Raw genomic sequence first — 55,796 nt, forward strand, 5'->3', positions numbered from 1 at the left:
GCCTGCGACTGCTGTTCGTCGAGGGGTACCGGCCGCCCTCGCTCCAGCGCGCGTACTTCGAGGAGTACGCCGGTCTGCTGCGGGTCGGCAACCCCGCGTGGAGCGAGGAGCGGATCCATGCGGCCGCCAGTCGCTACGTCTCCCCGCCCGCGATCGCTCCGCACAGCGCCGGTGCGGCCGTGGATCTCACCCTGGCCGACGCCGAGGGGCACGAGCTGGACATGGGCACGCGGATGAACGCGGATCCGGAGGAGAGCGGGGGCGCCTGTTACACGCACGCCGCCGGCATCGGCGAGGAAGCCCGCGCCAACCGGGAGCTGCTGGGTGCCGCGCTCACCGCCGCCGGCCTGGTGAACTACCCGACGGAATGGTGGCACTGGTCCTTCGGCGATCGCTACTGGGCGCTGCTCACCGGGGAAGCCGCGGCGTGCTACGGCCCGAAGGAGATCACTTCTGCGGCCGCCGCAGCAGTGGGGGAGCCGGGTGGGGCAGGGGGTTCGCCGCGGCCGGGCTCAGGCCGTCCATGACCAGGGCCACGTAGCGGGGCCAGCCCTCCTCGGCGGGGTCCATGGTCCATAGCACGCTGACGAGCATGCCCATGATCCTCTTCAGGTCCTCGGGCACGAGGTCGCCCCGGATCACCCCGGCCCGCTGCCCCCGCGTCACCAGCGGGTCGAGCGCGGCGAAGAACCGCGCGCTGACCTCAGCGGAGAGGACTCCGGCGTTCCGGGCGGCCGTCAGCACGTGGTGCTCGCCGGCCGCCGAGGCCAGGGCGGCTTCGAGTACGACGGTCAGGCCGCGGCGGGGGTCCTCGTCGGCCAGTCCGCGGTCGATGACGGGCAGGACGTCCTGGGTGAACTGCTGGTCGAGCACGGCGCGGAGCAGGGCGGCCTTGTCGGGGAAGCGGCGGAAGAGCGTGGCGATCCCCACGCCGGCCCGCCGCGCGATCTCGTCGAGCGGCGCGTCGGGTCCCAGCTCGGCGTACACGTCGCGTGCCGCTCTGACGATCTTCTCGATGTTGCGCACGGCGTCGGCGCGCAGGGGTTTGGGGCTGTCGGTCGGCACGCTGCCGATCATACAACTGATAGTCGACGATCAGATCTGGTTGACACGTCGCCCGCCTCGAACTGATAGTTGACTACTGATTGTGGTGTGCGCCGACCCCGTACCCACGCATCGCCGGGCTCGCGGCCCGATCGGCCCGATCGACAAGACCCCCCTAGGACCCTTCATGCCACAGCCGCCCACGGCCGCCCCCCGCACCGGCAAGGTGATCGCGACGCTCGCGCTCGCGGGCATCGCCGCAGCCGTCATGCAGACGCTGGTCACGCCGCTGCTGGCCGAGCTGCCGAAGATCCTCCACACCTCCCACTCCAACTCCGCATGGGTCGTCACCGCCACCCTCCTGGTCGCGGGCGTGTGCGTACCGATCAGCGGGCGCCTGGGCGACATGCTCGGCAAGCGCCGGATGCTCCTGGCCTGTTGCATACCGCTGATCGTCGGATCGGTGGTGTGCGCGCTGGCGGGCGGCGTCGTCCAGATGATCATCGGGCGGGGCCTGCAAGGCGTCGGCATGGGCATGATCCCGCTGGGCATCGCCCTGCTCCGCGACATCCTCCCCGCCGAGAAGCTCAGTTCCTCCATCGCCCTCGTGAGCGCCTCCATGGGCATCGGCGGCGGCATCGGCCTCCCGCTCTCCGCGGCCGTCGCCCAGTACACGAGCTGGCGCTTCCTGTTCTGGGGTTCCGCGGCGCTCGCCGGCTGCGTCGCCGTCATGATCGTGGCCTTCATCCCCGAGGTCCCGGCCGCCGTCAAGGGGCAGCGCTTCGACGTGATCGGCGCGCTCGGCCTCGCGGCCGGCCTGGTGTCCCTGCTGCTGTTCGTGTCCAAGGGCGCGGACTGGGGCTGGGGTTCCGCGACCACCCTCGGCCTGATCGCCACCGCGGTCGTGGTCCTGGCCGCCTGGGTGTGGTTCGAATGGCCGACCACCGACCCGCTGGTCGACCTGCGCACCACGGTCCGCCCGCGCGTCCTGCTGACCAACCTCGCCTCCGTCTCCATCGGCTTCGGCATGTACGCGAGCATGCTGGTCATTCCGCAACTGCTGCAGTTCCCCGCCGCCACCGGCTACGGCCTGGGCCGGTCCATGCTGGCGGCGGGCATGTGGATGCTGCCCGGCGGGCTGATGATGATGGCCGTGTCCCCCCTCGGGGGCAAGCTCACCGACGCCCGCGGCCCGAAGGTCACCCTCGTCTGCGGAGCACTCGTCCTGGCCGCGGGGTACGGCGTCGCGCTCCTCTTCTCCACGACGGCCGTCGGGCTGATGGCCGCCGTCATGGTCATCAACAGCGGCGTCGCCCTCGCCTACGGAGCCATGCCCGCTCTGATCATGAGCGCGGTGCCCCATACGGAGACCGGCGCCGCCAACGGCTTCAACGCCCTGATGCGCTCCCTGGGCACCTCCGTCGGAGCCGCCGTCGTCGGTGTCGTGCTGGCTCGGATGACGACCACGGCGGGCGGATTCACCTTCACCTCCGAGGCGGGCTTCCGTACCGGCCTGCTGATGGGCGGCGGCTTCGCCCTGCTCTCCGGGGCCGTCGCCGCTCTGATCCCCGCCCTCCGGCCGCACCGCCTCGAACCGCCGGACCGGCTCGAACTGCCGGACCAGGCGGGCCCCGTGACCGAAACGGCCCCCGCCCCGGTGGGCAAGTAGCGCCGGCGCTCAGCCCGTCCGGGTCATCGGACCGCTTCGACGTACGACGCCAGGTGGGCCAGCGAGGAGGCGATGCCCGCCTCGTGGTCCGCCTGGTCGATGCCCGGCGGCACGTCCGTGGCGGTGACGGTCACCTCGGTGCCCTGCTCGGAGGCGGTCAGGTGCCAGGTCATCGTCATGGTGCCGGCGTACGAGGGGTCGTCGGACACGAACACGGCCTGCTGCACCACGCGTTCGGGCGGCACCAGTCCGGTGAACCGTACGTCGACCACATCGGTCGCGTCGGAGCTCTTGCCCGGACTCCCGGTGGCGTCGAAGGAGGTGTCGAGGTAGGTGAGGACCATCCGGAAGCCGCCCCCGGGCCGCGGGTCCCACCACTCGATCCGCCCGCTCATCCCGTCCGGCGGAAGCCAGGCTTCGAGGGACGCGCGGTCGAGCAGGGCGGCGTAGACGGCCTCCGGCGGCGCCGCGACCGTACGGGCGGCGCGGTCGGTCCTGCCGGTGGACCCCTTCCCGGACCTCTTCCCGGGCCCGCCCCGGTGCGCCGGCGCGTCGTCGGCGGAAGCCTCCAGGGTGCGCAGGTGCGTGGTCACCGCCGCCGTGGTGCGCTGCTCGTCGCGGCTCGCCAAGAGGTCCAGCAGCGCCCCGCGCAGGACCGAGAGCAGCAGGGTGCGCTCGGCGAGCCCCACGGGCGTGTCACGGCGGGCCGGGGGCTGGGCGGCGGCGAAGAGCTCCAGCCAGTCGGCGATCGTCCGCTCCGCGAAGCCCGCCCAGGGCCCCGCGCCGCCGCTCAGCGAGCGTGAGTAGCCCTCGACCCAGAGGGTGAGGACCTTGCGGTGTCCCGGGTCGGCCAGCCAGCTCCACACCAGCTCGCCCGTGCGGGCGAGCCCGTGCTCCGGCCGGGCCCGGTGCACGGCTTCGAGCATTCCCGTCTCGTCCTGCCGGGCCCGCGCGAGCAGCGCCTGCACCAGGGCGTCCTTGCTGCCGAACAGGAAGAGGAGGACGCGCGGGCTGCTGCCGATCGCCTCGGCCAGGGGCCGCAGGGACATGTCCGCCAGCCCGTGGTCCAGCACATGGGCGTAGGCCAGCTCCAGGAGCTGCTGCTTGCGGGCGGAATCGGCGCGGGCGGAGTCGTCACGGGCGGAGGGGCTCATCCGGACATTATGCTTTACTGAAACAGTCGTTTCAGTAAAGCAGAGGTTCGAAGGCCGGTAGTTCGGTGGTTGCGGCCGACCGGAGAGGGAGTCCCCATGAATGAGGTCCGCGCGGTGATCAGGCCGCTGGGGGAGCCGGGCGATCTCGGCTGGGTGGTGATGGCCCACGGCGAGCAGTACGCGAAGGAATTCGGCTGGGACATCGGCTTCGAGGCCCTGGTGGCGCGGATCGTCGCGGACTACGCCGCCGACCACGATCCCTCCCGCGAGGCGGCCTGGATCGCCGAGCTGGACGGCCGCCGCGTCGGCAGCGTGTTCTGCGTGGCCGACGAAGACGGCGAGGTCAATGAAGACGGCTCCGGCGGCACCGCGAAGCTGCGGATCCTCCTCGTGGACCCCGTCGCCCGCGGCCACCGCCTGGGCTCGCGCCTGGTCGCCCAGTGCGTGGACTTCGCCCGCGCGGCGGGGTACCGGCGGATCCGGCTGTGGACCAACGACACCCTGGCGGCCGCGCGCGGGATCTACCTGGCCGCCGGTTTCCGGCTCGTCGAGGAGGAGCCGCACCACAGCTTCGGCGCCGATCTGATCGGACAGGTCTACGAGCTCGACCTGTCGGCCTGAACGGCGCCCCCGCCCGGCCGGTGTTACCGCCGCTCCGGCCCGAGGTCGACGGCGACCACCGTGCAGAGCTCGCCGTACGGGACCAGGAATGGATCACCGGAGAAGCCCTCGGTCCGGACCGGCTGATGTTCGGCTCCGACTGGCCGGTGTGCTCGCTGGCGACCCCTGGCCGGGACCCGGACGGCACAGATAAAGAGGGCGCCCGGGGGTAGACGCGAGCCGAGGCACCGCGGCGGAGCCACCGCTCCGCCGTCTTCCCGACGCGCGAGTGAGGACATCATGCTTTTCGCCGGACTCATCCTCCTGCTCATCGGATTCCTGACGGGAATCTCCATTCTGTGGACCATCGGCGTCATCCTGCTCGTGGTGGGGGCGGTGCTGTGGATCCTTGGCTCGGTCGGACACGCGGTCGGCGGCCGGCGTCATTACTGGTAGCCGGCGGCGCCACCGCCGTACGGCCGTCTGGCGGCTCGCCCCGTTCGGGGGCGGGCCGCCATCCCATTTCAGGAGCAACTCAGCTGTGTCGTACGCCCGTTGCGGGGTATCCGCGCAGCACGCCCGTCAGGCAGGCGGAGTACTCGAAGGAAGGGAACCGCGATGACGACGACCGGATTGCACGGATACAAGACCCTCCCCGGCGCACAGGCGCTCCGCCGGCAGGCCGTCCGGACCCGGGAGGAACTGGGCCGCCTCGTGGAGGACGGGAAGCTCGACTCCGCACGGGACAAGGCCGTGCGGGCCGCGACCACGGTCCGGAGCCACCGGACCGCGTGGGTCACGGCCGCCGGCGTCCTGACCGTGGCCCTGCTGGCCCGGCGGAGCCGCCGGGCACGACGGGAACGGGCTGTTTGAGCCGACCGTTCCGGGTCAGACGAGAAGCGATCGCGCATCCGAATCAGGTCCGCATCCGATCGGATCCCGTTCCGGGTCCGGGCCGTCTCCGATGGAGGTTCTGAGGTGGGAAATGTGTCGCGTCTGCCGGGTCGTGCCGAGCACCACTGGTTGTGGCAGGAGGACGCCGCCTGCCGGGAACTGGGCTCGCGCCTCTTCTTCTATCCCACGGGCGAACAGCGCCCGGAGCGAGAGGCGCGGGACGCGGCGGCGAAGGAGGTGTGCGCGCTGTGCCCGGTGCAGCGCGAGTGCCTGCGGCACGCGCTGGAGGTGGGAGAGCCCTTCGGCGTCTGGGGCGGGCTCACCGCGCACGAGAGGCGTGAACTCCGTACCGCGGGAGGCGACAGGCGCGCACTGCCCTCCACCGCTTGAGCCCCGGCACGCGTGAAGGGAGCGGCCCCGCACACCGGGGCCGCTCCCTTCACGCGTGTCACCGCCCGCCGCGCGGTGTCAGCAGGGCCGGACCGGCTGGAGGTTGTGGACGTAGCGGGCCGAGACCCAGCCCTTCGAGCCGTGCAGCCGGTACCACACCGGGTTGCCGTCCACCCAGCCCCCGCGCTTCTGGCACACGAGGCGCACCCGCTCGTGCGGGTGCAGCTTCTTCACCACGTCCGAGTACACGGTCGGCTTCTCGCGGACGTTGAGCGGCGCGCGGGTCTCGACCACGCCCACGGGGCCGGACGCGCCCTGCGCGTGGCCGGCGGCGAGCGCGTCGGCCGCCCAGCCGGCCGTACTCAGCGGCCCGATCAGTACTCCGGCCGCCAAGGCGTACGTCAGCAATGCCTTCTTCACCATCGGATCCACTCTCCCTGTGTCGCCTGGGCGCGGGGCCGGCAGCCCGTGCGGCCGACCGCCCCGACCGACTATCCACCGCCCGTGCGGCCGATCGGCGGCGGCCCGGAGGGAACACGCCCCCGTTGCTCCGGATGGCCCAGCGCCGTGCGCCCCCACGGCCGTCCCGGCCGACCACGGCGAGGGTTCCGCATCGCGAGGCGCCGAGGTTTGAACCCGCCGGTATCGAGCAGGCGCCCCTGCGGAACGAAACGCGTGAGCAGAGGAGGAACGTGGCATGGCCGCGGACGCACACGAGACCCAGGACGTCGTCGCCCTGATCCTCAAGGACCACCGCAGGATGGAGGAGCTCTTCCGTCGGATGCGCAGCGTGGAGGCCGACCGGGCGGACGCGCTCGCGAAGCTGTCCGCGCTCCTCGTGGCGCACGGCGAGGCCGAGGAGGCGGAGGTGTACGGCGCGCTGAAGCGGTTCAAGGACGTCGACAACGCCGAGGTCGAGCACGGGACCGAGGAGCACGCCGAGGGCAACGAGGCCCTCCTGGCGCTGCTGGAGGTGTCCGAAGTGGGTTCCGACGACTGGGACGGGCGGCTGGAAGACCTGGTCAAGGCGGTCTCCCACCACCTCGACGAGGAGGAGCGCACCATCCTCAACGGAGCCCGGGAGAACGTACCGGACGAGCGGAGGGCCGAGCTCGGGGCGGCCTTCCTGCGGGAGCGGGAACGACAGCTCGCCGCCGACTGCGGCAGCGTCGAGAACGTGCGCGCGGTCGTACGGGGCTGACGGCGGCTGCCGCCGGCTCCGCGCTGCCGGCCAGGTCCGCGCTGCGGGCACGGTCCGCGCTGCGGGCACGGGCCGCGCTGCGGGCACGGGAACGGGGCCCGGACTCGTCGAGTCCGGGCCCCGTTCCCGTGCCTCCGGGTCAGATGATGCGCCCGCCGAAGCCGCCGACGGAGTAGTAGGTCCCGATCTCCTCGCGGTACCCGACGTCGTCGAGGTGCTTCTCGCGATGGAACTCCGGGGCGTTCTTGATCTGTTCCTTGGTGCCCTCGACGTAGACCTTCTCCCGGTTCGCGTCGACGATGATCACGGTGCTCGCCGGGAGCAGGACCTCCTTGCCGAAGATCCAGATACCGGTGTCCACGACCAGGTAGGCGTCACCGGCCTCGTCGGAGTGCTTGTCGACCTTGCCGATGCTGCCGTCGGTCGCCTCGACCGTGTAGCCGATCAGATCGGTGCCGGTCAGGTGGCCCGCGGTCGACCTGTAGCTCCACACATGCTCAGTCACGCGAAAACAACTCCTTCGCCAGACAGGGGGCGGCGACGCGGTGCCGGCCGTCCCTCTCTTTCGATGTCGTACGCGGCGCTGTCGGCGCCCCGCCCGAACTCGCCTGCCCCGGCTCCGCCCCTTCATTCACCCCGGAGCGCCCGGGCCGTTGCGACGGAACGCCGGTCCGGACCCGGCTCGGCCGCCGGGGGCGTACCGGACCGTTCGCCGGGCAGACGAGCCGCCATGACATGGAGACGCGCGCTGCGGCGCAGTGGGAGTTCCGAGACCGGACCCGTGGCGGCCGCCTGGCGACGGCCCCGTCCGGCGCACCCGGCCGTCCGGGCGCTGGCCATGGTGGCGGCCTTCGTCGGGACCGTCCTGTTCAGCGTGGTCCTGGCACGGCTCACGCTGGAACCCTCCGCCGCCTCGGTGGACCTGGTGCACAGCAACGTCCGGCCCGGCCACTCGATCAGCGCCTACCTGGACGGCGCGTCGACCGTCGAGGCGGTGCGCCAGCTGGGCGGGAACCTGCTGCTGGGCCTGCCGTTCGGGGTGCTCCTGCCCGTCCTCATGCCCCCGGCCCGGGGGCTGCTGCGGGTCGCCGTGGTGACGGTGTGTCTGATGACGCTGGTGGAGCTGATCCAGGGCGCCCTCGTCACGGGACGCGTCTTCGACATCGACGACGTCATCCTCAACACGACCGGTGCCCTCCTCGGCTACCTGCTGATCGGCCGCCGCATGGGCCGGGCCGTGCACCCGCGCCGCCGGCACTGGTGGCACCGCCGGCCCCGGCAAGGCCATCCCGCGCCCCCGCCCAAGCCGGAGCCGAAGCCGGAGCCGGAGCCGGACCCCAGGGCGGAACCGAAGGTGTAGGCCGTGCGCACGGGGACGTTGAGCTCGCCCCGTGTCAGGTCCCTGCCGTGGGGCAGGCGCGGGAAGGTCCGTGCCGCTTCCACCCACTGGGGAGACATGAACAGCGCCCTTCGCCTCCTGGCCCTCCTGGGGGCCTCGATCCTGCTCACCGCCGCGGCCGGCTGGGCCGTCGACCGACTGCTCCGCCGCGCCGACGCACGACACCCCGAAACGCCCTTGTGGAACCTGCTGCGCCGCTGTCGGCACGCCCTGCAGATCGTCCTGCTCGCCGCACTGTTCAAGGGCGCCTGCCGGCACGCGGAGTGGCCCCCGCTGCGGGACAACGCGGCCGCCACGGGCCGGATCCTTATCCTCGCCCTGATCGGCGCCGGGGCCTGGCTGATCGTGGTCGTGGCCTCCGCCGCCGTCGAGTCGGGGTACGCCCGCTACGCCACCGGCACCCGCGACCCGGCCCGGGTACGCCGGGTCCGTACCCAGGTGACGCTGATCACGAGGGTCGTGACCGTCGTCGCGGCCGTGATCGCGGGCGCCGCGATGCTCCTCACGTTCCCGAGCTTCCGCGCGCTCGGCACCTCCGTGCTCGCCTCCGCCGGGATCATCGGCATCGTGGCCGGCGTGGCGGCCCAGTCCGCCCTCGGGAACCTCTTCGCGGGCTTCCAGATCGCCTTCGGCGACCTCGTGCGCATCGGCGACACGGTCGTGGTCGCCGGCGAGTGGGGGGTCGTCGAGGACATCACCCTCACCTTCCTCGCCGTACGCACCTGGGACGAACGCCGCATCACCATGCCGGTCTCGTACTTCACCACCAGGCCGTTCGAGAACTGGTCGCGCGGCGGGGTCCAGATGACCGGCACGGTCTTCCTCCACTGCGACCACAGCGCGCCCGTGGACCTCCTGCGGGACAAGGTCCTGGAGATCCTGCACGACTGCCCGCAGTGGGACGGCCGCGGCTGGGACCTCGCGGTCACGGAGACGACGCCCTCCACCATCGTGGTGCGGGCCATCGTCACGGCCAAGGACGCCGACGACGTGTGGACGGTGCGCTGCGCCGTACGCGAGCAGCTGATCGCCTGGCTGGCGGAGAAGCACCCCGGCGCCCTGCCCCGCATCCTGCTGGAGCCCGCTCCGACGGCCCACGGCCCGGCCGACGGCCGCCCCCGCTGACCGAACTCCCCGCCGGGCAGGGCCCGTACGCTGCGGCCACGGCCGGACGTACGCGTTCCTACCGGTGCCGGGCGAGGGTGTGCACGAGGACGATCAGCGCGAAGGCGATGACGAGCAGGTGCACCCAGGAAGGGCCGATCGCGGGGGCCAGGGACAGGGAGCTGAACTGATGAGAGGTCATGAGGCGCTCCTGCCCCCGGAGGCCGGATCGACGCGCTCCCTCACCCGGACGGCCTAGGGCCGGGCGCACCCGGGCCCCGTCGGCTCCGTCAGCGCGGTGCGGGCCTGCCGGACACCAGGCGGGTGACCTCGATCTCGGCCCAGACGGCCTTGCCGTGCTCCTGTGCGTGCGTGCCCCAGCGGTCGGACAGGCGCTCCACGATGTGCAGACCGTGGCCGCCGGGCATGCCGCGCCGCGGTGCCGGGTGGAGGAGGGGCAGGTCCGTGGTGCCGTCGCAGACCTCGATGCGCAGCGTTTCCCCGGCCGTGAGCACCAGCTCCCGGCAGCCGTCCGCGTGCAGGGAGGCGTTGGTCAGCAGCTCGGACACGAGGAGCAGGGCGTCCTCGGCGGTCTCCGTACCGTCCCAGCCCCAGTCGCGCAGGGCCCGGCGCGTGAAGTCGCGTCCCTTGGCCACCGCCCCCCCGATGCCCGCCAGTGCGAGGCGACGCCGCTGGCCTCCTCCGGGAAGGCCGCCGGGAAGGCCGGCGCTCACTGGATCTCCCGTCTCCGGTCCGATGGTCTCCACCGTGCTCTCGCACCCCCGTGCCGACGCTGCTTCGTTCGCTGCTCCCGGGACCGCACGACGAGGTCGTGGTCGGTGTCCCGGACTGTCCGTATGCCCCCGAGCGGCCCGAGGACACCCGAGCCCGACCCCGAGTGTAGGTGACCTCCGGTGTCAGGGCGTTGCCATGTGGAGCCGCAGCGTGAAGCCGTCGTCCGTGGCCCGGACCTCGACCAGATCGCAGAGCTGGTGGATCATCCAGAGGCCCCGGCCGCCGTTGGCGGAGGCCAGGGAGGGGCGGCGGCGCCCGGCGAGGGGATCCGCCAGGCGGCCCGCGTCGTGGACCTCGGCGACGACCCCCGCACCGGCTCCGGCGCTGGCCCACAGGCGCAGCGTGCCCTTCCCGCCCCCGTGGGACAGGGAGTTGGCCGCGGCCTCGCTCACGGCCAGGACCAGGTCGCCGCGGCGCGCCGCGCTCAGAGCGGTCCCGCGGGCCCAGGCGTCGGCGTACTCGCGCACCTCGGCCAGTCCGCCGTGGGCGTACGCGAACCGGGGCGCCTCGTCCCAGGGTTCGGGCAGCGGCAGGTCGCAGTCCGCCGAGACCCTTGCGGCGTCGGTGTAGGCCGGGCTCGGCAGGTCCAGGCCCCCCTCGATGAGGGTGGGGTGCGTGCGCCGGGCACCGGCCAGCACGTCGGGCGCCAGCCCCCGTACGTCGTACGGGCACAGGATCGTGGCGGGCCGGCCGGCGAAGGCGGTGTTGATGAGGGCCTCGTGCCGGGTGGCCTCCAGGACCTCGGCGGGGGAGCGGCCGGGCCAGATCGGCTCTCCGACGATCCGGACCGCCCGGCTGACGTGCAGGTCGGCGAAGTCCCGCAAGCCGGCCAGGATGCGGCCGGGATTGCGGCCCAGCTCCGTCATGTCCGTCCAGGTGATGCCCGCGGTGCTCCCGCCGAGGCTCTCGCGCAGGGCGTCCAGGTGCGGGCCCGGTACGGCGACGAGGACCGGTTCACCGGCCGACACGGCGGTGCGCACGAAGGCGCCCACGCCGGCCACGTACGCGTCGAGGTCCTGGTAGAAGAGGGCGGGATGGACGAAGGCCCCGGGCCCGGCGGGCTCAGGAACAGTGATCATGCTGCGACCTCCAGCGCGGCGCATTCGTCCGGGAACATCTCCACGACCTTGCGGAGCGAGTACGGCGGGTCGTGGAGCAGCAGGCGCCGCCCCTGCCCGCTGAGGGCGGCCGACGCCCGTACGAGGGCGGCGACCGCGGCCGTGTCGAGGAAGGCCACGGCGGAGAGGTCGAGGTGGACGACGGGGCCGGGCATCGCGGTCACGGCGCCGAGCGCGGCGGACAGGCACTGCCGGGTGTCGAGGTCGCAGCTGCCGCTCAGGCGCGCGCCGGGACGGTCCTGCCACGGCCGGGCGGTCAGCGGCGCCCACGCGTTCGCTCCCGCCTCCGCGCCGGATGGGGAGTTCATGGTCCTTTCCTACACCGCGAGCATGCCGTCGCGCAGCCGTGCCAGCGTCCGGGACAGGATGCGGGAGACCTGCATCTGGGAGACGCCGAGTGCGGCGCCGATCTCCGCCTGGGTCTTCTCCTGACCGAAGCGCATCCGCAGGATGAGCCGGTCGCGTTCGTCCAGTTGCTCCAGCAGGGGGGCGAGGGTGTGGAACTCCTCGAAGAGTTCCATGCCGGGATCGACGGCGCCGTGGCGCTCCGCCGCCGGCCGGGCGCCGCGGCCCGCCGCGGGCGAGGCGTCGCCGTCGGCGGCGACGGCGTCGAGGGAGCTGCTCGTGTAGCCGTTCGAGGCCACCAGCCCCTCGATGACCTCGTCCTCGGACAACTCCAGGTGCTGGGCGACCTCCTTGACCGTCGGCGCCCTGCCCAGGACGTCGCTCAGGGCGTCCTGCGCCTTGGCGAGTTCCGTACGCAGCTCCTGCAGGCGGCGCGGTACGTGCACGGCCCAGGTGGTGTCGCGGAAGTACCGCTTGATCTCACCGGTGATGTACGGAAGGGCCAGGGTGGAGAATTCGACCTCGCGCTCCGTGTCGTAGCGGTCGATGGCCTTGATCAGCCCGATGGTCCCCACCTGGATGACGTCCTCCATGTCGAGACCGCCGCCGAGCACGCGGGCCCGGAAGCGCCGCGCGGCGAACTGGACCAGGGACAGGTTCATTTCGATGAGCGTGTTGCGCGTGTACTGGTACTCGCGCGTCCCCTCCTCCAGCGTGCGCAGCCGCACGAAGAAGAGCCGCGAGAGCTCCCGCGCGTCGGCGGGCGCCATCTCCCGGGCGTTCTCCACCCGGAACAGGTCCACGTCCTGCGTGGGCGCTCCCGTGGACTCCAGGTCACACACGGGTACTTCAGCGTCTGCTGCACGCATGGGGCCTACAACGGTGGCCGAGCGATACATGGTGGCCGCTCCCTCCCGATTGACTGACGGCTGCCGGGGGCGCTTCTGCCCCGCCCGAAGGGGTCTACACACTCCGAAGCGCGATTCTTCCGCGGGGCGGCGCTGCCGACGGCCGCCAGCGGCCGGCAGCGGGCCGGTGGATAGCGTGGGGGCATGGCGATGACGGGGAAGCGACGGGTCCTGTACCGGCAGGGCAGCGGGTTCTGGCGGATGACGGCGAAGTGGGCCCTGTTCTTCGGTGCCTTGACCCTGCTGGACGGCGGCGTGCTCCGGTCGTGGGGCGACGCCGTGGTCTGGCCGATGATCGGGATCCTGCTGTGGGGGCCGTTCGGGATCGGCGTCGTCTGGTACCCGAAGAAGGACCAGCGGGTCGAACTGACGGCCCGTGAACTGCGGGTGCGGCGCAAGCGGCTGTCCATGGAGAAGGTGAACCTGTTGCACGTGGCGCGGCTGTGGCTGGAGGGGCGGTCGACCGCGGACGCCGAGCTGGTGGCGCAATGGACGCGGTCCGACCGGGTGGTGTGGGTGCCGCTGCGGGACGGCCGGGCTTTCGGCGTGGAGTTCCGCGATCCGGCCGCGTTCGCCAAGGTCTTCGGGGCCTTCGCGATCGCGGCGTGCGGCGGGCCCGACATCGTCCGCGCGAGGGCGGCGGCGGAGACCTACCCGGATCCGCTCCCGATACGGCCCCGCCGTACCGCCGACGACGCGGGCTCCTGGCTGGACGTCCTGGACGTCTTCACCTGAGAGCCGCAGGCGCACGGAGGGGAGCCGACCGGGATGCTGCGGCGCCGGAGCGCCGGAGCGCCGGAGCCGGGGTGCCCGAGCGCCGGGAGCCGGGGCGCCCGGGCGAGGAGCAGGCATACTCCCTTGGAAGAGACGTACGACTGACGATCCGGGGAGGCGGACATGACCGGAGCAGGGGACGGAAACGGGCAGGACGTGGTCGGGGACGGCTACCCGGCCGGGGCCGGCTGGGTGGTGGTGGCCCGCGGAGAGCTGGACCAGGACACCCTGGTTCCGCTGGAGGAGGCCCTCACCGCGGCCGCGGAGCTGCATCCGCTGGTGGTCCTGGACGCCGGTTCCATCACCTTCGGGGACTCCTCGTTCCTGAATCTGCTCCTGCGGCTGCACCACCTCACGACCCTGCGGATCGCGGCCCCCGGCGAGCAGTTGCGGCGGCTGTTCGCGGTGACCGGGGCCGATACGGTGCTGTCCCTGCACGAGAGCGTCGAGGCCGCCGCCGTGTGAACCCGCTCCGGGAGCCGGGCCGCCCCGCCCCGCCGATCAGTCGGTGTGGCCGGTGTGCGGGCCCTCGGAACGCGGGTCGTGCGGGTCCGGTCCGCCACCGGGCCGGAAGCACGCGGTGATCGCCTTCCCGCCGTGGCACGCGTGGACGTCCAGGGAATCGGCCAGGGCGTTGACGATCCCCAGCCCGCGGCCCGACGTGGCGCCCGCGTCGGGGGCGGGCTCCCGGTAGCGGGGCAGCCGCGGATCGGCGTCCGCCACGCTCACGTGCAGGCAGCGGCCGTCCCAGGTGAGCACGAGGTGCGCGGTGCCGGCCGCGTGCAGGTGCGCGTTGGTGACGAGTTCGGAGACGCAGACCAGCACGGAGTACACGGTGTCGGCCACCGAACCGCTCCACGGCAGCGACGCCAGATGGCCCGCCGTCCACTCCCGTGCCGCCCGGACACCCTCCGCGACGGGAAACGACCGGGCCCAGCCCACGGCCTTGACCGCCATCCCCTTCACCCCGCTTCCTCCGTGGTGTGCGCGTCTCACCGGTTCGTCTGCCCGGAACCCGCCGGGTCACCCCGAACTTCCAGAACGCCGTCCCCGAGGGCGCTTTCGGGCCGGGCGCGGAGGGCTTCCCGCCCACCGCCCTTTCCTGCAGGCGGGATGCGCTGTCCCCGGTGTGATCGACCGTGCCTTATCGTCCCTTCGGCGGCGCTAGCCTTCACCGGACCGGTGGTGCGGCGAAGGCGGAACCCACGGAGCCGGGCGCATCGGTGCGCCCCGCTACCGGGGGTCCTTCTTGTCCCGTTCGGCGGTGTATCGGTTTCGAGTGTGAGGTTGGGGCGGATGGCCGAGCGGACGGGCACGGGTTCGGCGGGCGGGGTGCCCCCGCTCCCCGGTGAGGGCGGGATCGGCGAGGCGGAACTGCGCAGGCTGCTGGCCGGGCTGACCGCCGTACGCGACGGGGATTTCCGTACCCGGCTGCCCGATGCGGCGGACGGGCTGCTCGGGGAGATCGCCACCGTCTTCAACGGGATGGTCAACCAGCTGTCCCTGTTCACCTCCGAGGTGACGAGGGTGGCCCGCGAGGTGGGCACCGAGGGGACGCTCGGCGGCCAGGCCGACGTACCGGGAGTCGGCGGTGCCTGGCTGGACCTCACGGATTCGGTCAACTTCATGGCGGGAAACCTCACCGCCCAGGTCCGCTCCATCGCCCAGGTCGCGACCGCCGTGGCCAAGGGCGACCTGTCGCAGAAGATCACCGTCACCGCGCGGGGGGAGATCCTGGAGCTGAAGGAAACCATCAACACGATGGTCGACCAGCTCTCCGGATTCGCCGGCGAGGTGACCCGGGTGGCCCGCGAGGTCGGCACCGAGGGCCGGCTCGGCGGCCAGGCCGACGTACAGGGAGTCTCCGGCACGTGGAAGGACCTGACGGAGTCGGTCAACGTCATGGCCGACAACCTCACCGCCCAGGTGCGCTCCATCGCCGAGGTCACCACCGCCGTGGCCCAGGGCGACCTGACCCAGAAGATCCGGGTGGACGCGCGCGGGGAGATCCTGGAGCTGAAGGAGACCATCAACACGATGGTCGACCAGCTCTCCGCCTTCGCCGACGAGGTCACCCGCGTGGCCCGCGAGGTCGGCACCGAGGGCAACCTGGGCGGTCAGGCCACGGTCCGGGGCGTCTCGGGCACCTGGAAGGACCTCACCGACAACGTCAACGTCATGGCCTCCAACCTCACCGGTCAGGTGCGCTCCATCGCCCAGGTGGCCACCGCCGTCGCCCGCGGCGACCTCTCGCAGAAGATCATGGTGGAGGCCAAGGGCGAGGTCGCCGCGCTGGCCGGGGTCATCAACACGATGGTCGACACCCTGTCCGCCTTCGCCGACGAAGTGACCAGGGTGGCCCGCGAGGTGGGCACCGAGGGCCGGCTCGGCGGCCAGGCGCAGGTACCCAATGTGGCGGGCACCTGGAAGGACCTCACCGACAACGTCAACTCCATGGCCAACAACCTCACCGGCCAGGTCCGCAACATCGCCCTCGTCACGACGGCCGTCGCCAACGGCGACCTGTCCAAGAAGATCGACGTGGACGCCCGCGGGGAGATCCTGGAGCTGAAGACCACCATCAACACGATGGTCGACCAGCTTTCCGCCTTCGCCGCCGAAGTCACCCGCGTCGCCCGCGAGGTGGGCAGCGAGGGCCGGCTCGGCGGCCAGGCCGAGGTCGAGGGAGTCTCCGGCACCTGGAAGCGGCTGACCGAGAACGTCAACGAGCTGGCCGGCAACCTGACCCGCCAGGTCCGGGCCATCGCCGAGGTCGCCAGCGCGGTCGCCGAGGGCGACCTGACCCGCTCGATCACGGTCGACGCCTCGGGCGAGGTCGCAGAACTCAAGGACAACATCAACTCCATGGTCGGCTCGCTCCGCGAGAGCACCCGCGCCAACCAGGAGCAGGACTGGCTCAAGTCGAACCTGGCCCGCATCTCCGGACTGATGCAGGGCCACCGGGACCTGGCCGCCGTCGCCGAACTCGTCATGGACGAACTGACGCCGCTGGTCGCCGCCCAGTACGGAGCCTTCTACCTCGCCGAGGACCGGCCCGGCGGCACCGTACTCACCCTCGTCGGCTCCTACGGGCGTTCCGCCGCCGCGGAGGAGGGCGCCGCCTTCGCCCTCGGCGAGTCCCTGGTCGGACAGGCGGCCCGCAGCCGCCGGATCATCGCCACCGACCAGGTCCCCGCCGGCTACGTGATCTCCTCCGGACTCGGCCACACCACCCCGGGCAGCCTGATCATCCTGCCGATCGTGGTGGACGACCAGATCCTCGGCGTGATCGAACTCGCCTCCTTCTCCGCCTTCAATCCCGTCCACCGCGACTTCCTGGCCCAGCTGATGGAGGCGATCGGCGCCAACGTCAACACCATCGTGGCCAACGCCCGCACCGACGAGCTCCTCGGCGAGTCCCAGCGGCTGACCGGTGAACTCCAGGCCCGCTCCGAGGAACTCCAGGTCCAGCAGGAGGAACTCCAGCGCTCCAACGCGGAGCTGGAGGAGAAGGCCGCCCTCCTCGCCAGCCAGAACAGCGACATCGAGGCCAAGAACCTGGAGATCGAGCAGGCCCGGCAGGAGCTGGAGACCCGCGCGCAGCAGCTGTCGCTGGCCTCCACCTACAAGTCCGAGTTCCTGGCCAACATGAGCCACGAGCTGCGCACCCCGCTCAACAGCCTGCTGATCCTGGCCCAGTTGCTCGCCCAGAACCCCGCGCGCAACCTCACCCCCAAGCAGGTCGAGTACGCCGGCATCATCCACTCGGCCGGCTCGGACCTCCTCCAGCTGATCAACGACATCCTCGACCTGTCGAAGGTCGAGGCCGGGAAGATGGACATCAACCCCGAGCGGGTGCACCTGCCCCAGCTCCTGGAGTACGTCGACGCCACCTTCCGGCCGATGACCACGCAGAAGAGCCTCGACTTCACCGTCACCACGGCCCCCGGCGCCCCCGACGACCTGCTCACCGACGACTCCCGACTGCGCCAGATCCTGCGCAACCTCCTGTCCAACGCCGTGAAGTTCACCGAGCGCGGCGGCGTCGAGCTCCGCATCGAACCGGCCGCGGCCCCCGAGATCCCCTCCGGACTCTCCCGGCGCGGTCCGATGCTGGCCTTCCGGGTGCGCGACACGGGCATCGGCATCCCCGAACAGCAGCTGGAATCGGTCTTCGGCGCCTTCCAGCAGGCCGACGGCACCACCAGCCGCAAGTACGGCGGCACCGGCCTCGGACTCTCCATCAGCCGCGAGATCGCCCAGCTCCTCGGCGGCGCCGTCACCGCGGAGAGCACCCCCGGCCAGGGCAGCACCTTCACCCTCTACCTGCCGGTCAGCCGCGCCGACTACGAGGACGCCTCCTACACCGACGCGCCCGCGGCGCTCCCGCCCGGGGCCCCGTACCGAGCGGCGAAGGGGCAGGGCGGCCGTCCCGGCGGGCCCGTACTCCCGGAACAGCGACGGCCCCGCCGCCTGCTGGTGATCGAGGAGCGGACCAACGGCCTGCTCTCCCTCGTCGCCGAGAGCGCCGACCGGGACTTCGCCCCCGACCACCGGGCGGCGGGGGAGCGGGGCGGCATTCACGTGGTCCACGCCACCGGCTCCCGCGAAGCGGCCGCCGCCCTGGCGGCGCACTCCTTCCACTGCGTCGTCCTGGAACTGGACCTGCCCGACGGCGAAGCGCTCCGGTTCCTCGACGCCCTCGACGGAGACCCGGCCCTCGCCTCGCTCCCCGTCCTCGCCCACAACAACCCCCGGGTGCGCACCGGCCAGGAGGAGGCCCTGCGCCGGCGGTCCGCGTCACACCGCGTGGAGCTGCTCTCCAGCCTGGACGAGCTGCGCGAACGCATCGCGCTCCACCTGTCCGCCGAACAGCCGGGAGACGTCCTGCCCCTGGTGCACGGGGACGCGCGCCGCCGGCCCGCCGATCACGTCCTCGAAGGCGACCTGGCCGGACGCACCGTCCTCGTCGTCGACGACGACGCACGCAACCTCTTCGCCCTCAGCGGGGTCCTGGAGCTGCACGGCATGCGGGTGCTCCACGCCGAGGACGGCCGCAAGGGCATCGACACCCTCGTCCGCAACGCCGGCGTCGACATCGTCCTGATGGACGTGATGATGCCCGAACTGGACGGCTACGCCGCCACCGCCGAGATCCGGCGGATGCCGCAGTACGCGGGCCTGCCCATCATCGCCGTCACGGCCAAGGCGATGCCCGGGGACCGGGAGAAGAGCCTCGCCGCGGGCGCCAGCGACTACGTGACCAAGCCGGTGGACGCCGACGACCTCATCGCCCGCATCCGGCGCCGGCTCACCCGGTGACCGGGCACACGCGCAGGCACGACGATGCCCGCAGACCGGGAACACCGGACGGCGACCGGCCCGCGGGCCTCGTCCCGCAGCAGGCTCCGACGCCCCTCGGGCGCCTCGTCGCCACCGTGGAACGGCTGCGCCGGGAAGTGCTGGAGGCGCAAGCGGCCGCCGACGGGCGGGCCCTGGTCGAACTGGCCAAGGGCATCCTGATCGGGCAGCTGAACTGCACCCCGGCCGCCGCGGCCCGCCAGCTCGACGTGCTGTGCCGCGAGAGCGGAATGTCCCCCCTCGAACTCGCCGCCGACATCGTCAACCAGGCCTCCCGCGACCACGTCAGCGAGCTCGCCGCCGAGTTCGTCGAACGTACGGGGGCGAGTACGGGTACCGGTACGGGTGCGGGCACCGGCGGGGCCGACCCGGCCGACCGGCACTCCACGGTCGCGGTGCGCCTGCGCACCGCCGAGAGCGGGGTGCTCGCCGTCGCCGCCGACACCCAGGCGGTCGCCGAGTCCCTCCTGACCAACGCCCTGGGCCCCCTGGGAGCCGTGGCGGTGGCCGTATGGGCAGCCGAGCCCGACGGTTCGCTGACCCTCGCCGGCCACGCCGGGTTCCCGCCCAGGGAAGCCGCCCGCTGGCGCCACGTACCCCCGGGCGTCTCCACCGTCGCCCGCCTCGCCCTGGGGGAACGCCGGCTGGTCACCCTCACCGACCTCGACCGGGAAGGGCTCCCCTCCATCGGCCGCGCCGAGTGGCCCGGCGGCGGGCGGATGGCGGTGCCCACGGGGACGGGCGGACGGATCCAGGGCGTCCTGGAGATCTGCTGGCCGCGCCCCCTGGAGCCGCAGGCACCCCCGATCGAGCGCCAGGTCGAGGCCCTCGCCGAGCTGTGCGCCCGCACCATGGACGCCTCGCCCCCGCGCGACCCCGCGGCGGCCGACGCGGTCCTCCCGGACGTGGCCGAGCTCATCGACCTGGCCGAGGGACTCCAGGACCCGGCCGTGGTGCTCACCCCGGTCCTCGACTCCGACGGCAGGCTCGCCGACTTCCGGATCCGCCACACCGGCAGCCGCTTCGTCGACCCGGTGGGACGGCCGCGCGGCGACGTCAACGGCGCCCTGCTGCTGGAGGCCTACCCACTGGCCGCCGGGGAGAGCGGGCTGTTCGACATCATCGAGCGCGTGCACGCGACGGGCGAGCCCTTCCGCGCCGAACGCATGAGCCTGACCGCGCTCGTCGACCAGATCCCGCTCACCTCGGTCGCGAACATCAGCGTCAGCCGCCACGGCTGCGCCGTCCTGCTGATCTGGCGGATCCAGGACGAGACGGCCCGCCTGGCCAACCTCCTCCAGCACGCCCAGCGGCTGGGCCGCATCGGAGGCTTCGAAGAGAACCTCGTCACCGGCGAGACCACCTGGAACGCCCAGCTCTACGCCCTCCACGGACTCCCGCCCAGCGCGCCCCCGGTCCGGCTGCGGGAACTCCCCGGCTACGCGCACCCCGACGACTCCGCGGCCCTCGGCCGCTTCCTGCGCGCGGTCCTGCGCCACCGCCGCCCCGCCTCCGTCAACCTGCGCCTGCGCCGATCCGACGGAATCACCCGCCACATCCGGGTCGTCGCCGAGCCCGTCCTCGACGCGGACCAGCGGCTGCACGCCGTGCGCGGCGCCTACCAGGACATCTCCGCCCAGCACTGGACCGAAGTGGCCCTGGCCGCCACCAGGGACCAACTCGCCCACACCGAGGCCGAGTCCGCCGAGCGCAACCGGCTGGCCCTTCAGCTCCAGCACGCCATCATGCCCCCCACCCCGCCGGCCATCGAGGCGCCCGGCCTGCGGGTGGCCGTCCGCTACCGGCCCGCGGAGATCGAGGCGCTCGTCGGCGGAGACTGGTACGACACCGTGGTGCTGCCCTCCGGGCTCATCATGCTGTCGGTGGGCGACGTCGCAGGGCACGGCATCGAGGCGGCCACCGGCATGGTCGTCCTGCGCAACGCCCTGCGCGGCCTCGCCGTCACCGGGGCGGGCCCCGGCCAACTGCTGTCCTGGCTCAACACGGTCACGCACCACCTGGCCAAGCACGTGACGGCCACGGCCGTCTGCGGCCTCTTCGACCCGCGCACGAGGGTGATGCGCTGGGCCCGTGCGGGCCACCTGCCTCCCGTGCTCGTCCGCGGCGGGGAGGCCGAGGCCTTCCCGCTCATCGAGGGGCTGCTCCTCGGAGCCCTGCCCGATGTCGCCTACGTCGAGCGGGAGGTCCAGCTCGAACCGGACGACACGCTGCTGATGTACACGGACGGGCTGGTGGAGCGCCGGGACTCCTCGGTGCAGGAGTCCCTCGGCCACCTCGTGCGCGCGGCGGCCACCGCCTCCGGGGACCTGGACGGCCAGCTGGACCGCCTCCTCGCGGAGAGCCGTTCCGACACGGACGACGACACGTGCGTGATCGGCATCCGGGTCGGCTGACGGCTCCGGCTGCCCAGATGGACCCAGATGGCACAGGCAGCCCCGGACGCGGGCAGGCTACCGGGAGGCGATCCGAACGGAGTCGACGGTGACCTGCTGCCGGGGCGCTCCGTCGCCCCCGCCGTCCCTGGTCCCGTTCTTCGCGATCTCGCGCAGCACCTGGGCGTTCCGGGTGATCTTGCCGAACGGGGTGTAGTGCGGGGGCAGTCGGGTGTCCCGGTACACGAGGAAGAACTGGCTGCCGTTGGTTCCCGGCCCCGAGTTCGCCATGGCGACGGTGCCGGCCGGATAGACGGCGCCCGTCAGGTTCTCGTCCGCGAACCGGTAGCCGGGCCCGCCGGCGCCGGTACCGCTCGGGTCTCCGCACTGCAGGACGAAGATGCCGGCGGTGGTGAGCCGGTGGCAGGTGGTCCCGTCGAAGTACTTCCGGCCGGCCAGGTACGCGAAGGAGTTCGTGGTGCACGGCGCCTTCGCCGTATCGGCCTCGAAGACCACGGCGCCGTGGTTGGTGTGGAGCGTGGCCGCGTACGGCCGCAGCCGGCCGACATCCGCGGGCGGAGTCCCCACGCTCCTGGCCGCCTTCCCCTGCGGCGTGTACGCGCAGGTGGCGGCGGCCGACGCCGGCCCCGAGGGCCCGGTGACCAGCCCGGCGACCAGTGCGGCGCCGGCGGCCAGGCGGAGAACGTTCGAGAGCATGGGGGTTCCAATCCAAGAGCAGGGACCGGCCCTTGATACCGGTGTCCCGCTCCGTCCCGGGGAGAAACGCCGTGCGGGTCCTTCGATCGGCGGATCCGGGCAGCTCGTATCCACGGGCCGGCCATCGACAGAGGAGCTGCACGTGAACCATCGGCCCGAGCCCTTCGAGATCCTCCCCGGCGCCGGCACGTCCCCGGTGATCCTCCACGTGCCGCACTCCTCCCGGGTCATACCGGAGCCGGTCCGCCGCGGAATCGACCTGTCCGACGAGGAACTGGACCGGGAGCTCGACCACATCACCGACTCCCACACCGCCGAGATCGCCGAGGCGGCCGCGGCCGCCTCCGCCGTCACGCCGTGGCGGTTCGTCAACGGGCTGTCCCGGCTGGTCATCGACCCGGAGCGGTTCCCCGACGAGCGGGAGGAGATGCTCGCCGTGGGCATGGGAGCGGTGTACACGCACTCCACCCACCGGGAGCGCCTGCGCCCCGAGGGGTTCGACGCCCGCCCCTTGCTCGACCGCTACTTCCACCCGTACGCGGAGGCGATGGCGCGGGCCGTACGGGACCGGCTGGAGGCCGCCGGACGAGCCGTGATCATCGACGTGCACTCGTACCCGACGGAGCCCCTGCCGTACGAACTCCACGGCGAGGGCGGCCGACCGCCGATCTGCCTGGGCACGGACCCCTTCCACACCCCGCCCGCCCTCCCGGCCGCCGCCGAGAAGGCGTTCGCGGGCTTCGGCGGCACCGGGCTCGACAGTCCCTTCGCCGGTACGTACGTGCCGCTGGAGCACTACGGCAAGGACGACCGGGTCGGCGCGCTGATGGTCGAGATCCGCCGGGACACGTACATGTCGGAGCCCGGCGGCCCCGCCGACCCCGGGCTCGCCGCGCTGGCGGCGGCCCTGACGGAACTGGTGGACGAGCTGTCGACCTGACCCCTCCGGTCCGGGTGGTGGATCGCGCGGCCCCGAGGCGTGTCGGTCCTGGTCGGGGCCCCTGCCGTCCGGCACGGTGGGCGGGGCCGGTGGCCGTCCGGCCGTCCACCATGACGGCCCAGAACCGTGCGAAGGGGTGCGTATGACGGAGAACGGCACCCCCGGACCAGCCGCCGCGCCCTCCTGCTGGCCGCCGGATCGGCCGGCGCCGCCGCACTGGCGGCCGCCTGTTCGGGTCCGGCGACCACCCGGGGGACGGCAGGCCGGCCCGAGGGCCCCGCGTCCCCGGCCCCGCCCGCGACCCCTTCCTCGACCCCGCCCCCGTCCCCGGCCGCGATCGCGGCCGCCACGGGATCGCCCACCCCGGCGTGCGTGCTCACCACGGAGGCGGGCGAAGGCCCGTACTACCTCGACCTGGACCGGGTCCGGTCCGACGTCACGGAAGGCCGGGCCGGCGTTCCGTTCCGCCTGGACCTGACCGTGGTCCGGGCATCGGCCGGCTGCCGCCCGGTCCCCGGCGCCGCGGTCGACATCTGGCAGGCGGACCCCGCGGGCACCTACTCCACCGGCAAGGAGACCTTCTTGCGCGGCACCCAGCTCACGGACGCCGCCGGACGGTGCACCTTCCGCACCCTCGTGCCGGGCTGGTACCGGGGCCTGGCGCCCCACATCCACTTCAAGGTCCGTCCCGACCGGCACACCGAGACGACCTCGCAGTTCTTCTTCCCCGAGGAACTCCTGCTGCGCGTGTACGAGATCCAGCCCTACGCCCGCCGCAAGGCCCCGGCCCACCCCAACACCCGGGACGGCCGCTACCGGGACTCGGGCGCCGCGATGACCCTGCCCCCGTCACCGGACGCAGCCGGCTACCGGGCGGCGTTCACCGTGGGCATCAGCTGACGTCCGCCGACGGCTCGTACCAGAGGCTCGTCATCGGGGCGTGCACGGTCCAGCCCAGCGCGGAGTAGAGCGCCCGGCCGTCGGGCGTGCCGACCAGGAGGCCCGTCCGCGCGCCGGCCTCGTACGCGGCGCCCTGGAGTGTGCGCATCACCAGACCGCCGAGGCCCTTGCGCCGGTGCTCGGCGGCGGTCTCGACCTGGTCGACGACGACGTGGGCGCCGACATGGGCGATCTGTCCACGGGCGGCGAAGTGCCCGTCGCGCGTGCGGACCAGGACGCGGCTGACGCCGCCCCGGGTCCAACGGGTGAGCGCGTAACCGGCCGGCACCTCGGGGCGCTCCGGTACGAGGTGACAGCTCATCAAGAATCCGGCCTTGTCGCCATGCCAGCCCGGCCCGACCCAGGGCAGCACCGCCTGCTCCTCGGCGAACAGCTTCAGCCAGGTCCCGGGCGCGCTCGTCGCAGTGGAGATCTTGCGCACGTCGGCCTCGGAGGGTTCCGGCAGCACGTGCCGGGCGACGTGCCTGGACTGCCCGACGTCGATCGTCCACCCCCACGGCTCGTCGATCGGATCCGAGCTGCCGCGGGAGACGACCCAGCCGTCGATCCACATTCGCACGAGCCCAGTGATTCCCGTGTCCGGCATGGCCGCCCGCCCCCTCGATCGGTAATAACTGATACCCGTGATCAGACCTTACGTAATGGGGGTGGGTCTTGACCATGGCCCGGGTGATACCCGCTTGCACAAGATCGCCGAGCGGGGCAACGTGGCCTGCGCATCGCACGAAGGCAGGAAAGATGACCGCTCAGGCCCACCGGGTCGACCACGTCGACCACGAACTCATCCAGGCCGCGGCCGACGTCGCGCGCACCCGCTGCCGGGGCGACAACCACACCGTGGCGGCCGCGGCCCGTGCCCGCGACGGCCGGATCATCACCGCGGTGAACGCCTACCACTTCACCGGAGGCCCCTGCGCCGAGCTGGTCCTCATCGGCACGGCAGCCGCGCAGGGCGCCTACGAGCTGGACACGATCGTCGCCGTGGGCGACCGCGACCGTGGGGTGATCCCCCCGTGCGGCCGGTGCCGGCAAGTCCTCCTCGACTACTTCCCGGCCCTGAAGGTCATCGTCGGCAACGACGACCGCGTCCGCACCACCCCCATCGCCGACCTGCTGCCCGAAACCTACGTCTGGGCCGACCACCAGCTCGACGCCGGATAGGCCCTGCACTGCCGAAGCCGCCGCCGGTGACCGAGCCTGCGGTCCGTACCCTGACGCGGTGCCCCCCTTGTCGAGAGCCATGAGCGGCACCGTCGACCCGCCTCTGCTCCCGCTGTCGGATCGTGTCTCAGAACTCCTCTCGGAGCTGGGAGTTCCGCCGCGGCTGGCGGCTCACCTGCGAGCGGTCCATGACGTCGCGCACCAACTGGTCGACTGGGTGGAGCGGAGCCACCCCGCCGTGACCTTCGACCGCGAGGCGGTGCAGTCGCGCGTCGACTTGGAAGACCTCTTGGTGAGCCTCGCCGACAAGATCTGGAAGAACCGAGGGCGCCTTCGGCCCCGCCCTCACGGCCCTCGGCCTGGCAGCGGCGGGCTGTCGGGGTGGCCAGGCTGGGGCCGTGGCCGGTTTCCTGGAGGCGCGGTGGACACAGGCCCTGCGGACGGAGTCGCCACCGACCCCGGTCGCCCCTTGGCTCGCCCGCTGGGAGACCGAGAGGGGCAGGGGCGCCCGCCGCCACCTGACCGAGAGCGTCGGCTGGTGGCGGGAGGAGCTGACGTCCGACGATTCGCCGTTCTGGTGGTGGGGATCCGCGGCAGAGGGGCAGGCCGCCTGGCACGAGGTGAAGACAGGGCGGAGCGCCCCCGCCGGCTGCTACGTGAGGAACTCGCGGAGGACGGTGACCGTCTCCTCCGGCGCCTCGAAGGGCCAGAAGTGGCCCGAGTCGAAGAGGTGGACGCCGCTCCCCTTCGGGAGTTGTGCGAGGACCTCGGGGTCGGTGTAGAACTCGCGGGGCTGCAGCGGGTCGCCCGCTCCCTGCAGGAGCAGGACCGGGCACGTCCACCGGGGGATGAGCCGGGTGCGCCGCTCGATCCATTCCTGACGGAACGACGAGGAGTGGAAGTAGCGGGGGACCGCCGTGCTGATTCCGTCGTAGCCGAACTCCTGCACGGTGCGCGCGAGGTCCGAGGTCTTCACTTCGCGCTCGGTGAGCAGGAGGTAGGCGGTGGCCACGAGGCGGCGGGCATCGGCCAGCATCGAAGGAGCCTCGGGAGAGGTGAACATCGCCTGCTGAGGGTGGAGTTCGGGGTTCAGGTGCCAGAGGTGCTGCTGTCCGCGGCCGTACCGGACGACGCGGTCGCCCGACCGGGCCACGAGGTGGTCTCCGACCGGAGTGCCCCGGTCGTGCGTGATCAGACTGAACCGCTCGATCCCGAGCTGGTCCAGGAGGGCTTCGAGCTGGATGGCGACACCCTCCTGGCGGAAGTCGCCGGTGCCCTTCTCCGACTGGCCGTAGCCCTTCAGGTCGATGGCCAGGCAGCGGTGGTCGGAGCCGAGCGCCTCGAGCGCGTAGTGCCACTGCCACCAGGAGTCGGGCACGCCGTGGAGGAACACCACGACGGGGCCGTCCGCGGGTCCCGCCTCGACGTAGTGCCAGCGGACGGTTTCGCCGTCGCCGGGAGCCTCGGCGATGCGGTGCGTGACGGTGACGTTCCCCAACTGCTCCTGGTCGCCGTCGGCGTCGAGAGCGCGGGGCGGCGTCTGCGGCAGTTCGCCGATGAACTCATCGACGGTGGCGAGTCTGGCGAAACCCTCCTCCAGTCCCGCGCGGACCCGCTGCGGAAGCGGGGAGTATGCGTGCTGAATCACGTGGTCGTCGGACGGCATGGCCGGTCCTCTCTTCCATCTCGCGTCGTGTGTCGTGGACCGCTAACTGATGAAAGCATCAATTACGCGTGAGTCATCAGTCAATGGGGTGCGGTCAAGTTTCCCGAGAGGCGGGGATGGGCTTCCTGATACTTCCATCAATTGTGGTATCGACTAGAGTCGACCCATGCAGCAGCCGCCACCTCAGCCCGTCAACCGCTTCGAGCGCCGTCGGGCCCAGACTCGTCAGGCCCTCATCGGGGCGGCCCGCGCCATCCTCGCCGAGCGGGGCAACGCCGAGGTGAGCATCCAGGTGATCGCCGAACGCGCGGACGTGGGGTTCGGCACCTTCTACAACCACTTCGAGACCAAGGAGGCCCTCTTCGACGCGGCGGTGGCCGACGCGCTGGAGGAGTACGGGCAGCTGCTGGACGCCGCGACGGGGTCGATCGACGATCCGGCCGAGACCTTCGCGACCAGCGTCCGGCTCGCGCTGCGCCTGGCGGCGAGTCATCCGGAGATCACGGGAATCCTCCGCTTCCGAGGTCTCCAGCACGTCCACAGCGGGACCGGTCTCGGTCCGCGCGCCCTGCGCGACCTGGAGGTCGGCAGGGCGTCCGGCCGCTTCCGCGTCGCGGACGCGCAGGTCGCGCTGAGCGCCGTCGGCGGGGCCGTCCTCGGGATGGTCCAGCTGGGAGCCACCACCGACCTCGGTGAGGTGGCGGGGGAGCAGACGGCCGAGATGATCCTGTGCATGCTCGGTGTGCCCGCCGACGAGGCCCGCGAACTGGCGACCCGACCCCTGCCGGCCCTGGGGTAGGAGGGCGGTAGGGCGGCAGGGGAGGAGCGGTACCGGGCACCGTCCCTGCGGGCGCGGTCGGGCGCGGTCGGGCGCGATTCAGAGCGATGAGCGGGTGGGGCGACCCCCGCGAGCGGGTGGAGCGGCCTCCACCCGCTCATCGCGTTTCCGGGCCCCGATTCCTCCACCCCGATGATGTCTGAATCGTAACTGATGAATACCTCAGTTACGATGAATCCCATGAAGCCTGCAATCGGAAACACCCCCCTCCGAGTGGGCCGCGCCGGCACCCGTGGCGTCCTCTTCGCCATGTGCCTGTCGCTGGTCCTGGTCGTCGCGTCCGTGTCCGCGCTGAATCTGGCCCTGCCGGACCTGGCCGTGGACCTCGACGCCTCGAACTCCTCGCTGACCTGGATAGCCGACGGCTACACCGTCGCTCTGGCCGCGCTCGTCCTGCCCTTCGGCGCGCTCGGCGACCTGTTCGGCCGCCGCAAGATTCTGATCCTCGGCACCCTGGTGTTCGGGGCGGCAGCCCTGTGCGCCGCCTTCGCCGACTCCACCACCCATCTGATCGTCTGGCGCGTGGTGATGGGCGTGGGCGCCGCGATGATCATGCCGGGGACGCTGTCCACGATCACCTCCGTCTTCCCCGCCGACAAGAAGGATCGCGGGGTGGCCACCTGGTCCGGGTTCGCCGCCGCCGGCGCCATCATCGGCATGCTGATCGCGGGCGGTCTCCTGGAGCAGTGGACCTGGAAGTCGATCTTCGTCGTCAGTGCGGCCACCTCGCTGGTCTGCGCCCTGGCGGCCCTGTTCCTGGCGCCGGAGACCAGGAGTTCCAAGCCGGAGCCCTTCGACTGGGGCGGCTCCGTGACCACTGCGCTCATGGTGGGCACCCTCGTGTACGGAATCATCGAAGGCAGCGACCGCGGCTGGACCCGCCCCGAGACCCTCCTCGCCTTCGGCGTCTCCGCCCTCGCCCTGACCGGCTACATCGCCCTCGGGCTGCGCAACCGCCACCCGATCCTGGACCCGCGCCTGTTCCTCCTGCGCGGCTTCCGCGCCGGCACGATCGCGATCATGACCCAGTTCATGGCCGTCTTCGGGTTCTTCTTCGTCGGCCTCCAGTTCCTCCAGCTCATCCTCGGCTACAGCCCCCTCAAGAGCGCCGTCGCGCTCATCCCGGTCGCGGCCGTGGTCCTGCCCACCTCGCAGCTCACCCCCCGCCTGGTCCACCGGCTCGGCTACAAGGCCGTGCTGCCCGCGGGTCTGCTGTGCCTGGCCGGCGGGATGTACTGGCTGACCCTCCTGGACGCCGGGAGCGGCTACCCCGCCTTCCTCGTCGCCCTCGTCGTCGCGGGCTTCGGCATCGGCCTGATCGGCTCCGCCGGCACCAGCTCGATCGTCGACTCCCTCGGCCCCGACCGTCAGGGCGTGGCCTCCGCCATGAACGACACCACCCGTGAGGTCGGCTCCGCCGTCGGCATCGCCATCATGGGCTCGGTCTTCTCCTCCCAGTACCGCTCCGCCCTCCCCGGCAGCATCGGCCAGCTCCCCGCCGACGCCGCCGAAACGGTGCGCCACTCCGCCGCCGGAGGGCTCCAGGTCGCCTCCCACCTCGGAGAGCACGGACTGCGGCTCGCCGACGGGGTGCGCGACGCCTTCATGAACGGCTTCACCGACGCCATGAGCGTCATCGCCGTGATCCTGACCGTGGCCGCCGTCGCCTGCCTGGTCTTCGCCCCGGCCCGCCAGCGGCACGCCACGGGCCCGGACGGGGAGCCGCCGACGAGCGGCGGGAGCGACGCGCGCGACGAAGGCACCCGAGGGGACGCTGCCGCGCTCTCGTCGTGAGCCCGGTTCCAGGTCGTGGCCCGGCGCGTCATCCGCAGGAAACGCACTGTTGACAGATTGATCGGTCAAGACTGATGCTTTCATCAGTTAGGTCATGCGGGGGCACCGTCCACCGCCACCAGGGGACGCCGATCCGTCTCGCCGCGCGGGTGCGCACCGTGCCCCGTGTGCTCACCGTGGGCGTGCCCGCCGCATGCACGACCTTCGCCGGGCTCCGTCCGCGGACCCCTGGCCATCTGGAGCAGGAGAATCCCATGAGCACAGCCGTTGTCCGGACACGTGAGGGCTGGTGGGTCCAGCGCGCCGACGGCCGGATCCTGCCGGTCGAGACCGACGCCGCCACCACCGCCGAGCTCCTGGCCGACCGCCCGGCGGTCGAGCGGGCCTCCCGCGCGGAGGACGGCTGGGAGGAGCCCGGCGCGCGCGAGCTGCTCTCCCCGGTCACCACGCCGTGCCGCGTGGTCGCCCAGATGGTGAACTACCGCTCGCACGCGGTCGATTCCGGATTCGAACCCGACCTGGTCCCCACCGCCTTCTTCCGCAAGGCCTCCGGATCGGTGACGGGACCGACCTCGGAGATCGTCCGCCCCGAGCACGTGCGGCTGCTGGACTACGAGGTCGAACTCGGTCTGGTCTTCGGAGCGCCGCTCCCCCTGAACAGCGACGTCACGCCCGGCTCGCTGCCGCGGTACATCGCGGCCCTGGTCGTCGCCAACGACATCAGCGCCCGCGACCTCCAGCTGCCCAAGACCCAGTTCTACGAGAGCAAGTCCTACCCGACGTTCACCCCGCTCGGCCCGCGCCTCGTCCTCGTCGACGACGAGGACCTCGCGAGCCTGGACCGGCTGCGGCTGCTCTGCGCGGTCAACGGCGAGGTCCGCCAGGACAGCACCCCCGCCGACATGATCACCAAGCCGGACCGGGCGCTGACCGCACTCGCCCGGTTCCAGACGATGGCTCCCGGAGACGTCCTGCTGACCGGAACACCGGGCGGGACCGCCCTGCGCTCCCCGGGCAAGGCCCTCGAACTGATCGGCTCCCTGCTGCCGCCCGCGAAGAAGTGGCGGGCCTTCTTCGCCCGGCAGGAGCGGAACCCCGCCTACCTCAAGCCCGGAGACACGGTGACGACCTCGATCGCCACCTCCGACGGGTCCCTGGACCTCGGCACCCAGCGGACCCCGGTCCGCGCCGCGACCGCGAAGGAACGCGCATGACCACGTCCCCCGACCTCCTGTGGCCGGAGTACTCCACCCCGGGTTCGCTCGCCGCGATCGAACAGGTGGCGCTGGCGGACCGGAACCTGCCCGCCTCCACCTACGCCGTCCTGAACCGGGCCGCCGAACTGTGGCCCGACCGGCCGGCCATGACCTTCCTGCCGGGCGCCGACGCCTGGGAATCGGGAAGCACCCGCACCTACGCCGACCTGCGCGCGGAAGTCGACCGCATCGCCGCGCTCTTCCGCTCCCACGCGGTCAGCCGCGGGGTCACCGTGGGCCTGCTGTCCCCGAACACCGCCCTGCTGCCCTCCGCGCTCCTGGCCGCCCAGGCCACCGGCATCGCGGCCCCGGTCAACCCGCACCTCCCCGCCGGGCACATCACCCGGCTGCTGGAACTGGCCCGGGCCCGGGTACTGGTCGCCGCCGGACCCGAACTCGATCCGGAGGTCTGGGCCACCGCCCGCACCGTGGCCTCGGAACTGCACGCGACCGCCCTGTACGCGCTGAGGCCCACCGGCGCCGAAGGGCCCGGCCCCACCCTGGAACCCCTGCCGGGAACCGTCGTCGCCCACCTGGACGCGGCCGTGGCCGGACTCCCGCACGCGGCGCATCCTCAGCCACCCACGCCCGGCGACCTCGCGGCCCTCTTCCACACCGGAGGCACCACCGGCGCCCCGAAACTGGCCGCACACACCCACACCAACCAGGTCGTCGACGCGTGGAGCATCGCGGCGAACTCCCTCCTCGGCGAAGACTCCATCGTGTTCGCCGGCCTTCCCCTGTTCCACGTCAACGCCCTGGTCGTCACCCTCATCGCCCCCATGCTCCGAGGCCAGCACGTGGTGTGGACGGGCCCGCTCGGCTACCGGGAACCGGCCCTCTACAGCCGGATCTGGAAGATCGTCGAGCGCTACCGGATCTCCGCGATGTCCGCGGTCCCCACGGTCTACTCCGTCCTCGCACACGTCCCCGTGGACGCCGACATCAGCTCCATGCGGTTCGCCGCCGTCGGAGCCTCGGCCCTTCCCGACACGGTCCGCGCGGCCTTCACGTCCCACACCGGAATCGAACTCTGCGAGGGGTACGGACTGACCGAGGCGACCTGCGCCACGGCCCGCAGCTTCACCGGCGCCGACCACCGCCCAGGATCCGTCGGACAACGCCTGCCCTACCAGCAGGTGCGGACCGCACTGGTCGACACCCAGGGAAACTGGCTGAGCCTGCCCGAGGGCGCACCGGGCGTGCTCCTGGTCAAGGGCCCCACCGTGTTCGCGGGGTACGTCACCGGTCACGGCCCGACCGGTCCGCGCCTGGACGGCCTCGCGACCGTGCGCGACGGCTGGCTCAACACCGGAGACCTCGCCCGCGTGGACAAGGACGGGTTCATCCACCTCCTGGGCCGCGCCAAGGACCTGATCATCAGGGGCGGACACAACATCGACCCCGCCGCCATCGAGGACGCCCTCCTGCAACACCCCTACGTCACCGGCGCGAGCGCCGTGGGCCGCCCCGACATCCACGCCGGCGAGGTCCCCATCGCCTACGTCACCCTCGCCCCGGGCGCACCCGAGGCCATGACCGGAGCCGGGCAACTCATCGCGCACGCCCGGACCTTCCTGCACGAGAAGGCAGCCGTACCCAAGGACGTCATCGTCCTGGACAGCCTGCCGGCCACCGCCGTGGGCAAACCCACCAAAGTCCCGCTGCGGATGCGCACCCTGACGCAGACCGCCCTCGACGAACTCGCCGCCCTCGGCCTGCCCTGCCGGCCCGGCAGCGTCCGCTGCCACCTCGACGGACCACGACTGACGGTCACCGTCCCCAGGCCCGCCGACATCGCCGACGCCGACCGGATCGCCGCGGCCCTCGGCCGGTACACCTTCGACTGGACCTTCGCCGAGCGCTGAGCGCCACCCGTCTGGAGCCACCCATGACCACCACCCCCACCCCGCCGGATCCCCACCGAGGCCTGCACAGCCAGGACGGAGCCCGCCGCGACGAACACCCCGGACGGGACCCGCGGCCCGTCATCAAGGCCATCGACCTGGCCTGGCTGGAGTTCGTCAAGCCCGACCTGGAACGGGCGGAAACCTTCGCCCGGGACTTCGGCTTCGCCGTCGCCGCCCGGACGCCCCAAGCCCTCTACCTGCGCGGCACCCTGCCCGGACCGCACTGCCTCGTCATCCGCAAGGGCCCGGCCCCCCGCTTCCTGGGCCCGGCCTTCCTCGCCGCCGACCACGGCGACCTCGACCGCCTCGCCGAAGCCACGGGCCGACGCGTCCACGCGCTGCACGAGGACGGAGGCGGCCGCGCGGTGGACCTCCTGGACCCCTCCGGCATCCCCGTACGGGTCGTCCACGGCGTCACCGATCACCCGGCCCTGCCCGCCCAGCAGCCGCTGCCGCTCAACTCGGGCGCACACCGCGTACGGATCAACGTGACCCAGCGACCGCCCCTGGAGCCGGCCCGCGTCGAACGCCTGGGCCACGTCGTCCTCTCCACCCCCGTCTTCAGGCGCGCCCTGGACTGGTACCTGCACCACCTCGGCCTCATCGCCAGCGACTTCCTCTACCTCGACGGTCAGCGCGAGCGCGGCCCCACCATGGCCTTCCTCCGGTGCGACCGCGGCAGCCGCCCGGCGGACCACCACACCCTCGCCATGCACCTGGGCCCCGACACGGGCTACGTCCACTCCGCCTACCAGGTCGCGGACATGGACGCCCTCGCAGCCGGCGGCACCTACCTCGCCCAGCGCGGCTACCGCCGCTCCTGGGGCATCGGCCGCCACGTCCAGGGCAGCCAGATCTTCGACTACTGGCGCGATCCCGACCGCTTCCTCGTCGAACACTTCACCGACGGCGACCTCTTCGACCACACCCTCGAACCCGGCTGGGCCGCCATGTCCGCCTCCGGACTCGCCCAATGGGGACCGCCCGCCACCCGGGACTTCCTCGGAGCCGCCCCCTCACCCGCCCTGCTGCGCACCGTGCTCACCGCCCTGCGCCAGGACAACGAACTCGACCCGGCCCGTCTGACCGCCCTGATGAAAGCCATGAGCTCATGACCCGCCTCCCCGGCGAAGCCGCGGCGACAGGTCCGGTCGCCGTCATCGGAGCGGGCCCCGTGGGACTGGTGGCGGCCCTCCTGCTGGCGCGATACGGCGTGCCCTGCGAGGTGTTCGAGCGACACGAGGCCCCCTACCCCCTGCCCCGTGCCGTCCACATGGACGACGAGGTCGTGCGGATCCTCCAGGCCGTCGGAGCGGCCGAGTCCTTCGCCGCCCGCAGCCGCCCGGCCCTCGGCATGCAACTCGTGGACTCCCGGCACCGCGTCCTGGCCCGGTTCCCGCGCGATCACCCGGCGGGAGCCCACGGCTACCCCCAGGCCAACATGTTCGACCAGCCCGAACTCGAACACACCCTCCGCGACCTGCTCGCCCGGCACCCCTCGATACGCCTGCACGGGAACACCGAGGTCACCGGCCTGGCGCTCCCGCCCTCCGGTACCGGCCGGCCGGCCTCCCTCCGCGTCAAGGACCTCGCCACCGGGGACGAACGCACCGTGCGCGCGGCCGCGGTCCTCGGGTGCGACGGCGCCACGAGCCTGACCGGCCGGGCCATCGGCTCCCGGGCGCAGGTCCTCGGCACGCCCCAGCGGTGGTTCGTGGTCGACGTCCGATGTCCCGTCCCCCTTCCCGCCTGGGACGGAGTGCACCAGGTGTGCGATCCCGAGCGCCCCGCCTCCTACATGCGCATCGGCGAGGACCGCTACCGCTGGGAGTTCCGCCTCACCGACCGGGAAGCCGAAGCGGCCGTCGCGGACCGTTCCCGCACCCTGCGGCTCCTCGCACCATGGACCGGGTCGGTCCCCGAGCGCCATCTCGATGTGGTCCGGACGGCCCGCTACACCTTCCGCGCCCAGGTCGCCGACCGCTGGCGCCAGGACCGCGTCTTCCTCCTCGGCGACGCCGCCCACCTCACCCCGCCCTTCATCGGCCAAGGCCTCGGCGCGGGCCTGCGCGACGCCCACAACCTGGCCTGGAAACTCGCGCGGGTGCTCCGGGGACACAGCCCCGAAGCCCTCCTCGACACCTACGAGAGCGAACGCCGCCCGCACGCGATCCACCTGGTCCGCACGGCCGTCCTCATCGGCGGGGCCATGACCAGCGGGCACCCCGCCGCCCGGATCTCACGCCGGGCAGGCCTCGCGATCGGCCGGCACGCCGGCCCGGCGACCCGGGCCGTGCCGGCCATCCTCAGCCCCGCCCTGCGGGGCGGACCACTCGTCGGGCGAACCCCCGTCCCCACACGGAACCCACGCCCGGGCGAACTCGCCCCCCAGCCCCCGATCCGTACGCCCGACGGGCACCCCGCATGCCTCGACGACCTCCTCGGCGACGGTTTCGCACTTCTCACCTGTCGCCCCCTCACCCCCGCCGAGGACCGTCTCGCACAGGCCGTACCCGCCCGGGTCCTCACCGTGCTCCCGCCCGGCGCCGAATCCCCGGACGCCGGGAACAGCTCGTACGCGATCGACACCACGGGCGCCCTCGGCGCCTGGCTCCGCGGAGGCACGGTCCTGCTCCGCCCGGACCGTGTGGTGCTCGCCGCGCGGCACGGAAAGCGGGAGTCGCTCGTGGAATCGGCTCACGCATGGGCCCACCTCCTGGCGCCGACCGGCCCCGCCGCGTAGAAACGTAAAGTACCCGTCCGATCGCGCTGCGTGATGATCCAGGTGTGCGGGGACGCGTGGCGGGCAGATTACCCGCATGCTCTCGGACATGATCGAACGGCTGCGGCTCCTGCCCCGCCCGCGCCGAACTCCCGTCTTCACCGCCGACTTCGCCTCGCACACCCAGTGGATCGCCGGCCACTCGTGGGCCTATCCCGACGGCGGCCCGGTCAACCCGGGCGACAACAAGCTGGACCACCTCACCGAAGACCCCTCCTACAGCCGCGGCGGGGTCTTCCGGGCGACACCGCGCTCCGACGGCGCCTGGGACTGCGGGCTGCTCACCACCGAGGGCAGTGACGAGGGCTTCGAACTGCGCACCGGAGACGTGCTGGAAGCCCGGGTGAAGCTGCCGGTTCAGCTCGGCGCCTGGCCCGCGATCTGGACCTGGCGCGACGGCGGCCAGGAGATCGACGTCTTCGAGTACCACCCCGACAACCCGGACCTCCTCGAACTCTCCAACCACGTCCGGGAGGCGCACCGCTACCACCGTGACCCTGCGGTCCGGCCCGGAGCGTGGATCGACCTGAAGGTCGAGTTCGGGAAGGGTTCGGTCATCTGGTGGGTCAACGGCGACCGGGTCTTCAGCGACGGCAGGGGAGTGGGCCGCCGCTGGTCCGCCTACCTCATCGTCAACCTCTCGGTCTGCGCGGGCAGGTACCACCCGGCACCGGAGTCCGGGGTCACGGAGCTGTCCTACGAGGTCGCGCAGCTGCGGGTGTACCGGACCCTTCGAGGGCTGCTCTAGAGCGGCGACGCGGCGGCGGCCCGGCGGCAGCGGCCGGATTCGATGGGAAGCCGGTGGCCGGGAGGCGCCCTGGACGCCGAAACCGGGGTGCGTTAGCTTCCGGCGCCATGAGACTTCTGGGAGTTGGCATGTGCGCGGCGGCTCTGTTGCTGGGGGCGGTGACCGCCCCGGCGCAAGCCGCGGACGGGTCACGGGACCTCCGGGGTGCGCGATGGGCGCTGAAGGAGACCGGCAAGGACGCCCGCTTCCGGGGACTGGCGGCGGTGAGCCGGTCCACGGCCTGGGTGGCCGGCTCGAAGGGCACCGTACTGCGCACCTCGGACGGCGGTCGCAGCTGGCGCGACGTCTCACCGCCCGCGGCCGTCGCGGAAGGGCTGGAGCTGCGGGACATCGAGGCCTTCGACGGGCGGCGCGCCGTGGCCCTGTCCATCGGCGAGGGCGAGGCCTCCAGGGTGCTGCGCACCGAGGACGGCGGCGCCACCTGGACGGAGACCTTCCGCAACCCCGACCCGCGGGCCTTCTACGACTGCCTCACCTTCTTCGACTCCCGCCACGGGCTCGCGATGAGCGACCCGGTGGACGGCAAGTTCCGCATCCTGTCCACGAACGACGGCGGCCGGAGCTGGCAGGTGCTGCCGACTGCAGGGATGCCGGACGCGCTGCCGGGCGAGGCGGGCTTCGCGGCGAGCGGCCAGTGCCTGGTGTCCGCCGGGCCGCGCGACGTCTGGCTGGCCACCGGCGGGGGCCCGGTCGCGCGCGTGCTGCACTCCGCGGACCGCGGCCTCACCTGGCGGGCCGCCGAGTCCACCCTCCCCGCGGGCGACCCGGCGCGCGGGGTCTTCGCCCTCGCCTTCAGGGACCGTACGAGGGGCCTGGCGGTGGGCGGCGACTACCGAACCGGGCAAGCCTCCCCGCAGGCCGCGGCGGTGTCCTCGGACGCGGGCCGGAGCTGGACCCCGGCCTCGACCCCGCCGCCGGCCTACCGTTCGGGCGCGGCCTGGTTCCCGTACGGCGCCGGCGCGGCCCTGGCGGTGGGCCCGACGGGCACGGACGTGACCGGGGACGGCGGCCGCACCTGGCGGGCGCTCGACCCGGGTTCGTTCGACACGGTCGACTGCACGGCGGACGGCGCCTGCTGGGCGTCGGGGGAGAAGGGGCGGGTCGGGCGTCTGGAAGGGGCGCGCAGGGGCTGACCGGGCGTCAGGCGTCACCTGCCGCCGTACGCCGCGCGCAGGCGTGCCAGATAGACCTCGGGATCGGGGCCGTGCGCCTGGTCCTGGGCCCCTCGCCGGACGTGCGCCAGGTCTCCGCCGGAGCCGATGCGCAGCATGGTCGTGGCCGCGTGGGGGGTCCCGCGGCGGCGCAGCGCGTCGCCGTCGACGACCGGGATCCCGGGCCCGAACATCGCCGTGGCCCGGGCCGCGGTGTCCGCCGGGGGCTGACCGGTCCGGTTGGCGCTGCTGACGTAGAGCTGCGGAAAGCCCGTCAACAGGGCGGACAGCGGCCGCCAGTGTGCGCCGAACAGCAGGAGGTGCCCGTCACGGAGGGCGGGTCCGGTCCAGGTCGACGGCCGCGCGTCCGCGCGTACGGGCACCAGGAGTGTGACCTGTTCGTCGCGCAGCAGGGCGAACGCGGTGCGGAGCGCGGCCGGTGTCAGGTCCAGTTCCGTGCCGAGGTCGCGCCAGACGGCGTCGTCGTGGACCCAGAGGGCGACTTCCTGGCCGGTCGGGCGGCCCTTCGCGTCGTTGACGGCCCCCGGCGTGGTGGCGGCGACGATGTAGGTGAGCGGGCTGGGGTTGGGCAGGATGACGGCCCCTCCGGCCCGCAAGGCCTCGGCGGCGGCGCCGGTGTCCGGAAGGTGCGTGTCCGACATGGGGTGGGTCCGTTCAGGGTGCGGGTGCGGGTGCGGGTGTCGCGGCGGTGAGGGCTTCGAGGTACGCGGCGAAGTCCGCGTCGGGGACCCGGGCCTGGTTCAGGCGGTAGGCGCGGTCCTTGACCCAGGTCAGGGCCTCACCGGTCTGGTCCGGATCCAGCCGGTGGCCCAGGCGCTCGGCGACCGCGCGCAGCACGCGCCGGCTGGCGAGGTGGGTCAGCACCACGGTCGGTGCGAGGCCCAGGTGGTGCTCGGGGTCGTAGGGCTGGAAGGTGCGCGGGTGGGTGAAGGGGGTTCCGGTGGAGATCGTGGCGACTCCGCTGCCCACGATCGGAGTGGTGACGGTGAGCGGAACCCCGGTCTCCGCGGACACCATCCGGGCGATGCCCGGCAGCCGCGTCAGGTCCGGCTGCGTCCACCACGGCTCGCAGTCGGGCCCCAGGACGTGCGCGGCCTTGGCCCGGTCGTGCGCGAGGAGGAAGAGCAGTTGCTCGGTGGCGACCATGCCGCTGCGCTCGGCCATGCCCAGCCAGGAGCAGGCCGCGACCCGCGCTCCGCTCTCGAGGGCGGCCAGGGTGTTGGCCAGGCCGAGGCCCAGGTCGTTGTGGAGGTGCGAGACCAGGACAGTGTCCTGGCCGGCCCCGGCGGCGACGCGGTGGAACAGATCCCGGGTCTGGCCGGGCAGCAGGTCGCCGACCGTGTCGGCCAGCACGATCGTGGCAGCCCCCTGCGCCGTCATCCGGCCCGCGTACTCGGCCACCAAGGCGTGGTCCGCGCGCGGCGCGTCCACCAGGCACACGTCCACCGCCGTGCCGCCGGCGCGGTCCACGGCCTCCTTGACCACGTCCAGGCCCCGGTCCAGGGCCGTGCGGGCGTCACTGTGCACCAGGGCGCGGGCCGTGGCCTCCGAGGCCGCCACGATCACCATGATCCGCCCGTGCGCCGCACCGCGCACCGCGCTCAGCGCCAGCCGTACGTCCTCCACCGTGCCCCGGCAGATCGCGGACGGACTCACCGACTCCTGTGCTTCCAGAGCGACTTGCCGGGTCGCCTCGAACTCCTGACCGCACACGGAGGGGAATCCCGCGGCGAAGACCGCGTGCCGGGGGCCGTCGGCCCCGAACACCGCCCCCTGCTCACGGGCGAGCCGTACGCGGAAGCCGGCGCTCATCAGGGTCTTCGCCTGGGCGCCGTCCCGTGCCGACTCCTCGAAGAGCACGACCCGTCCGGCCTGTGCCGACTCCCGCACCACGTCCACACCGGCACCCACGCCCACACCCACGTCCAACAACGTCCAAGCTCCCTTTTCGACGCGGTACTTGAGAGCCCGCAGAGCGCGTTGGTGGAGATCCACTGAGAGGGATCGTACGGGGCGCGGCATCCGCGAATTCGCCCTACACGAACGGTCGAGTCCGTGATCGAAATCGAGATGCGCGCGGCCTCCGGGGGCTGGCAGGCTGCGCCGGTGAACCGTGAACACATCTCAGCGATCGCCCATGCAGATCACCCGATAAAGTCCCCCCTCGACGACGACTCGGTACGCCGCCTTCTGGAACGGGGCCTCCCGCGAGGCGACGAGCGCGTCCTCGACCTCGGTTGTGGCAGCGCGGAATGGCTCCTGCGCGCCCTGGCCGCCCACCCGGACCTGCACGCGGAGGGAGTGGACGTTTCCGAGGGCGCCCTGGCGCAGGCTCACGAGGCGGCGGTCCGCCTCGGTGTCCGGGAACGACTGGTCCTCCACCACCAAGAGGCCGCGGCCTTCGCCTCCCCGCAGCCGTTCGACCTGGTGGTCAGCGTCGGTGCCACGCACGCCTTCGGCGGCCTCCTGCCCACCCTCGCCGCCGCCCGCAAGCACCTCGCTCCCGGCGGCCGGGTCCTGATCGGCGAGGGATTCTGGGACCGCTCCCCGTCCGCGGAGGCCGTCGAGATGTTCGGGGACCTCGCCGACCTGGCGACCACCGTGGACCAAGTCGTCGCCGACGGGTGGACTCCCGTCCACGGGCACGTCAGTACACGGGGTGAACTGGACGCCTACGAATGGGCCTGCTGGGGGTCACTGGCCTCGTGGGCCCTCGACCACCCCGCCGATCCGGACAGCGGGCAGGTGCTGGAGACGGCCACCACCCGCCGCACCGAATGGCTGCGCACCTACCGGGACACCTGGGGCTTCCTCTCCCTGGTGCTGCGTCAGACCTCGAGCTGAAGCCGCGCGTTCGGCAGGGTCACACGTAGCCGACCGTGACCTCCTGGAAGCCCAGGGAGCGGAGCAGACCCTCCAGCATCGTCGTGGTGTTCTTCTCGGTGCGCTCCACGAGCCCGCTGTCGCGGGCCGCTTCCGTGATGTGCTGAACGGCCAGGCGCTGTACGGCCTGTTCACCGGTCGGATCGTCGGTGAACAGGTCGCCCAGCCGGTCCAGCAGTCCCCGCTGCTTGGACACGGCGTACGAGCGGTCCAGATCCAGCGCCGCCGTCCCGAGGACGGCGTGGGGCAGGCGGAGCGAGACCTTGGTGCGCTCCTCGTTCACGGTGACGGCCTGCTCGCCGAGCCCGCCGAGGTCCACGTAACCGCTCACGGAGCCCGCCCCGACGTAGAGGGTCCGCGTTCCCCGGACGGAGTCCGGCAGGAAGGCCGCGTCCTTCTCCAGGTCCACCACGACCTGGAAGTTGCCGGCGGCTCCCTCGTAACGGTGCATGTCCTGAATGGACTTGAGCAGGACCGGCCCCGATCGATCCACGGTGTCCTCGCGGAACAGGTCGCCGAAGCCGGGCAGAAGACTGAAACGGCCGGCCAGCACCAGGACCACCGCGAGCACTGCCAGCCCACCGACGGCCCGTCCCCACCACGGCAGCCGCCGCGGCTCTCTTCGCGGTGCGGGTTCGCGCTCCGCGTCGTGCGATGCGTTGTCCATGCCCTGCGGATGCCCGCCCCGCACGCCCCCACTCCCCGGAGCCGCCAGCGGCGCGCGTTTCGTTGCCAGGGCTACCAGGGCTACTGCCGGGGCGGCTACCAGGTGCCGCCCGGTGTGGCCTCTGCGTGGGCGGAGCGGCCGGGGGCGAAGGACATGCGGTTCCAGGTGTGGCGGCGGCCGCGGATGGCCACCGAGTAGGCGTACATGACCTCGGGGTCGCACATGCCGGGGAGGTAGGAGTCGCCGAAGTGGTGGGCGTCGAAGCCGGCTTCCTTGGCGTTGAGGGCGAGTTGCGGCACCACGTTGGCGTGGGAGCCCTCCTGGCTGGTGCCGATGGCGCCCATCACGATCGCGCCCGCGTCCTGGACCGCGGCGACGGCCGTCGCGGCCAGCTCGCGGGTCATGCCGGGCAGCGTGCCCGGCAGCGGGGCCACCACGCCGTCCGCGCCGGCGTCGACGAGGGCGGTCAGCCGTGCGGGGGTGACGCGTTCGGGGCAGCCGGCGTGGTGCATCTTCCCCGACCACAGGGCCGCGTCGTCACCGAGCCCCTTGCGCAGTTCCTCGGTGACCCGCGCCATGCCGTCGTAGGTGCCGCCCGTTCCGGGGTTGGCGGTGATGCACAGCAGCGCGGCGCCCATGTCGACCAGGCGCCGGGCGTGCTCGGAGGTGGCGCGGCGGATCTCCGGGACGTCGCCGGGCTCCAGGTTCACGCCCACGGGGCGACCGATCAGGCGGGCGAGATCGGTGAAGGAGGAGAAGGTCCCGAGGCCGGGCATGACGAGCCGCTCCCCGTCCCAGGCCCGCTCGATGAGGTTGAGGACGACGATGTCGGCGCCGAAGGCGGCCACCAGCTCGGCGTTGTGCACGCCCCGCCCATCGGGGTGCGGGGAGAGCGCCGCGCGCTCGGCGAAGACCTCGGCCACCATGGTCCGGCCCTCGGCGGCGGCCACCGCCCGGGTCAGCTCGCGGCCGCGGAGGGCGGAGAGCGCGTCGCGGTCGAGGTCGAGGATTCGCTGAGTGGTCATGACTACGACCCTAGCCACCGCCAACCCGGCCCCCCGCCCGCCAATGGTCCCCCGAAGGGGGGCCCTTGGCCCCGGCCCGGCCCGTCACCGCCCGCCGTACGGCCCCCGCGACACGTCCACCCCCCGGGCCGATCCCGCTCGCGCGGGGCCCGCCTTCACGCGAGCAGGCCTGCGTGGAGCTGGCTCGCGCGAAGGAGGGGGACCACGGCGTGCGCCGTTATCGCGTCGCCGCCGCCGAACGCCTCCGCCGGGGTCCGGAGGCAACCTGCCGAGCCGGTCTGCGGGCCCGCCTGCCCGGAGTCCGCCTGAGCCGAGCCCGCCTGCCCGGAGTCCGCCCGCGCCGAGTCCGTTCGCCCCGGGTACGTCGATGAGCCTCGGCGCCGGCGTGGATCCGTTCCCGCCCCGTTGTGGGGGAGGCGGGGTCCCCGGTCTATGGCCCGGGGCGGTGCCGTCGGCGGAGGGGCGCGGCCGTCAGCTCCGTTCCCAGGTCGTGAGGGCCTCGTGCGCCGCGTCGCGGACCTCCGGGGCGGGGTGCGTCCGTAGGTCCCGGAACAACCGCAGTGCCGGGCCGAGTTCGCTGCCGGTCGACGTCGCCCGGCTCGCATGGGCCTCCGCCAGGGCCACCGCGTACAGGCCCGCGAAGAGTCCGTCCCGGGGCGGGAGCGTGCCGTTCCGGCGCCGCGTGAACCACCGCGGCCCCGAGGCCCCGAACGCCAGCGCCGCGTCACGCGCCGCCGCCAGGTCGGCCGGGGAGACCCGGGGTGAGCGGCGGGCCATCGCCACCGCCGTACGGGCCGCGAGCAGCGGCCGGTCTCGTACGGCCCGGGCCTGCGCCCGTAGCTCCCGGGCCCGCTCGGCCGACGGCGCGGCGGGGTCCCACAGCGCCGTCCGGGCCGTCACCGCCCACCGCAGGCTCGCGTCCTGCTCCGCGATCAGCGCGATCGCGTTCTGCCAGACGGGCCGGCAGGCCGCGGGCAGGCCCTGCCCGGCCGTTCGTTCGAGGCACCCCGCCAGCACGGCGATCCGGTGCAGGGCGTTGCGCCGGTCGCGTTCCGCCGGTTCGGCACGCTCGTACGGTGCGGCCCGCGGGCCGCGTCCCCGCGCCCGGGCGTCCGCCCCGGCCTCCCGTACGTGCTCCCGCAGCAGCGCCGCCGTCACCGTTTCCAAGGACGGACCGTACGTGTCCGGGTCGACCCGTGCCGCGTCCACGACCGCCTCCACCGCGGCCCGCCACACGACCCCGTGGCTCCCCGGCTCGACCGCCAGACGCGGCAGCAGGCCCGCGTCCACGGCGGACGGTACCGCGAGCGCCCAACGGCGCAGCACCCGGCAGGCCTCGGCGACCGTTCGCGCGTCGGGCGCCTCGTCGGGCGCCTCGTCGGGCGCCGCATCGCTCGCCGCATCGGGACGTAGGTCAGGGGAGGCACGCGGCGCGGGCTCCTCCGTGAGGAACCGCCGGCACACCTCGGCCACCAGCCGCCCGTACGGCTCCCGCGCCGCCGCCGGCAGGGCGAGGGGCTCCACCCGCAGCAGCGCCTCCCGCTCCGCCCTCGAACCCTCCCGCGCCGCCGTGCGAAGGCACGCCTCCACCGGCCCCAGCGTCACGAGCTGAGCCGCCCGCGTCACCGCCGCCGCCCGTACGTCCCGGTGCTGCCCCGGCGCCGAGAAGGCCGCCACCAGCAACTCGCCCGCCAGCTCAGCCGGCAGCCGGTCCGCCGCCAGCCGGACGATCTCCTTGCGGCTCGTCACCTTCGTGCCCGTCGCCCGCTCCAGAACGGGCCGGAACCGCTCCGCGAGCTCCGCGGGCGGCACGTGCGCGCAGACCCGCCCGATTCCGTACACGGCGACGCGCGCCCGGTCCCCGTCGGCCCGCGCGAGCAGGTCGGGCAGGACCAGGCCGGGCCGGTCGGCGCCGGGCAGCGCGGCCAGGGCCGCCTCGGCCGTCGGTACGTGTGCCGATTCCGCGGCCTCCCGCACGGCCGGCAGCCCGCCGCCGCCCGGCACCGCCGCGAGCTCCCGCAGAAGCGCATCACCGGGGGACCGCTCCGGATGCAGACGGGCCCGAAGCCCGGCTGCGAGCCAGTCGGCCACGGCCGCGCAGGTGGTGTCGGTCCACCGGTGCGCGTAGCCCCGTACCGGGGGCAGGACCTGCCGCGGGGACCCGCCCACGGACCGGGCCGGGTCGTGGAAGCGGCCACGGGGAGGCGAGTCCAGGGGCGTGGAGGCGAGCGCCGGCAACAAGTCGTCGGCCTGCCGCGCCACGAGCTCCACCACACGGGGCAGCACGAAGGCGGACGGATCCGCGGCGAGCAGGGTGCGGATCCGCTCGGCACGCGGACCCGCCGAGGCCAGCCACAGCGCGCAGGCGCGTTCCGCCGGCCCGCGCGCGCCGGTCAGCGCGATCCGCTCCACGATCTCCGCGAGCCAGGGCGCGGCCCGTTCCCCACGCGGGCCCGACGCAAGGGACTCGGCGACGGAGAGCGCGGGTACGGGATCGCCCGCGTCGAGCGACTCGGTCACCACGGGACGCACGGCGTCGAGCAGCGCCCGGGCCGCGGCGGCCGGCGGCGCCGTACGCAGGGCCTGCGCCACGAACCGGCCGAACCCGCCGCCGGGCGCGTCGGGGCCGTCCGCGCGGGCCAGCGTGCGGACCGCCCACGCGACGAGCGCAGGCAGCGCGCCGCCATCCGTTCCGGAGGGCTCCGGAGCGGGGTGCGTCCCCGACCCGGCCCCGTCCCCGGTGATGTGCAGGAGGCGGACCGCGAGGCGGGCGAGGTCCACGAGAGTGGCGTACGAGAGGTCCCGTGCGGCCAGCGCGTCCGCGGTGATCCGCTCCAGCGCCGGCACCGCAGCCGGCGTGAAGGTCTGCGTCGGCAGGGCGCCCAGCGCGCCCAGTGCGCTCTGGCGCACCGGATCCTGCTCGGAGCGCAGGCGGGCCAGCTCCGTCAGCACCTCGGTGGTCACCTCGGGACGCCGGGCCCGCGCGGCCGCGTGCACCAGCGCCCGCCAGGCGGCCGCGCGCCCGTCGGAGTCCGCCCGCCGGGTGTCCACCCGGAGCGCCTCGGCCTCGTCCTCGTACGGCAGGAAGGCGCGCAGCGCCAGCAGCTCGACCGGCTCGGCGCCCCGGATCCGCGCCTGGTCGAGGGCGTGGAGAGCGAACGGTACGGCGTCCCGGGCGGGCAGCACGCGCATCAACTCGGCCGGGAGCACCGCCGTCTCGTCGCCGGCGGGGCCGGCGGGTGCGGAGCCCTCCTCGGCCCGGACCGCGTCGAGCACCGCCCGGCGCCGACCGGGCGGGAGCGCGGGCAGGAGCACCGCGAGCACCGGCGCGGGAGCCGCCGCCGCACGCACCGCCGCGACGAGTTCGTCCTCGGGGACGGCGGCGGCGAACCGGCGCGCGCCGTTGCCGGACAGGGTCCTCGCCGCGAGGACGAGACGGCCCTGCCCCCACAACCGCGCCGCGAGCCGGGGCCGGTGGGCGACGAACGCGGGCAGGTGCGGGACCAGCCCGGCCGGGAGCCGCTCGGGGCCGACCCGCTCGAACAGGTCCAGGGTCGCACCCGGGTCCACCTGCGCCAGCGCGGCCAGCGGGCCGCGGGCCGCCAGCAGCCACCAGAGCTCGCGGGCGGCCGGGGCCTGCGCCTCGGCCTCCCGGACGACCGTCTCGTACACGACCTCGGGCACCCGGCGCGCCAACGGCAGCCAGGAGTGCAGCGCGTGCCGGAGCTCGGGCAGCAGACGCCGAACGATCGCGGGGGAGCAGGCGGGCAGCAGCCGGGCCGCCTCACGGTCGCCCCAGGTCGCGCGGACGGAGTCGATCAGGGCGTCGGGGAGCGGGGCCGGGGTGCGGTGAAGGGCGACGACGAGCTGTTCCCGGGCCGCGGCCGTGACCCGGTCGGTCACCAGGACCTCGGCGGTCGGACGTATGCGGCCGGTGCGCAGCGCGGCCAGTGCCTGGGCGCGCACGGCTCCGTGCGGGTCGGTGAGCCCCGCGACGAGCAGGGTCGCGAGCCGGTCGCCGTGGGCCGGGTCGGAGGGGACGGCGCGGGCACAGATCAGGGCCGTGGCCCGGGTGTCCGGGGCATGCCGGCCGGGGTCGGCCAGCTCCGCGAGCAGGCCGGGCACCTCGGCCGGGGGCAGCGTACGCACCTGGGCGACGGCCGCGCGGATCCGCTCCCGGTGGGCGAGCGGAGCGAGCGAGGCGAGGAGCCGGACCGCGGCCTCCCGGCCGGGCCGGGCGGAAGGGTGCGGGGGCTGCGGGGAGGTGCTCATGCGGCCATCGTGCACCAGGGGGTTGATGAGGAGCGAGGCAATTGAAAGGCGCCGACTGCAAGCATGACGAAGTGGGCAACTCTCACGAAACGCCGCGATTTGACCCTCTCCGTGCCGTGCAGGAAGGTCGGGGCATGGATCAGATCTTCGAGAAGTTCCGGACCCTGCCCGTCGAGGAGCAGCTCTCCCCGGCTCTCACCCGCCGCAGGTACGCGGACTTCCCCGTCCTCGTCGTGGACCACCCGCGCGCCGGACAGGCGTGTCTGAGCATCCAGGGCGGACAGCTCGTCAGCTGGCGCCCGGCCGGCGCCCGCCCCGACGGTCCCGGCGTGCTGTGGTCGGCCGACCCCGACCTGTGGCGGCGCGGAACGGCCGTACGCGGCGGAGTCCCGCTGTGCTGGCCGTGGTTCGGCCCGGCCGGCCCCGCGGGCTCGCCCTCGCACGGGTTCGCGCGGACCACCGACTGGGAGCTGACGGCGTGGGAGGAGGACGCGGACCGGGTCGTCGTGGAATGCACGCTGCGGCCTTCGCCGGAGACCCGCGCACTGTGGCCCGAGGAGTTCGTCCTCGTGGCGCGGTACACCCTGACCGACAGCTGTCTCATCGAGATCGAGGACCGGGGCGACCACACCGCCACCGCCGCGCTCCACACCTACGTCCGGATCGGCGACCTGGGACGGGCACACCTCGCGGGCCTCGGCCCCGAACACACCGACGGGCTCACCCGGCGCCGCTACGAGGACGAAGACGGCACGCTCACCCCCGTGGACCACGTCGAGCGGTTCCAGACGGCGCCGGCGCCCGTCACCACGGTGCGCGACGAGGTGCTCGGAAGGGTCGTCGCCCTCGCCCACCACGACCACAGCGACGTGGTGGTCTGGAACCCGGGCGCCGAACTCGCACGGGGAATGGCGGACCTCGCACCGCAGGAGCACCTGCATTTCCTGTGTGCGGAGACCGCCCGGGTGGGGCGGCCGCTGGTGGCGGAGGAGGGGCGACCGGGCCGGCTGGCGGTCGAGCTCCGCATGACGGAGCTCTGAGGGCTCCAAGAGCTCTGACAGTGAGGAACCCCGACCGCGAGCGGCTCCGGGGCCGGATCACCCTCCGGTCAGCGCCGTGGCCAGGAGCGCGGCAGCCCGGGCGATGAGGGGGTTGTCGGGCGCGGCGCCGGGCTGGGGCTTCGTCGTCAGGACGGCGATGACGAGGGGTGGCCGGCCGGGGGGCCAGGCGACGGCCACGTCGTTGTTCGTGCCGTACGCGCCCGCGCCGGTCTTGTCCGCCACGGTCCAGTTCCCCGGCAGACCGGCCCGCAGCCGCTCGCCGCCCGTGGTGTTGCCCAGCAGCCAGCCGGTGAGCCGCCGCCGGTCCGCCGCCTCCAGCACGGTGCCGAGGACGAGGCGCTCGTAGGTCCGCCCGATCGCGTACGGGGTGGTGGTGTCGGTCACCCGCAGGGGTTCGGCGCTGTTCAGGTCCGGCTCCCACCGGTCCAGGCGGGTCACTCCGTCCCCGGTCGAGCGGGCGAAGCGCGTGACGGCGGCCGGACCGCCCAGCTCGCGCAGGAGGAGGTTGGCGGCGGCGTTGTCGCTGAAACGGATCGTGGCATCACTCAGCTCCGCGATCGTCATCCCGCGGGCGAGGTTCTCCGGCCGGCCGGTGACCGGGGCGTGCCCGGAGGCGGAGGCCTCCCGCGCGGTGTAGTGGACGCGTTTGGCCAGGAACTCCCCGTCCCGGTCGAGGTCGCGCAGTACGGCGGCCACGGCCAGGGTCTTGAAGACCGAACAGAGGGGGAAGCGCTCCTGCGCCCGGTATCGCACCGTGCGGCCGGTGGCGGTGTCATGGGCGTAGACCCCCAGACGGGCGGAGTGCTCCCGTTCCAGTGCCGCCAGGCGGTGCGCGACCGCGCCGCTGCCGCCGGGGGACGAGGTCGCGGCGAAGGCGCTCCCGGCCGCCGGCAGCGAGGCCGCCAGTGCCGCTCCGGTTCCCAGGGCGAGCACGGTGCGCCGGGACGGGGTCTTCCCTGTGGTGTTCACGGTCGTCCTCTTCCTCTCCGGACCAAGATCTCAACCATTCCCCCACGCATGTCCCGCGACGAGGGTTCCAAACGGAGGAGCAGGCGCGGAGAGCAGGACGTCGCGGCGGGCGACTCGAAAAGTGGCGTTCGATGCCTCCGTGGCCTTCGATCCGGGGGTCGGATCGATCCGTCCGCCTTCCCCCGATAGGGGCACGATCAGCCACGGAGGGTGAGTTTCGGGGCTCTGGGCGGTGACCCGCCCCACAGGACCTTGGTCACATACGAGGCGGGATAGTAGTCCTTAAACGCCCCTTACCGACCCCCTCACACCCGCCCCGACCTGCACCGATACTCACCCACCCGGGGGCGGGCCGTTGCGCCCCGGCTGCGAGGGCCACTAGTAAGAGGGGTCGTTGCCAGACGCTCGGGAGCCCCGTAGAACTGGATGAGTCGCAGGGCGGACGGAGATCCCCCGGGTTCACCCCGGTTCTCCTGCTCCCGCCGATGATCCCCTCTCCTGTACGTGAGTGGGTTCGGCGTGCCTGCGATTGTCCTTGTCCCCGTCGGAAGGTCCGTCCGTGTCCCACACCGTCATCCGCCGCATCGCCGCTTCGAAGAAGACCCTCGCGGGTACCGTCCTCGCCCTGGGCGTTGCCGGTTCCATGCTGGCCGCGGTTCCCGCGCAGGCCGCCCCGATGAGTGCCAAGGCGATCGCGCAGCAGATGATCAAGGACCCGGCGCAGTTCGCGGCGTTCAACAACATCGTGTCCCGCGAGAGCGGCTGGGACCACACCGCCACGAACTCCTCCTCGGGCGCTTACGGCCTGGTCCAGGCCCTGCCGGCTTCGAAGATGGCTTCGGCGGGCTCGGACTGGAAGACCAACCCGGCCACCCAGATCAAGTGGGGCCTGGACTACATGAACTCCCGCTACGGCAGCCCCGAGGGCGCCTGGACCTTCTGGAAGAACAACCACTGGTACTAAACCACCAGCGGAACACGGGGACACGAAAGCGCCCGGCCGGTACCCACCGGCCGGGCGCTTTCGCATGCCTCAGGGCTGTACGCCGCCCCGCTCGGCCCGGTCCACCAGCCGCGAGAGCTCCGTCCGGGAACGCACTCCGAGCACGGCGAAGACGTTGCGCAGGTGGTGGTCCACGGTGCGCGGGCTGACGGAGAGGCTCAGCGCCACCTCCCGGTTGGTGGCGCCCTCGGCCACGCAGCGCGCGATCCGCAACTGCTGCGGTGTCAGCAGGGCCAGCCCACCCTGCGGTACGGGGGCGGGTGCCTCACCGGTGGCCCGCAGTTCGGCGCGGGTCTGCTCGGCCCAGGCCGGGGCCCCGCAGCGCTCGAAGGTGACCAGCGCGTCCCGCAGCCGGTTCTTCGCCTCGGCCGGACGGCGCCGGCGGCGCAGCCACTTCCCGTACAGCAGCTGGGTACGGGCCCGCTCGAAGTCCCCGTGCACCCTCTCGTGCCGGTCCAGTGCCAGGGCGTAGAGCGCGTCGGCGGTGTCGTCCGGCGGGGCGACCAGGGCGCGGCACCGGGCCAACTGCGCCGGAGCCTGCGGATCGGTGCCCAGGGCTGCCCAGAGGGCGAACTCCTCGACGGCCGCCTTCGCCTCCGCCGAAGCCCCTGACTGTACGGCCGCTTCCACGAAGCAGGGCAGGGCGAGCATCCGGACGGCGAAGTGGCCGCGCCCCGGGCCCGGCCGGGTCAGCGGGCCGAGCCGGGCGGCGGCCTCGAAGGGCCGGCCGCGGCACAGGTCGGCGCGCGCCGAGGCCCACTCGGCCAGGGTGACGGCTTGCAGGAGCCCGTGCGGGCGTGCGATCTCCACGGAGGCTCCGGCGTGCGCGGCGACGGCTGCCGCGTCGTCCTCGACCGACGCGACCAGGGCCAGGATCGCGTGCTGACCGGCGGCCACGTTGCGCTGGCCCGCCCGGTGGGCGGCGCGGAGACCTTCCTGCGCGTGCGCCCTCGCCCGCGCGTGCTGGCCGGCCCGCAGTTCGGCGTACGCGAGGTGTTCGAGGATCCGCGGCGTGAGGGAGGCCAGCCCCCGCGACCGGGACACGGCCAGGGCCCGCGCATTGGCCCGGCACGCCGCCGCGATGTCGCCGAGCACCAGCGCGGCCACCCCGGCGCGCAGCAGGCGGGTGGGATCGTCGTCGTCCCGGGCACGGTCGAGGACCCGGCGCAGCGGCGGTTCGGCCTCGGCCAGGTGCCCGTCGATCGCCCTGCGCAGCCCCGCTCGGTAGTCAAGCACCGGGTGCAGAGGAGCTACGGCGGCCTGGGCCTGCACCTGGGCCTGGGGCTGGGGATACGGATGGGGGCCGGATCGTACGGAGGCCACGCGCCGGGCCGGCGCGAACGGGTCGGCCGGCTCCGCCGGCGAGCAGGTGGAGGCGGGGTCCTGTGACGAAGCCGCGAGCGGGGCCTCGGCGAGGGCCGCGATGCAGGCGGCGGCGTCGCCCGCGGCCCATGCCGCGTCCATCGCCTCCATCCTGGCTTCCAGAGCGGCCTCCGGGTCGGACGGGTCGAGGCGTTCCGCGGCCATGAGCAGCGCCTGGTAGGCGTCGCCGACCGGGCCGTCGCGCAAGGCCATGCTGCCCCGGACGAGTTCCGCGCGGCCCCGCACCGCATCGGTGGACGCGCCCTCCCGGGTGGCCGCCAGCAGCCGGCGCGCCCTGCGTGGATGTCCCGCCAGACGGGCGTAGTCCGCCGCGGCGGTGAGGCGTGCGGTACGGGCATCCGCGTGGGCGGTGAGCTCGGCGGCCCTGGACAGCGCGGCCGAGCGTTCCATGCCGGACGTCGGCGTGCCGGGAGCGGCCGCCTCGACGAGGCCGGCTGCGAGGACGGCGTCGGGCCCTTGCACGGCCAGGGCGAGGTGGAGGAGGTGGCGCAGGCGAAGGCGGTCGGCGTCGATGACCGAGGCGAGCAGGGCGTGGGCGGCCCGGCGCTGCGAGGACGGAGCTGCGGAGTAGACGGTCCGGCGGAGCAAGGGGCCCGCGAAGGCGATGCGGTCCCCGTCGTGGTGCACCAGCCTCGCCGCCTCGGCGGAGTCCAGCGCGGCCGGGTCCAGTCCGGCCTTGCGGGCGGCCCGCAGGACCAGGGAGGCATCCGCGCCCGCAGCGTCGGGATCGGGCTCGTGTGCGGCCGCCGCGAGGAGCAGCAGCTGCCGGGCGGGGGCCGGCAGCGGGGCGAGGCGGCTCCCGAAGGTGGCCCACAGGGCGCCGCGGTCCATGAGCGGGCGGGGCAGCGGCCGGCGGCCACCGAGCTGATCCGGCGTCAGGCGCTGTGCGAGGGCCGTCAGAACGGCGGGATTCCCCTCGGCCTCGGAGAGCAACTCCGAGCGCACGGCGGGATCCAGGCACCCACCGGTGAGGTCATGGAGGAGGGCGGTCGCCGCGCTGTCGTCCAGCGGCCCGAGCCGGACCACGGGCCACCCTCTGAACTCGGGCTCCTCCGAACGGTGTTCCGCCAGCGAGAGCAGGAGTCCGATCGGGCGCCCCGGGTCGGGGTGCCGCGCGGCGGCGCCGAGTGCGGCCCGCGAAGGCGCGTCCCAGAGGTGTACGTCGTCCACGCAGACGAGCAGCGGCTCTCCGCCGGGGAGGAGTTGCCGCAGCAGCGCGGGCAGTTCGCTCGTCCTGCCCGCCCCGAACGAGACCGGCGGCGGTGCCGCGCCCCGCACCCCGGCGGCCTCGCACAGCAGCGCGCGCAGGCCCTCGTAGGGCCGGGGGCTCCGGGGGAGGGGCCGGAGGTGCAGGACGGGCCCGAGCGTGAACTCCCGGGCTGCCCCGGCCAGCAGGGTGCTCCGGCCCAGTCCCGGCTCCGCCACGAGCAGCAGCGCCCCGCCGTGCCGGGCCCGGAGCCGGTCCGACAGGGCTGCCTCGGCTGCCAGTTCCGTCGTCCGGCCGTATATCCGGCAAGGACTCTCCACGGTCGTGTGTCCGGTCACGCGGTTGAGGTTACTGCCGTGTAAACCATGGCGGAAGACCGGACGCAGCAGGTGGGGGGGCCGAAGCGGAACGGCCTCCCACCTGCCGGGGTCGGTTCAGGAAGTGTGGGGGCAGTTGCCCCGGTACTCCTCGATGGACAGGCTCGGGCTCGGCAGCGGGCAGAGGAACTGCTCGTAGCGGCTGTCGTTGTCGATGAACCGCTTCAGCCACGAGATGCTGTACTTCGCGATGGTGGTGTCGGAGCTGTTCGGGGTGAAGTGCGTGGCGTTGTTGAGCTCCAGGTACGCCTTGTCGAGCGAGCCGGGCAGGCTGGTGTAGAAGGACTCCGAGTGCGTGGCGACCGGTGCGACCGTGTCGCCGTCGGCCCCCACGATCAGGGTCGGGGTCTTGATCTCGGGCCAGGACTTGTCGGTGTTCCAGCCGGTGAGCGCGATCGCCGCCTGCAGCGAAGGCCGGCTCTTGGCGGCCTCCAGCGTGCCGCCGCCACCCATGGAGTGGCCCATCACGCCGAGCCTGCTGCCGTCGATCCTGGTGCGGACGGTGCTGCGCTCCGTCAGGTAGTCCAGGGCGGAGAGCAGTTGGCGCCCTCTGCTGTCGGGCTGGTCGAGGGTGGTGAGCGTGTCGATGGTCAGGACGACGAAGCCCTGGGAAGCCAGTCGCGGGCCGAGCCAGGCGATGGACGACTGGTAGGCGGTGAAGCCGGGTGAGATCACCACGGCGCCGAAGGTCCCGTCCGCGGTGGACGTGGGGTAGTAGATGGTGCCGCCGCCGAAGCCGGTGACCCCCAGGGAGGAGACGTTGGTCTGCGACACCGCGTACGAGCCGCGGAGGGCCTCGATGCTCGACGTGGTCGGCGCGGGGCCCCGCTCGTACGGGTTGGCCGCGGCGTGCGCCCCGGAGGCCGTGAACGTGGCGAGCGCGCCGACGGTCACGAGCGCGGCCAGTGCGGCCACGAGCGAACGGAGCCGCGTTCCGCCGTCGGCGGGGTCGAGGGAGCGCCCCCGCCTGTCGGCGGCGCCGGGGTCGGTGGCGGCCTCGTGGGTGTTCTCGGTGTGTTCCTGCTGCACGACGGAGTCGTCCTCTCGGTCGTGGCGGAGCCGTCCCGGCGGCCGGTACCCGGTTGCGCGCCGAGGTCCGTGCCGCCTGACGGTGGATCCCGCCGCTGTCGCTGGCCGGACCACTGTCACGGCGCCCCCCGAGACCGCACATCGGTGGAATCACCGGTGTCGCGGACGGAAGCCCCGGTCCCGTCGGCGGACGTACCGGGGCGCCACCCGACGTACCGGTCCCGTCGGCGGACGTACCGGGGCGCCACCGGACGCACCGGTTCCGCCGGTGGGCGCACCGTCCGCCGAAGGGCGTGCTCAGCCGCCCGACAGCCGGTACGCGTCCCGCGCCAGGGTCAGCGCGATGAGGTCCCGGGGGCGGGACAGGGACTTCGACGTCAGGTGCTCCAGCCGGCGCAGCCGGTTGAAGACCGTGTTGCGGTGGCAGTACAGGCGGCTCGCCGCGCGGCCGGCCGAACCCTCCGCCGCCAGCCAGGCGTCGAGGGTTTCCAGCAGCATCGCCCGGTCCGCCGGGTCCAGGTCCAGCAGGGGGCCGAGGACCGCCTGGACCAGCTCGGCCGACAGCTCGGGCTGGCGCACCACCAGGGCCGTGGGCAGCCGGTCGGCCAGCCGCACCAGCACCCGTTCGTCCTGCCCGCAGGTCCGCAGCGCCGTCTCCGCCAGCCGCCGGGCCCGGCCCAGTTCGGCCAGCCCGTCCACCACCGGGCTGATGCCGCCCGGCCCCGGGCAGCGGTCCGCGAGCTCCGCCGCCAGATCGGCCGGCGAGGACTCGCCCAGCGCCACCACGGCCAGCTCCCGCTCCGTGCGCATCCGCCAGAACAGCCGCATCCCGCCCGCCGCCACCACCCGGTGCACCGCATCGCCCCGGTCGGCGGGCAGCACCACCACCGCGTACCGCCCCTGCTCCGGCAGGTCCAGGGCGAGGGCCACCTGGGCGGCCAGGGCCGGCGCCGTGTCCCCCTCCAGCAGGGCGTCGAGCAGGGCCTGGGCCCGCTCGTCGCTGCGCCGGCGCAGCTCCAGCTCCGCGGTGCGGTACGCCTCCGCGGTCGCGGCCGCCTGCTGCTCGATCCCCGCCCACATGGCCCCGGCCGCGCGGGCCAGTACGGGCAGCGCCTCCGGATCCTTCTCGGTGACGATGTCCAGCAGCGCGTCCCAGGTGAGCCGGCCCGCCCTGCGGTACGCGTAGAGCAGCAGGTCCAGCGGCAGCCCCTGCTCGGCCCGCCGGCGGCCCAGCTCCTCCGCGTAGACGAGGTCCTTGCGCGGGCCGGACCGGGGCGCGGCGAAGGCCTCGATCCCGTAGTGCATGGCCTCGCTGACCTGTTGCCAGTGCTCGTCCCGCGGAACGGCCAGGTCGAACAGCGGCGAGTGCTTCGTCAGGTCCCTGATGAGCTGGTCCGTGAGTCCGGGAATGTCGGCGATCAGTACGTCCGCCGCCGACACCAGGACCGACCACTCCTGTTCCGTGCGCGATCTGCGTCCACCCATGGCCGCTGAGGATGTCACCCCGTCCCCGTCGCCGAAAGGGGCGCGCGCGACAGGTCTGTGCGCGTGCACAACACGCTCCTGTCCGGGCTGGTCATCGGCAGCGATTCCGCATCGGCCCGTGGACGCCCGCCCCGGCCCGGTGCTGGTGTGTGCGCCAGCACAAGGCCGCCCAGAGGAAGGAGAGGACGTGGGTTCGCTACAAGTGCGTGCGCTGTCCATCGGCTACGGGCCGGTCCGGGCACTGCGCTCCGTATCGCTCGACGTGCCCGCCGGCGCGGTGGTCGTCGTACTCGGAGGGAACGGCGCCGGGAAGTCGACACTGCTGCGAGCGGTGTCCCGGACGCTCGGGTTCCACCGGGGAGCCGTCACGGGCGGGAGCGTCACCTTCGACGGCCGGCCGCTGGACGGGCTCACCCCGGACCGGGTCGTCGCCGCCGGGGTGGTGCAGGTACCCGAGGGGCGCAAGGTGTTCACCCGGATGACCGTCGCGGACAACCTGCGCGCCGGGGCCCTGGGCGGCCGCGCGGGATCCCGCGCCGACACGGCCCGCTCCCTGGCCCGGGTGCACGAGCTGTTCCCGGTACTGGCCCAGCGGGCGCGGCAGCGGGCCGGACTGCTGTCCGGCGGCGAACAGCAGATGCTCGCCCTGGGCCGGGCCCTGATGGCCCGCCCGCGGCTGCTGCTGCTCGACGAACCCACCCTCGGCCTCGCGCCCAAGATGGCCGCCACCATCGCCGAGACCATCACCGAGATCAACGCCTCGGGCGCCTCGGTCCTCCTCGTCGAGCAGAACGCGGCCCTGGCCCTGCGGCTCTCCTCCCACGCCTACGTCCTGGAGGTCGGCGAGGTCACCCTCGACGGCCCGGCCGACGAGCTGGCCGCCTCGGACGAGGTACGGCGCCGCTACCTCGGCATCACCGACGAGGCGGCGCCCGAGGCGGCCGCCACCGGGGCGCGGCGGGAACTGCGCAGGTGGTCGGCATGAACCCGAACGTGGCCGGCACGCACGCGAACGCCTCCCCGCCGCCGCTCACCGTCACCGACGTCACCGTCCGCTTCTCCGGCCTGACCGCGCTCGACTCGGTCTCCTTCACGGTGGATCCCGGCAGCGTGCACGCCGTCATCGGACCCAACGGAGCGGGCAAGTCCACCTGCTTCAACGTGCTCTCCGGGGTCTACCGGGCCACCGGCGGAAGCGTCCGCTTCGGCTCCGCCGAGCTCACCGGCCTCGCCCCGCACGCCGTCGCGGCCCTCGGCATCGCCCGCACCTTCCAGAACCTGG

The 55,796-nt window shown here is 73.4% G+C and carries 52 protein-coding genes (2 of these 52 cut by a window edge); 30 read left to right on the forward strand and 22 right to left on the reverse strand.

Features of this window, described 5'->3' with window-relative positions; translation table 11 throughout:
- A protein-coding gene (locus AC3IX6_RS38060; protein ID WP_489367881.1) for a M15 family metallopeptidase crosses the window boundary here: on the forward strand, window positions 1-527 show its 3' portion. The gene continues 199 nt to the left of window position 1, outside the view; 527 of the gene's 726 nt are visible here — the last part of the coding sequence; its start codon lies off the left edge, out of view; the stop codon is at window positions 525-527.
- On the opposite strand, the gene AC3IX6_RS38065 is transcribed toward AC3IX6_RS38060, so the two are convergent.
- Entirely contained in the window at window positions 448-1,065 is a 618-nt protein-coding gene (locus AC3IX6_RS38065) for a TetR/AcrR family transcriptional regulator (protein ID WP_489367882.1), read from the reverse strand. The two genes, AC3IX6_RS38060 and AC3IX6_RS38065, sit on opposite strands and share 80 nt — an antisense overlap.
- A 166-nt stretch (window positions 1,066-1,231) precedes the next feature.
- Between AC3IX6_RS38065 and AC3IX6_RS38070 the strand changes: the two genes are divergently transcribed.
- On the forward strand, window positions 1,232-2,713 hold the full coding sequence (locus tag AC3IX6_RS38070) for an MFS transporter (RefSeq protein ID WP_489367883.1): 1,482 nt from the start codon (window positions 1,232-1,234) through the stop codon (window positions 2,711-2,713).
- A gap of 23 nt (window positions 2,714-2,736) precedes the next feature.
- Here the strand turns inward: AC3IX6_RS38070 and AC3IX6_RS38075 are convergent, their stop codons facing one another.
- Window positions 2,737-3,867, reverse strand: coding sequence for an SRPBCC domain-containing protein (locus AC3IX6_RS38075; protein ID WP_489367884.1), 1,131 nt, complete (start codon window positions 3,865-3,867; stop codon window positions 2,737-2,739).
- Window positions 3,868-3,963: 96 nt separating this feature from the next.
- Here AC3IX6_RS38075 and AC3IX6_RS38080 point away from each other — a divergent pair, with 96 nt between their 5' ends.
- From AC3IX6_RS38080 to AC3IX6_RS38100, 5 genes are all read left to right on the forward strand, one after another.
- A complete protein-coding gene (locus AC3IX6_RS38080) occupies window positions 3,964-4,488 on the forward strand; it encodes a GNAT family N-acetyltransferase (RefSeq protein WP_489367885.1) in 525 nt (174 codons plus the stop codon).
- Between the two features lie 20 nt (window positions 4,489-4,508).
- Entirely contained in the window at window positions 4,509-4,700 is a 192-nt protein-coding gene (locus AC3IX6_RS38085; protein WP_489367886.1) for an amidohydrolase family protein, read from the forward strand.
- Window positions 4,701-4,767: 67 nt separating this feature from the next.
- The gene (locus AC3IX6_RS38090; RefSeq protein WP_214952159.1) at window positions 4,768-4,923 is read left to right on the forward strand and encodes a DUF6131 family protein; all 156 of its coding nucleotides are present in this window, start codon (window positions 4,768-4,770) and stop codon (window positions 4,921-4,923) included.
- A 162-nt stretch (window positions 4,924-5,085) separates the two neighbouring features.
- A complete protein-coding gene (locus AC3IX6_RS38095; protein ID WP_489367887.1) occupies window positions 5,086-5,340 on the forward strand; it encodes a hypothetical protein in 255 nt (84 codons plus the stop codon).
- A 114-nt stretch (window positions 5,341-5,454) separates the two neighbouring features.
- Window positions 5,455-5,751 carry a WhiB family transcriptional regulator gene (locus AC3IX6_RS38100; protein WP_489367888.1) on the forward strand — a complete coding sequence of 99 codons (297 nt, stop codon included), beginning with the start codon at window positions 5,455-5,457 and terminating at the stop codon, window positions 5,749-5,751.
- A 78-nt stretch (window positions 5,752-5,829) separates the two neighbouring features.
- On the opposite strand, the gene AC3IX6_RS38105 is transcribed toward AC3IX6_RS38100, so the two are convergent.
- A complete protein-coding gene (locus AC3IX6_RS38105) occupies window positions 5,830-6,174 on the reverse strand; it encodes an SH3 domain-containing protein (protein ID WP_489367889.1) in 345 nt (114 codons plus the stop codon).
- Window positions 6,175-6,448: 274 nt separating this feature from the next.
- Between AC3IX6_RS38105 and AC3IX6_RS38110 the strand changes: the two genes are divergently transcribed.
- Window positions 6,449-6,952 carry a hemerythrin domain-containing protein gene (locus AC3IX6_RS38110; RefSeq protein WP_489367890.1) on the forward strand — a complete coding sequence of 168 codons (504 nt, stop codon included), beginning with the start codon at window positions 6,449-6,451 and terminating at the stop codon, window positions 6,950-6,952.
- A gap of 139 nt (window positions 6,953-7,091) precedes the next feature.
- On the opposite strand, the gene AC3IX6_RS38115 is transcribed toward AC3IX6_RS38110, so the two are convergent.
- A complete protein-coding gene (locus AC3IX6_RS38115; protein ID WP_489367891.1) occupies window positions 7,092-7,457 on the reverse strand; it encodes a PRC-barrel domain-containing protein in 366 nt (121 codons plus the stop codon).
- Between the two features lie 225 nt (window positions 7,458-7,682).
- Here AC3IX6_RS38115 and AC3IX6_RS38120 point away from each other — a divergent pair, with 225 nt between their 5' ends.
- On the forward strand, window positions 7,683-8,312 hold the full coding sequence (locus AC3IX6_RS38120) for a VanZ family protein (protein WP_489367892.1): 630 nt from the start codon (window positions 7,683-7,685) through the stop codon (window positions 8,310-8,312).
- Window positions 8,313-8,408: 96 nt separating this feature from the next.
- The gene (locus tag AC3IX6_RS38125) at window positions 8,409-9,476 is read left to right on the forward strand and encodes a mechanosensitive ion channel family protein (RefSeq protein WP_489367893.1); all 1,068 of its coding nucleotides are present in this window, start codon (window positions 8,409-8,411) and stop codon (window positions 9,474-9,476) included.
- A 58-nt stretch (window positions 9,477-9,534) separates the two neighbouring features.
- Here the strand turns inward: AC3IX6_RS38125 and AC3IX6_RS38130 are convergent, their stop codons facing one another.
- The 5 genes from AC3IX6_RS38130 to AC3IX6_RS38150 form a co-directional block, all read right to left on the reverse strand.
- Window positions 9,535-9,657 carry a hypothetical protein gene (locus AC3IX6_RS38130; RefSeq protein ID WP_389436265.1) on the reverse strand — a complete coding sequence of 41 codons (123 nt, stop codon included), beginning with the start codon at window positions 9,655-9,657 and terminating at the stop codon, window positions 9,535-9,537.
- A gap of 88 nt (window positions 9,658-9,745) precedes the next feature.
- Complete coding sequence (locus tag AC3IX6_RS38135; protein ID WP_489367894.1) at window positions 9,746-10,189, reverse strand: ATP-binding protein; 444 nt, start codon at window positions 10,187-10,189, stop codon at window positions 9,746-9,748.
- Between the two features lie 183 nt (window positions 10,190-10,372).
- Complete coding sequence (locus tag AC3IX6_RS38140) at window positions 10,373-11,329, reverse strand: anti-sigma factor RsbA family regulatory protein (protein ID WP_489367895.1); 957 nt, start codon at window positions 11,327-11,329, stop codon at window positions 10,373-10,375.
- Window positions 11,326-11,676: an STAS domain-containing protein gene (locus AC3IX6_RS38145; protein ID WP_489367896.1), complete on the reverse strand. Its 351-nt coding sequence runs from the start codon at window positions 11,674-11,676 to the stop codon at window positions 11,326-11,328. The genes AC3IX6_RS38140 and AC3IX6_RS38145 overlap by 4 nt, the downstream gene beginning before the upstream one ends.
- 9 nt (window positions 11,677-11,685) lie before the next feature.
- Window positions 11,686-12,612 (reverse strand): SigB/SigF/SigG family RNA polymerase sigma factor, encoded by a 927-nt coding sequence (locus tag AC3IX6_RS38150; protein WP_489367897.1) that lies wholly within the window; start codon window positions 12,610-12,612, stop codon window positions 11,686-11,688.
- Window positions 12,613-12,765: 153 nt separating this feature from the next.
- Here AC3IX6_RS38150 and AC3IX6_RS38155 point away from each other — a divergent pair, with 153 nt between their 5' ends.
- Window positions 12,766-13,356, forward strand: coding sequence for a hypothetical protein (locus tag AC3IX6_RS38155; protein ID WP_489367898.1), 591 nt, complete (start codon window positions 12,766-12,768; stop codon window positions 13,354-13,356).
- A gap of 162 nt (window positions 13,357-13,518) precedes the next feature.
- Complete coding sequence (locus AC3IX6_RS38160; RefSeq protein ID WP_489367899.1) at window positions 13,519-13,860, forward strand: STAS domain-containing protein; 342 nt, start codon at window positions 13,519-13,521, stop codon at window positions 13,858-13,860.
- 36 nt (window positions 13,861-13,896) lie between these two features.
- On the opposite strand, the gene AC3IX6_RS38165 is transcribed toward AC3IX6_RS38160, so the two are convergent.
- Window positions 13,897-14,352, reverse strand: a complete 456-nt coding sequence (locus AC3IX6_RS38165) for an ATP-binding protein (RefSeq protein WP_489371685.1) — start codon at window positions 14,350-14,352, stop codon at window positions 13,897-13,899.
- A gap of 339 nt (window positions 14,353-14,691) precedes the next feature.
- On the opposite strand from AC3IX6_RS38165, the gene AC3IX6_RS38170 reads away from it, so the two are divergent.
- Window positions 14,692-18,717, forward strand: coding sequence for a HAMP domain-containing protein (locus tag AC3IX6_RS38170; RefSeq protein ID WP_489367900.1), 4,026 nt, complete (start codon window positions 14,692-14,694; stop codon window positions 18,715-18,717).
- Window positions 18,714-21,170 (forward strand): PP2C family protein-serine/threonine phosphatase, encoded by a 2,457-nt coding sequence (locus tag AC3IX6_RS38175; protein WP_489367901.1) that lies wholly within the window; start codon window positions 18,714-18,716, stop codon window positions 21,168-21,170. The genes AC3IX6_RS38170 and AC3IX6_RS38175 overlap by 4 nt, the downstream gene beginning before the upstream one ends.
- A 57-nt stretch (window positions 21,171-21,227) precedes the next feature.
- Here AC3IX6_RS38175 and AC3IX6_RS38180 read toward each other — a convergent pair whose 3' ends face one another.
- Window positions 21,228-21,866 (reverse strand): peptidylprolyl isomerase, encoded by a 639-nt coding sequence (locus AC3IX6_RS38180; protein WP_489367902.1) that lies wholly within the window; start codon window positions 21,864-21,866, stop codon window positions 21,228-21,230.
- Window positions 21,867-22,008: 142 nt separating this feature from the next.
- Between AC3IX6_RS38180 and AC3IX6_RS38185 the strand changes: the two genes are divergently transcribed.
- Complete coding sequence (locus AC3IX6_RS38185; RefSeq protein WP_489367903.1) at window positions 22,009-22,806, forward strand: N-formylglutamate amidohydrolase; 798 nt, start codon at window positions 22,009-22,011, stop codon at window positions 22,804-22,806.
- Window positions 22,807-22,932: 126 nt separating this feature from the next.
- Entirely contained in the window at window positions 22,933-23,706 is a 774-nt protein-coding gene (locus AC3IX6_RS38190) for a dioxygenase family protein (RefSeq protein ID WP_489367904.1), read from the forward strand.
- Here AC3IX6_RS38190 and AC3IX6_RS38195 read toward each other — a convergent pair.
- A complete protein-coding gene (locus AC3IX6_RS38195) occupies window positions 23,699-24,319 on the reverse strand; it encodes a GNAT family N-acetyltransferase (RefSeq protein WP_489371686.1) in 621 nt (206 codons plus the stop codon). The genes AC3IX6_RS38190 and AC3IX6_RS38195 overlap by 8 nt on opposite strands.
- A 185-nt stretch (window positions 24,320-24,504) precedes the next feature.
- Between AC3IX6_RS38195 and AC3IX6_RS38200 the strand changes: the two genes are divergently transcribed.
- A complete protein-coding gene (locus AC3IX6_RS38200; protein ID WP_489367905.1) occupies window positions 24,505-24,927 on the forward strand; it encodes a cytidine deaminase family protein in 423 nt (140 codons plus the stop codon).
- A 652-nt stretch (window positions 24,928-25,579) separates the two neighbouring features.
- On the opposite strand, the gene AC3IX6_RS38205 is transcribed toward AC3IX6_RS38200, so the two are convergent.
- Window positions 25,580-26,593, reverse strand: coding sequence for an alpha/beta fold hydrolase (locus AC3IX6_RS38205; RefSeq protein ID WP_489367906.1), 1,014 nt, complete (start codon window positions 26,591-26,593; stop codon window positions 25,580-25,582).
- A 166-nt stretch (window positions 26,594-26,759) separates the two neighbouring features.
- On the opposite strand from AC3IX6_RS38205, the gene AC3IX6_RS38210 reads away from it, so the two are divergent.
- The 8 genes from AC3IX6_RS38210 (at window position 26,760) to AC3IX6_RS38245 (ending at window position 37,114) form a co-directional block, all read left to right on the forward strand.
- Window positions 26,760-27,392: a TetR/AcrR family transcriptional regulator gene (locus AC3IX6_RS38210; RefSeq protein WP_489367907.1), complete on the forward strand. Its 633-nt coding sequence runs from the start codon at window positions 26,760-26,762 to the stop codon at window positions 27,390-27,392.
- Between the two features lie 219 nt (window positions 27,393-27,611).
- Window positions 27,612-29,225, forward strand: coding sequence for an MFS transporter (locus AC3IX6_RS38215; RefSeq protein WP_489367908.1), 1,614 nt, complete (start codon window positions 27,612-27,614; stop codon window positions 29,223-29,225).
- A 254-nt stretch (window positions 29,226-29,479) separates the two neighbouring features.
- Window positions 29,480-30,439, forward strand: a complete 960-nt coding sequence (locus AC3IX6_RS38220) for a fumarylacetoacetate hydrolase family protein (RefSeq protein ID WP_489367909.1) — start codon at window positions 29,480-29,482, stop codon at window positions 30,437-30,439.
- Window positions 30,436-32,349: an acyl-CoA synthetase gene (locus tag AC3IX6_RS38225; protein ID WP_489367910.1), complete on the forward strand. Its 1,914-nt coding sequence runs from the start codon at window positions 30,436-30,438 to the stop codon at window positions 32,347-32,349. Before AC3IX6_RS38220 ends, AC3IX6_RS38225 begins: the two co-directional genes overlap by 4 nt.
- Window positions 32,350-32,372: 23 nt before the next feature.
- Complete coding sequence (locus tag AC3IX6_RS38230; RefSeq protein WP_489367911.1) at window positions 32,373-33,506, forward strand: VOC family protein; 1,134 nt, start codon at window positions 32,373-32,375, stop codon at window positions 33,504-33,506.
- A complete protein-coding gene (gene mhpA, locus AC3IX6_RS38235) occupies window positions 33,503-35,134 on the forward strand; it encodes a bifunctional 3-(3-hydroxy-phenyl)propionate/3-hydroxycinnamic acid hydroxylase MhpA (protein WP_489367912.1) in 1,632 nt (543 codons plus the stop codon). Before AC3IX6_RS38230 ends, mhpA begins: the two co-directional genes overlap by 4 nt.
- Before the next feature lie 76 nt (window positions 35,135-35,210).
- A complete protein-coding gene (locus tag AC3IX6_RS38240) occupies window positions 35,211-35,921 on the forward strand; it encodes a beta-glucanase (protein WP_489367913.1) in 711 nt (236 codons plus the stop codon).
- Between the two features lie 128 nt (window positions 35,922-36,049).
- On the forward strand, window positions 36,050-37,114 hold the full coding sequence (locus AC3IX6_RS38245; RefSeq protein WP_489367914.1) for a WD40/YVTN/BNR-like repeat-containing protein: 1,065 nt from the start codon (window positions 36,050-36,052) through the stop codon (window positions 37,112-37,114).
- A 14-nt stretch (window positions 37,115-37,128) separates the two neighbouring features.
- Here AC3IX6_RS38245 and AC3IX6_RS38250 read toward each other — a convergent pair whose 3' ends face one another.
- Window positions 37,129-37,794 (reverse strand): hypothetical protein, encoded by a 666-nt coding sequence (locus AC3IX6_RS38250; protein WP_489367915.1) that lies wholly within the window; start codon window positions 37,792-37,794, stop codon window positions 37,129-37,131.
- A gap of 13 nt (window positions 37,795-37,807) precedes the next feature.
- On the reverse strand, window positions 37,808-39,076 hold the full coding sequence (locus AC3IX6_RS38255; protein ID WP_489371687.1) for a 2-isopropylmalate synthase: 1,269 nt from the start codon (window positions 39,074-39,076) through the stop codon (window positions 37,808-37,810).
- A 183-nt stretch (window positions 39,077-39,259) separates the two neighbouring features.
- Between AC3IX6_RS38255 and AC3IX6_RS38260 the strand changes: the two genes are divergently transcribed.
- Window positions 39,260-39,997: an SAM-dependent methyltransferase gene (locus AC3IX6_RS38260; RefSeq protein WP_489371688.1), complete on the forward strand. Its 738-nt coding sequence runs from the start codon at window positions 39,260-39,262 to the stop codon at window positions 39,995-39,997.
- Window positions 39,998-40,016: 19 nt separating this feature from the next.
- On the opposite strand, the gene AC3IX6_RS38265 is transcribed toward AC3IX6_RS38260, so the two are convergent.
- From AC3IX6_RS38265 to AC3IX6_RS38275, 3 genes are all read right to left on the reverse strand, one after another.
- Window positions 40,017-40,703: a DUF4230 domain-containing protein gene (locus AC3IX6_RS38265; protein WP_489367916.1), complete on the reverse strand. Its 687-nt coding sequence runs from the start codon at window positions 40,701-40,703 to the stop codon at window positions 40,017-40,019.
- Between the two features lie 95 nt (window positions 40,704-40,798).
- Entirely contained in the window at window positions 40,799-41,728 is a 930-nt protein-coding gene (locus AC3IX6_RS38270; RefSeq protein ID WP_489367917.1) for a DUF7916 family protein, read from the reverse strand.
- A 471-nt stretch (window positions 41,729-42,199) separates the two neighbouring features.
- The gene (locus tag AC3IX6_RS38275) at window positions 42,200-46,000 is read right to left on the reverse strand and encodes a hypothetical protein (protein ID WP_489367918.1); all 3,801 of its coding nucleotides are present in this window, start codon (window positions 45,998-46,000) and stop codon (window positions 42,200-42,202) included.
- A 134-nt stretch (window positions 46,001-46,134) separates the two neighbouring features.
- On the opposite strand from AC3IX6_RS38275, the gene AC3IX6_RS38280 reads away from it, so the two are divergent.
- Window positions 46,135-47,040 (forward strand): D-hexose-6-phosphate mutarotase, encoded by a 906-nt coding sequence (locus AC3IX6_RS38280; protein ID WP_489367919.1) that lies wholly within the window; start codon window positions 46,135-46,137, stop codon window positions 47,038-47,040.
- A 57-nt stretch (window positions 47,041-47,097) separates the two neighbouring features.
- Here AC3IX6_RS38280 and bla read toward each other — a convergent pair whose 3' ends face one another.
- Window positions 47,098-48,030, reverse strand: a complete 933-nt coding sequence (gene bla, locus AC3IX6_RS38285; protein WP_489367920.1) for a class A beta-lactamase — start codon at window positions 48,028-48,030, stop codon at window positions 47,098-47,100.
- A gap of 559 nt (window positions 48,031-48,589) precedes the next feature.
- Between bla and AC3IX6_RS38290 the strand changes: the two genes are divergently transcribed.
- Window positions 48,590-48,994, forward strand: coding sequence for an aggregation-promoting factor C-terminal-like domain-containing protein (locus AC3IX6_RS38290; RefSeq protein WP_489365223.1), 405 nt, complete (start codon window positions 48,590-48,592; stop codon window positions 48,992-48,994).
- A 69-nt stretch (window positions 48,995-49,063) separates the two neighbouring features.
- Here AC3IX6_RS38290 and AC3IX6_RS38295 read toward each other — a convergent pair whose 3' ends face one another.
- The 3 genes from AC3IX6_RS38295 to AC3IX6_RS38305 all read right to left on the reverse strand — a co-directional run bounded on the left by AC3IX6_RS38295 (window position 49,064) and on the right by AC3IX6_RS38305 (window position 54,514).
- Window positions 49,064-51,961, reverse strand: coding sequence for a helix-turn-helix transcriptional regulator (locus tag AC3IX6_RS38295; protein ID WP_489367921.1), 2,898 nt, complete (start codon window positions 51,959-51,961; stop codon window positions 49,064-49,066).
- Between the two features lie 96 nt (window positions 51,962-52,057).
- Window positions 52,058-53,029: a bis(hydroxyethyl) terephthalate hydrolase gene (gene bdeA, locus AC3IX6_RS38300; RefSeq protein ID WP_489367922.1), complete on the reverse strand. Its 972-nt coding sequence runs from the start codon at window positions 53,027-53,029 to the stop codon at window positions 52,058-52,060.
- Between the two features lie 297 nt (window positions 53,030-53,326).
- On the reverse strand, window positions 53,327-54,514 hold the full coding sequence (locus AC3IX6_RS38305) for a PucR family transcriptional regulator (RefSeq protein ID WP_489367923.1): 1,188 nt from the start codon (window positions 54,512-54,514) through the stop codon (window positions 53,327-53,329).
- A gap of 187 nt (window positions 54,515-54,701) precedes the next feature.
- On the opposite strand from AC3IX6_RS38305, the gene AC3IX6_RS38310 reads away from it, so the two are divergent.
- Together AC3IX6_RS38310 and AC3IX6_RS38315 are read left to right on the forward strand one after the other, a co-directional pair.
- The gene (locus AC3IX6_RS38310) at window positions 54,702-55,499 is read left to right on the forward strand and encodes an ABC transporter ATP-binding protein (protein WP_489367924.1); all 798 of its coding nucleotides are present in this window, start codon (window positions 54,702-54,704) and stop codon (window positions 55,497-55,499) included.
- Window positions 55,496-55,796 carry the 5' end (the start) of an ABC transporter ATP-binding protein gene (locus AC3IX6_RS38315; RefSeq protein ID WP_489367925.1) on the forward strand. It continues 512 nt past the right edge of the window, so 301 of the gene's 813 nt are visible here — the first part of the coding sequence; its start codon is at window positions 55,496-55,498; the stop codon falls past the right edge of the window. The genes AC3IX6_RS38310 and AC3IX6_RS38315 overlap by 4 nt, the downstream gene beginning before the upstream one ends.

The organism is Streptomyces sp. GL_141, from assembly GCF_057834385.1.

Excerpts from the sequence above, each read along its gene's own strand:
- AC3IX6_RS38070 (WP_489367883.1), top strand. The coding sequence starts at position 1,232 with ATGCCACAGCCGCCCACGGCCGCCCCCCGCACCGGCAAGGTGATCGCG.
- AC3IX6_RS38075 (WP_489367884.1), bottom strand. The coding sequence starts at position 3,867 with ATGAGCCCCTCCGCCCGTGACGACTCCGCCCGCGCCGATTCCGCCCGC.
- AC3IX6_RS38080 (WP_489367885.1), top strand. The coding sequence starts at position 3,964 with ATGAATGAGGTCCGCGCGGTGATCAGGCCGCTGGGGGAGCCGGGCGAT.
- AC3IX6_RS38090 (WP_214952159.1), top strand. The coding sequence starts at position 4,768 with ATGCTTTTCGCCGGACTCATCCTCCTGCTCATCGGATTCCTGACGGGA.
- AC3IX6_RS38095 (WP_489367887.1), top strand. The coding sequence starts at position 5,086 with ATGACGACGACCGGATTGCACGGATACAAGACCCTCCCCGGCGCACAG.
- AC3IX6_RS38105 (WP_489367889.1), bottom strand. The coding sequence starts at position 6,174 with ATGGTGAAGAAGGCATTGCTGACGTACGCCTTGGCGGCCGGAGTACTG.
- AC3IX6_RS38110 (WP_489367890.1), top strand. The coding sequence starts at position 6,449 with ATGGCCGCGGACGCACACGAGACCCAGGACGTCGTCGCCCTGATCCTC.
- AC3IX6_RS38120 (WP_489367892.1), top strand. The coding sequence starts at position 7,683 with ATGACATGGAGACGCGCGCTGCGGCGCAGTGGGAGTTCCGAGACCGGA.
- AC3IX6_RS38125 (WP_489367893.1), top strand. The coding sequence starts at position 8,409 with ATGAACAGCGCCCTTCGCCTCCTGGCCCTCCTGGGGGCCTCGATCCTG.
- AC3IX6_RS38130 (WP_389436265.1), bottom strand. The coding sequence starts at position 9,657 with ATGACCTCTCATCAGTTCAGCTCCCTGTCCCTGGCCCCCGCGATCGGC.
- AC3IX6_RS38140 (WP_489367895.1), bottom strand. The coding sequence starts at position 11,329 with ATGATCACTGTTCCTGAGCCCGCCGGGCCCGGGGCCTTCGTCCATCCC.
- AC3IX6_RS38145 (WP_489367896.1), bottom strand. The coding sequence starts at position 11,676 with ATGAACTCCCCATCCGGCGCGGAGGCGGGAGCGAACGCGTGGGCGCCG.
- AC3IX6_RS38150 (WP_489367897.1), bottom strand. The coding sequence starts at position 12,612 with ATGTATCGCTCGGCCACCGTTGTAGGCCCCATGCGTGCAGCAGACGCT.
- AC3IX6_RS38155 (WP_489367898.1), top strand. The coding sequence starts at position 12,766 with ATGGCGATGACGGGGAAGCGACGGGTCCTGTACCGGCAGGGCAGCGGG.
- AC3IX6_RS38160 (WP_489367899.1), top strand. The coding sequence starts at position 13,519 with ATGACCGGAGCAGGGGACGGAAACGGGCAGGACGTGGTCGGGGACGGC.
- AC3IX6_RS38165 (WP_489371685.1), bottom strand. The coding sequence starts at position 14,352 with ATGGCGGTCAAGGCCGTGGGCTGGGCCCGGTCGTTTCCCGTCGCGGAG.
- AC3IX6_RS38170 (WP_489367900.1), top strand. The coding sequence starts at position 14,692 with ATGGCCGAGCGGACGGGCACGGGTTCGGCGGGCGGGGTGCCCCCGCTC.
- AC3IX6_RS38180 (WP_489367902.1), bottom strand. The coding sequence starts at position 21,866 with ATGCTCTCGAACGTTCTCCGCCTGGCCGCCGGCGCCGCACTGGTCGCC.
- AC3IX6_RS38195 (WP_489371686.1), bottom strand. The coding sequence starts at position 24,319 with ATGTGGATCGACGGCTGGGTCGTCTCCCGCGGCAGCTCGGATCCGATC.
- AC3IX6_RS38200 (WP_489367905.1), top strand. The coding sequence starts at position 24,505 with ATGACCGCTCAGGCCCACCGGGTCGACCACGTCGACCACGAACTCATC.
- AC3IX6_RS38205 (WP_489367906.1), bottom strand. The coding sequence starts at position 26,593 with ATGCCGTCCGACGACCACGTGATTCAGCACGCATACTCCCCGCTTCCG.
- AC3IX6_RS38210 (WP_489367907.1), top strand. The coding sequence starts at position 26,760 with ATGCAGCAGCCGCCACCTCAGCCCGTCAACCGCTTCGAGCGCCGTCGG.
- AC3IX6_RS38215 (WP_489367908.1), top strand. The coding sequence starts at position 27,612 with ATGAAGCCTGCAATCGGAAACACCCCCCTCCGAGTGGGCCGCGCCGGC.
- AC3IX6_RS38220 (WP_489367909.1), top strand. The coding sequence starts at position 29,480 with ATGAGCACAGCCGTTGTCCGGACACGTGAGGGCTGGTGGGTCCAGCGC.
- AC3IX6_RS38225 (WP_489367910.1), top strand. The coding sequence starts at position 30,436 with ATGACCACGTCCCCCGACCTCCTGTGGCCGGAGTACTCCACCCCGGGT.
- AC3IX6_RS38230 (WP_489367911.1), top strand. The coding sequence starts at position 32,373 with ATGACCACCACCCCCACCCCGCCGGATCCCCACCGAGGCCTGCACAGC.
- mhpA (WP_489367912.1), top strand. The coding sequence starts at position 33,503 with ATGACCCGCCTCCCCGGCGAAGCCGCGGCGACAGGTCCGGTCGCCGTC.
- AC3IX6_RS38240 (WP_489367913.1), top strand. The coding sequence starts at position 35,211 with ATGCTCTCGGACATGATCGAACGGCTGCGGCTCCTGCCCCGCCCGCGC.
- AC3IX6_RS38245 (WP_489367914.1), top strand. The coding sequence starts at position 36,050 with ATGTGCGCGGCGGCTCTGTTGCTGGGGGCGGTGACCGCCCCGGCGCAA.
- AC3IX6_RS38250 (WP_489367915.1), bottom strand. The coding sequence starts at position 37,794 with ATGTCGGACACGCACCTTCCGGACACCGGCGCCGCCGCCGAGGCCTTG.
- AC3IX6_RS38265 (WP_489367916.1), bottom strand. The coding sequence starts at position 40,703 with ATGGACAACGCATCGCACGACGCGGAGCGCGAACCCGCACCGCGAAGA.
- AC3IX6_RS38270 (WP_489367917.1), bottom strand. The coding sequence starts at position 41,728 with ATGACCACTCAGCGAATCCTCGACCTCGACCGCGACGCGCTCTCCGCC.
- AC3IX6_RS38275 (WP_489367918.1), bottom strand. The coding sequence starts at position 46,000 with ATGAGCACCTCCCCGCAGCCCCCGCACCCTTCCGCCCGGCCCGGCCGG.
- AC3IX6_RS38280 (WP_489367919.1), top strand. The coding sequence starts at position 46,135 with ATGGATCAGATCTTCGAGAAGTTCCGGACCCTGCCCGTCGAGGAGCAG.
- AC3IX6_RS38305 (WP_489367923.1), bottom strand. The coding sequence starts at position 54,514 with ATGGGTGGACGCAGATCGCGCACGGAACAGGAGTGGTCGGTCCTGGTG.